The sequence below is a fragment of the Marinobacter sp. AL4B genome, from assembly GCF_019916045.1.
In the GTDB taxonomy this organism is placed as follows: domain Bacteria; phylum Pseudomonadota; class Gammaproteobacteria; order Pseudomonadales; family Oleiphilaceae; genus Marinobacter.
Window position 1 is genome coordinate 1 of record NZ_JAILWZ010000013.1, and the last position, 55,678, is coordinate 55,678.

Sequence of the window (55,678 nt, forward strand, 5' to 3'; positions counted from 1 at the left end):
GGTGGCAATCTGGCTGTCATCACCCGACGTCGAACCGCCTGCCAGACCGCTTTCGTTCACACTTTCGGTGATCGGGGTTTCAGCCAGGCTGACATCGGACACATTGATGGTCAGCGTGGCGGTGGTTTCGTCACCGTCAGCATCACGCACCGTGTAGGTGAACACATCCGTTGCGTCACTGGTCACCGCATCGGCCGTGGCTTCATAGGTATAGCTGCCATCAGCGTTAAGGGTCAGCTTGCCGTACTGGCCAACAATTGACTGACCAATATTTATGTTCACTGCGGCGCCGTTATTACCCGGCACAACCCCGACGACAGCATTACCATTTGCTGCCCAGCCGTCAGCGCCCGCCTGATCGTTTGCCAGCACGCCATTAATGGCACTGACGGTCAGGCTGCCGCCTTCATTCACATTACCGCTATCCGCAACAGCGCTAGGCCCATCATCCTGAAACACAAAACGGTCGCCAATATTGACCGTTGCGCTGGCTGTGTCGTTATCACCATCTGTTGCTTTTGCCTTTAGGCTCACCGCACCATTGGCGAGATTCACGGTATCATCCGGAGTGAATGGATCCTGATGCTCCAGAGCACGGTTTTGAGTGAGCGTGACTTCACCGGTTGCGGCATCAACCTGAAGGGTGAATACCACGTCGCCATTGCTGTTCCGGCCTTCAACAACGCCATTATTGTCAAACAGCACCACAGGATCCCCGCTGGCTGTATCGACAAGGCCTGACGCTGTATTGTCAATCACCAGCTCATAGGCGACATCGTTGCCACCGTCAGCACCGTGATTAATAGCGAAAGCGCCAGAGAAATCTGAAGTGGCAGGCGTGCCAATTTGAGCTTCATCGACTTGAGCTTCATCCAACTTCACACCGGTGAGGCCCACCTCGGGTACATCATCGATCACCAGCACCCCTAGGTTGCCGGTGCCGGTTGCACTATTGTTTGCATCCAGTGGGTCGGTCGCACTAACCCCCAGAGCAATATCCTTCAGTGCGTCATCGGCCCCCTGAGCCGTGTGTGTTTGAGCATTGGTCAATGCGTAGTCGAAATCCACTTCCCACACGGCGGGCTGGCCGTTCGACGTTTCAACCACGGTCGATTTGGTCAGACTGATTTCGCCGTGACCTGCGATCGTAATGGTTTGATTGGTGGTCGACAGGTCTTCAAGTTGTGCCAACGTGAGGGTTTGTCCGCCGATTTCGATGGTTTCCAATCCGGACGGAGCGGTAATGCGCAAAACGCCGCTGACGGTTTCAGAGCCATCATTGGTGTCCAGACCATTCTCGCTCACGGTAATCTGGCCATCGGCAGCGCCGTTGTCGTTCAGCACTTCAATGGTAGGAGCATCCAAGACCTGCGCCGTAACACTGTTGCCATCAGGGCTAACTTGTAACTGCTCAAAGCCAGGGTCGCCACCCGGGTTATCAACAACACTCTCAATGGTGGCGGTAACGGGCTCGCTCAACTCGTCTACTTGGTCCACCTTAGTAGTGACGGTGAAGGTTGTTTCTGAATCACCACCGGCGAGGATGACACTCACAGGCAAGGCATCCACGTCACCGGTATTGGCGGCGGCACCGTTCCAGCTCAGATTAACCGTTACATCCTTTCCAGCGACAGCAGGCGCAGGGTTTCCGTTTGCGTCTACCAGCTTCACGGTGTAGGTCAACTCACTACCTTCCAGCACCGCGCTGTTATCAACGTCAATGATGGCGTAAACCGGGTCGGTTGTGTCTGCCACCTGGGTTTCAACGGGGGTTGAATCAATCGCTAGTTTTTCAAACGCTCCAATTGTGCCAGCATTGCTCTCGGTAATGCCCGTAATTTCATTGGTCACGGTAGACGTATCGATGTAAACGTCATCGCTTTGAACGGATACGTTAATCGTACCTGTGGCGCTGCCTGCTGCAACGGTGATGTCACCCAAGCTTGTGTTAACAACTACGTCATTGTTCGCAACTATGGCATTGCCGTTACCGTCTTCCAGTGTCACGGTGTAAACAAGAGGGGCTGCACCTTCGTCTGTGGTGGTTTTATCTACAGACAACCGAGCGGTAACCGTGGAGTCAGCATCCACAATATCTACTTTGGTTGTTGCGCCAAAGCTACTATCGTTGATGGTTTCGCTGCCACCGGTCGCACTGATGACCTCAAAAGTCTTATCGGTGACTCCTTGCACGTACTCATCATCGGCGCGGCTATCAACCTCTATGCTGCCACTGGTCGCACCAACTGGAATGGTGATTGTTTCGCCGTTATCCAGAATCACATACAACGGGCTGCCTTGAACCGGCGTTTCTACCGACGCGGTAACGGTTATGGGCTCGCCTTCGTTAACCTGCGCTGGTGTGCTCAAGCTAATATCCAGCACCGGCTCGACGGAAAGAGCTAGCTCTGCGGTGCTGGTACCACCATCAGTGTCTGTTACCGTGTAGCCAACCGTGGGTACGGTGCCGTTATAGTCAGTAGCGGGAATGAATTCGTAACTGCCATCATCGTTCAGCGTCAGCTGCCCTACGCCCGCAATCGTCGCCGTGCTGCCAGCTGCAAATGTTTGGCCATTCACCGTGAAGTCAGTAACTTTAAGCGGGGTATCGCCATCAAGGTCGCTGTCGTTAGCCAGCACTCCATCTGCCGCATTGACGGTTAATGTCTGATCTTCAAGGGTTGTGGCCGTATCGTCTTCCGCCACCGGCACCGGGTTATTCACAGTCCAGTTAAAACTGGCTGAATCGCTGTTACCTGCCTTGTCAGTGACGGTAATCGTTACGGTGTGATCGCCGTTGCCATTAAACTGGCTGGCAGATTTGTCGATGGTGCCGCTGATCACCCCAGTGTCAGGGTCAATACTCAACCCCTCTGGCAAGCCACTGGCGGTGAAAACCAAGTCACGATTATCGGCAGGGTCGCTTGAGCCTTGAATAACGCTTAGGTTGATTGACTCCGCATCGTCGCTGGCCTGCTCTGAAACGGCCAGCACCGGTTTGGCGATGTCCACTTCGTAGGCGCGTTCAGCCTCTGCTTTATTGGGCTGACCATTAGGCTCTATGCTGACAATTTCCGCGGTAACAGTATTGTCTTTAGCCAATTCGCTCCCGGGAACATCCACTTGCCAGGTCTTTCCGTCTGGGTTTACCTGCGTGATGTACTCTTTGCCGTTAACCGTGACCGTGATTTGGTCACCGGGTTTGGCACCACCACCAACGGTGCCGGTAATCGTGATGGGCTGCGAAGCCTCTTCAGCGTTTACAATTCCGTCACCAGCAAAAACATTTATCACAATGGTAGGATCGGTAAGCGCGCTATCAGTATCCAGGCTGCCGATGTCATCACGATCGATTCCGCTGTGTTCTTTTCGTTCGTACCGGTCAAACTCAGGTGCGTCTAACGCCATATTCAACGGCCGCAAAATTTCCTGAATTCTGGCGACAGTTACTGGCGTAATGCCATCCGCTTCAATAATTTCGCCCACGCGCACGATCTGGACGAAGCCGTGCCCGGAGCCAGCAGATTGTTCATCCCTGCCTGAGGATGGTGGCGACTCAAACTCGCTAGGCTCGCGAACTTCTCTCGGCGGCATTGCTACCGTTTCTTCGAGCATCTCTTGGCCTTGCTCGGCCGGCAGCTGCTGTTCTCCCAGAAGGGTGATCACCTGGTTTTCACCAAAATCTAGATCAACCCGGGTGCCCGGTTCCGTGACCAGAACTTCATCGGCACTCAAACGATCACCCACGTCCAGAGGGCGACGCACCCCATTCGGAGCCTGAGCCCATGCTTGTCCAACCAGAGATACAACAATTGCCTGAGTCATCACAATTTCCTTATTAAAAGCCTTCCAAAAACATAAATTTCACGGCTAAAAATACGTTTTTAGCGTTCGCTCAAAGCATTCGCTTTGGCACGCAATAATGGTTTAAGCAGGTAAGACAAAATCGTTCTCTTACCCGTCATAATGTCGAGTTGCGCTGTCATTCCTGGAATAACAGACATATTGCCGGCTGCGTCTTTGCCGGTTGTAATGGCACGCACCAAATAAAAAGTGTTATCCCGGTCATCGGTAATCGTATCGGCACTGATGTGCTGTAGCGTTGCCGGAATACCGCCATACACCGAGAAATCGTATGCGTGGAGTTTGATCGTGGCCGGCAAGCCCGGTCGCAAAAACGCGATGTCTTTCGGGGCAATTTTAGCCTCAACCAACAGGCGATCATCGCTCGGCACGATTTCAATCACAGCGTTACCTGGCTGCACTACACCGCCCAATGTGTTGTGCAGAACCCGCTGCACGGTGCCATTAACAGGTGAACGAATTTCCGAAAGTTTGACCCTGTCGGCCAACCCGGCGACGTTTTTCTTTAGACTGTTCAGTTGCGATGACGCTTCGCTAAGTTCTGCGCGCCATTTATTGCGCATAGTAAATTCCACTTCGAGAATCCTTGCTTCGGCTTCTTCTATGCTGGCCTCTACCTGACGCGCCCTAGCCTCTGCTTGTAACTGTTCTCCTTTCGCCCCCGTTTGATCTCGCTGCAAGCGCAGAATCTCTATTTGCGAAACCGCACCCGATTCAAGAAGCGGGCGCGTTGCCTCAAGTTCCTGAGTTGACATTTGGTATGACTGAATCGCCGTCTCGATACGAGCTTGAACTTCACTCAACTCTTGCTGGCGCTGAGTAACTTGCTCTTTCGCAATCGCCACTCGTTCGGCAAGCTCATTCAAGCTCGCCTGGTAATAGCCCTGCTCTTGATTCAGAACCTGAACCTGCTCGGGCGAAACGGCTTCCCCAAATGCCAACTCAAGGGGCTGCCGATCAATCAATGCTTTCAGTCGAGCGACCTTTGCCTCCAGAGCAAACGCTCTGACATTGCTTTCTTCGTAGTTGGCGACAAATCGGGTAGGATCAATTCGGACTAACAGATCGCCCTTGTCAACCACATCGCCCTCTTTAACAAATAGTGCATCAATCACACCGCCATCCACAGATTGAACAATCTGAAGCTGGCGCGAAGGGATAACCTTACCTTCACCGCGGGTGACCTCATCGATTGGCGCGAACGCGGCCCAGACGATCAGAAGAGTGAACGTCAGCACAATGCCATAGAGCAGGCTGCGGGCACGTAGTGTTTTGTTAGCTTCTATGGCCTGGTCTGCGTCTTGGCTCCAATGACGAGAGCTATTGCTGAAGGCTGAGAAAAAGGGTCTAAACAGCCCACCGACAAAGCGCTGGCCCTTAGCACCAATCACTTCGGCCCGGCTCAAATGCTCAAACGCCTTCTGCTCAGACAGTTTCCGTTGAGCCTCCGGAGCCCCGCGCTCGGCCGCTGCCTTGCTGCCGGATTCAACGGTCATTGCGCCACCTTTTGGATCGAACCCTTCTCAAGCGCTTGCAAAATACTTTGTTTCGGGCCATCAGCGACAATCCGCCCGCCATCCATTACGATGAGCCGATCCACGAGCGCGAGCATACCCGTACGATGGGTAATCAATACTAAGGTTTTACCCTGACTAAAACGCCCTAACCCTCGTGTAACATGATTTTCCAGGGTGCTATCCATCGCGCTGGTAGGCTCATCCAGCAACAGCATGCTACTGTCGGCCATCACAGCACGCGCAACGGCAATGGTTTGGCGCTGGCCGCCAGAAAGCCGATTACCTGCCTCACCAACCTGCAAAGACAGACCATCGGCGTGTTCACCTACAAGGGTTTTAAGGCCCGAGATGTTAATGGCTTCCATCAGTTTTTCATTACTGGGGTGTGCTACACCCAGAGTTACATTGTCATAAACCGTGCCGCTAAGCATCTGCACATCCTGCGGGATGTAGCCAATACTCCGGCGCAGCTCTGCAGGATCTATTTGCTCGATGTGCACCCCATCAACCAGTATGGTTCCTGCCGTTGGCCTGTAAAGCCTCAGTATCAGTTTCTCGAGACTGCTCTTACCAGAGCCCACCCGTCCAAGAATGCCCACCCGTTCGCCTGCGCGAATATGCAAAGAAATATTCGACAACGCCTCACGCTCTTCGCCGGGGTACTGAAACGAAACATTTCGAAACTCGATTTCACCTCGCAGTTTGCCGCGACTAACATGCTGCTTATCACTTTGTCGTTCTTGTTCGGTATCCATCATTTGATCAACAGACGTTAACGCGATCGACGCTTGGTAATACTGGGTCAGCAATGAGGCCGTTTGTGAAACCGGCGCCATGGCTCGAGACGACAGCATGTATGCCGCAATCAACCCTCCCTGACTCATATCACCATTTATCACCAGGTACACACCCACGATAATCATCGCCACGGCGACCGTTTGCTGAACCCACGAGGCTCCCGTCCCCACCGACACACCAAGCATGCGCTGTTTACCAGAGCACCCAGCCAGAAAGCGGGTTGACTGCTCCCAGTCACTTTGCACCTTGCTGGTGGCGTTAAAGCTTTTGAGAGTGGGTGCAGCAACCAGGCTCTCTACCAGTCCGGAATTTCTTTGGGCGCTGGCCTGGCTCATGGCCTCAGACAGCTGCCTCATGCTTGATTGTACGGAAAGGGCATACAGGATTATCAACAGGGCGCCGACCAGAACGGGTATCGCCATCGTCCAGGAGATAAGGCCGATGATGACCACAAAAAGAAGAAAGAATGGCAGGTCGATGAGTGCCGTAACCGTCATCGAACCAATAAATGAACGCACCGACTCAAATGACTGCACGTTCGCTGCGTAGGAACCCACCGATGGTGGCGCATGCTCTAGCCGAGCACCTAAGATACGCTCCATGATCTGAGCGGACAGCTTGATGTCAGCACGACTGGCAGCCAACTCTACAAACCAACTCCGGAGCATTCTGAGCGCCAAATCGGCACAGATAATAATAACCGCGCCAATGGCCAGCATCCAGAGCGTTTCCGTCGCATGATTGGGCACGACCCGGTCGTACACATTCATGACGAACAGCGGCATGGTGAGCGCAAAAACATTGATGAAGAAGGCGGCAATCAGGATGTCACGGTAAACAGGCCGGTTCTCCTTAATGACGTTCCAGAACCAATGACCTTGAAGCTTCGCAGCCGAGCCTGTCCCCGTTTTTTTGTCATCGAGCTGGAAGCTAGGCCGGCAATAGATCACCACACCACTGTAACGTCTTTCAAAACTGGCAAGCTCCAACTCCTGAGCCTGCATATCCATTTCAGGTAAGCGCACCTGCACTGTCCCGGCATCAAAATCGACAGCCTCAAGCAGGCAGGCACGATTCCCTTCGAGGAGAACAACGCAGGGGAATAATAGGCTATTAAGCTGCTTTAGCGGTTGGCGAGCAACGCTAGTACTCATGCCAACCCGCTCTGCCGCTCGGACAAACACGGTGGGCGTTAATCGGCCATCAACCAGCGGCAAACCATCGATCAGCGCATCGCGATGGATTGTGGTTCCGTTGGCTTTCGACAGCCAAACGAGACAGGCACTTAGTGGGTCATTGATATGATCCATCATACATTTACGGCTCTATTTGGCACGAGACCCGGCAGTCATGAGCATTCTGATTCGCTGTTTACAAACCAGAACGCCCATGTTTCATTGCTTAGCGTGCGCGAATCACACGGATCTCAACGCGCCGGTTCAATGAACGTCCTTCGGCAGTCTCGTTACTCGCCACAGGCTGATCCGATCCAACTCCGGACACAACCATTAATGTTTCATCGATACCGCTAACAATCAGAGCATCACGCACGGCTTTCGCTCGCGCCAGAGATAGCTCCCGGTTCATAGAATCCGAGCCGGTGCTATCGGTGTGGCCTACGATGCGGATGGAACGAGGTGCCCCCTGCTCCAGCACACGTTGAGCAAAGCGTCCCAAACGAGCCGCGGCTTGCGGCTTGAACTCAGAACTACCAACATCAAATAACGCATCGCCACTGAGGTCGAGCGTTTCCTCCGCAGTCACTGTCTGCAGGTAGCGCCCCATACCCAGAGCGTTGCCCGGGACAGCCGCACAGTATCGACTTGCGCCAGGACCTACCGAGCCGTTGGTCTCTGCCAAATCTGGCATATCGGTACGCGACAAAGAAAGCGCATCTATCAAACGCCCCATGCTATGCAGCGTACGTAGCTGCTGGATGTACAAGTCGTATTTACCATTTACGTAGGCGCGCTCCGCCTGGAAAAACTCGTTTTCTGAGTCAAGCACATCAAGCAGTGACCGACGGCCAATATCAAACTGCTGTCGGTAGGCAGCCAATACCCCTTCGGCATCGACGCGATGCGCTTCGAGGGAATCGAGCTTTATCTGCAGATTAAGAACATCGCTATGAGCGATGGAGGCTGTCTGGCGCAGATCCACGCAAACTTTGTCCCGCAGGCTCTCAGCTTGATTAATTCTGCGGTATGCAGCCCGCTCGGCAGCACGATCGCTGCCTCCGCGGTACAGGTTGTACCGGGCGCGCAACTCGATAATGCTTTCGTTGCCAAACGACCTTGGGTCGGTACGGGTATCAAAACTGTTGTTGTTTTTATACACCCCATGACTGGCACCCAATTCTATGACCGGGTAACGCCCCGCTTTTGCGCCTTCGAAAGAGGCATCCGCTGATTGAATACCCTCAAAGGCGGCAAACAACTCAGGATTATTGGCATAAACCGATTCCAGCACCGTTTCCAGACGCTCAGGCACTCGATCTTCGGGCACATCAAAATCGCGCAAATACTCTGCAGGGTAGCGCCCTACCAGACGCTGAAAGCGAGCCGTCACACTTTGCAGGTTCGCAATTTCGGTCATAAGATTAGAGCGTGCCAACGACAACCGGCCATTAATTTGTTTCAGGTCCGCCTGATTGCTAACGCCCCGTTGGGCACGATCACTCACATGCTGTTGTACTCGCAAATGATTCGCTACGTTTTTCTGGGCCAAGGTGACCAGTTCACGATGCAGCATCACACTCAGATAGACTTCACTAGTCTCAAGTGCCTTGGTTTCAACCTCACTCAGAAGCTCATAATATCGGGCCCGACTGGTGTGCTCAGCTTCATCCACAGCACTGCGAACACGAAAACCATCAAACAACATTTGGGTGATAGAGATTTCAGCATAGTTCCGCGAATAAGCGCCTCTGTTGTCGAATTCTCTATCCGCACCACCCACAGAGGCGTTGGTATCAATTAACGGCAGGTAACCGCCAAAGACTTCTCTTCGATCATAGATAGAAGCTTGAAACGCCTGGAGACGAGCCTCAATCTCAGGATTCGTTTCAAGAGTTTCCTGCACAACCGACAACAAGTCGTCGTTCTGGATATTAGAAGCGACAGCATTAGAAATTGGGAGCAAGCCCAAACAACACGCAGCAACAACTTTTGCAGCAGGGATTATTTTATTCATTTATTTCCTCAAATTCGTCCTGACGCAAAACTCAGCGCCAAAGCACCAATCCATTGTTAGGCTCTTAGAAAGCCAAATTATCGATCCGTCTCAGAGGACATTTTTTATACGAGCAGACCGGCGTCACAGTTCACTGTATTTTATCGTTTCCAATCAAACATCTCAAAATGAGAACCACAAAACAACATGACGCCATCCCATTAATAACCCGGCATTAACAGCCGCTTCAATAACTCACCCCATCAAATCAGACTTGTCGGCGTCTTGTTCAATGGCGCGGTCCAATGTGGCCAGGTACTCGGCCTTCACCTTCAGCTTGGTTTGCTTGTGCGCGCGCATATTCAGTTGCTTGTATTGAGTAGCGACGGCTTTTGCACGCTCCATCAGCTGCTCCGGTGCAACCAATTCATCCAGAATACCGGCCGAGACCGCGCTTTCTGGATTAAAGATTTCGGCATTCACCACGGAGCGGTAGAAATAAGGCGCAGGCATCCGGTGGCGAGCAATTTCGATACCGGCGTGATGCATGGTCATACCAATCGCCACTTCGTTCAGCCCCAGCTTGAAGCTGCCTTCCACACCAATACGGTAATCCACGGACAACAGCACAAACACGCCTTTAGCAATGGCGTGGCCATTACAGGCAGCAATCACTGGCGTTGGGAAGGCGGCCAGGCGACGAGTCAACGTTGAGCCCACTTTCACCAGAGCCATGGCGGCATCTATACCTTTCTGCATTTCTTTCAGGTCGTACCCGCCAGAGAACATGCCCGGCTGCCCCGTCAGGATGACAATTGCTTTGTCTTCTTCAGCACGGTCAAGTGCAGAGTTCAGCGCCGTAAACACATCATAGCTCAGGGCATTGGCCTTGCCGTTGCTCAGAGTAATGGTGGCAATGCCATTGTTCAGTTCGTAAGTTACGAGTTCAGTCACCGTGGTGTCCTCATCAATTTCACAAAAAATAAAGTGAGTGTTTGTTAACTCTATACATTAGGCCGAGCTTCGGCAATGCAATCAACCGTACTATAAAGCCATCAAGGTTGAACAACCCCAGATTGTCGAGCCAAGCAGTTCATTGTGGTAATGGAGACGTCTCTGAAAATCGCATCAGACCGCACTTTTTCCGGGAAGCGATCATACACCGCCCGGCGACAGGATGAGGTGCGGGACTCTGCAAGCGCAACACACTCGTCTTCCGCTTCGGAGCTATCTGCGTTCGCAGTGGCCTCCTCACACAGATCTTTTATCCGCGAAATGGCCAAGTCCACCACGGCACTGCGGTCTACCGGTTTGGCCTCAAGATTGGCAAAATCGGCCGCCCCAACCGGGGTCTCGTCAGGCTGGGTCTGGTTCCAAAACACGAATCCCAGTGCCGCAACCACCAGCGTCACGGTAACGATGGGAAATTTCATCAGTAAAGCTCGCTTTTCATGAGTGTTTGCCACGGCGGGTCAGGCGGAAAATCAACTCCGGTGAAAGTCGTTTCACCCAAAGTGCCGCCATTTCTTTACCCTTACCCACTGGAATTTCACGCTTGCGGGCTCTCAGACCTTTAAAAACCACCGCCGCGCATTCGTCCACATCCATCCCATTGGCAACGTCGCTATCCATTTCACCATGGGGGGTGCCATCGGCTGACAAAGAGTTTTTAGCGATATTGGTACGGATAAAGCCCGGAAGAATGGTAGACACATGCAAACCGCTGCTTTCCACTTCCGCCCGCAAGGCATCAAAGAAACCGACCATAGCGTGCTTGGCGGCGCAGTATCCGGTCATCTTCGGCACACCGACCTTGCCCGCAACACTGGCCGTTACAGCCAGATGACCTTGGCCGCGGCTCAGCATGTGTGGCAGTACGGCTTTGGTCAGGGCGATCTGCCCCATCACATCCACATCCATCAGTTTCTGATACACCGACATATCGGTTTCGGCGCACAACGAGCCTTGCGAGAGGCCCGCGTTATTCAACAACAGATCAATCGCCCCAAAGCGATCCACCACCATTTGGGCAGACGCTTCGTGGGAAGCCCAGTCTGTGACATCTAGAGGTAGCACCAGAATGTTATCTTCGGGAAGGCCCGCTTCGACACAACGGGCGGCCACGCGCTGCAATTCATCTTCGCGACGGGCCGATAACACCAACCCTGCGCCGTCTTTGGCGTACTGAAGCGCCAGTGCTTCACCAATACCCGACGAAGCGCCGGTAATCCATACAGTTTGAGCCGTCATAAACAAGCCTCCACAGGCAGAACATACTTATTATTAATGGCCTCGGATACTAGCAGAAAAGCGTCGAGGCTCCTTAAACGCGCAGCAGCAATACGACACTTTGTCCTCAACGGCTATACGGAGGGTAGTCTTTAAACGCTTCTGGCCGCCGGAAGCGGTCAAACGCCTCGATCTCCCATGGGCGCATGGCCATCAACAAGCTCACCCCGAAACGATGTTCCAGAGGCAAAGCCAGATCCTCTTCATGGCAATGCCGAAACTCCAGCGCCAAGCGATTGAGCTTCTGCTGAACCGCTTCGTTCGATTGGGTAGAGAGCATGCCGCTGACAAACAGCCTCAATTCGCCGGGGTGATTGAACCGGCACTTCAGAAAATCCTGCTGCACTTCGGCTTCAAAAAATTTCTGAATGGGCCCACCCGGCTGCCAGGCAAAATCATGACTGACCAACAGTTTGAATCGATTACCGGGCAATAACTCGAGCACGCCCATTCGATCAAGCTTGGCGAGATGACCAATCAAATCGGTTTCCGACAACTCGTAAACCTGGTGAATTTCTTGAAACTGCCAACGGTTCATGGCGCAGACGGCCACCAGCAACAAGCAGACATCCGATACCAATTCCTGTTCCTGCTCCAGGGTCAGCTGCTGAACTTTGGGCTCTGGCGCCAACTTGCGCACGAGATCGCTGATCTCCATACCCATCAGCGTGCACACTTGGTCCAGCCGCTTCAGCGAAAACTGCTTTTCCGAAAACAGCCGCTTAACACTCGCTTCCGACAAGCCCAAAGCATTCGCCACGTGCTGATACGTCAGCCCATGCGATCTTAGTTGCCGTTTGAGTTCACTGATAATGGCACTGGTTTGCGCCATGGATTTACCTCCCGCAGAGTTCCATCCGACAGAAAGTATCATTATTCGATACCCTATAGATATACCGCCAATACCTTTTGAGAAACGCTCGCGACACATTCGGCGATGGCGCACAGTTCGGTTGTCCCAACAACGCCAATGAGGAAGACATCATGGATAGCGAACTGAAGAGTAACTCGAACTCTTGGGTATTTTTTGTAAAGGTTTCATTCGCCATTGCACTGTTTGCCGCCGCCGCGGGTGTGGTGCTCGCGCCCGTTGATATCGTGATAAAAGGCTACATGGCGATCAGCGCACTGTTTCTCGTCAGCACCACCATCACGCTGTCGAAAACACTACGCGATGAACACGAGCAGAGCCGCATTGCGAATCGTATTTCCGAAGCTCGCACCCATCAGCTGCTGAAAGAATACGGGGAGTAACACCATGAGCATCTGGCGCAAACTGAACACTCTGTTTCGGGCCTCGGCCCATGAACCGGTCGCAAAGCTAGTGGAAGCAAACGACCTTCGGATTTTTGAACAGGAACTGCGGGACGCCGAGCAAGCCATTGCCCGATCAAAACGAGAGCTGGCGCACCTGATGGCCGAGAAAACCCGGCTGGAACGCGACAACAACGGCCTGCAAGCAGCCATTACCAAACGGGAGCAGCAAGCCACTCAGGCCCTGGAGCAAGACGACGAAGCCTTGGCACTGGAGCTGGCCAACCTGATTGCAGAGGATGAAACCGTACTGCAACGCCAGCAACAACAGCACGCAAAACTCCAGCAACAGGAAAACCAACTGAACCGCCAGTTGCGGGATTCTGGCCGGGCACTGAAACATTTCCACAGTGAAATGCGTCTGGCGAAAGCCAACCGGCATGCCGAGCAAGTCACCAGACAGCTTCGCGGCCATGCAAGCGGGCTGCACAGCCATATGGAAGAACTAAACGTGTCAGCCAATCGAATTCGTGCCCGTCAAACCGAGGCCGAAGATGTAGAAGCCGCCTTGACCGAGCTGGATGCGGAACAAAATAACAGCGACCTGGATGCCCGGCTGAAAGCGGCGGGTATCGACAACGGCGGCAGCAACGGCGAGAAGGTGCTAGCCCGCTTAAAGGCCCGCTAGCGCCACAATGTCTGAATACTCCCGCACAGACACATTCACACCAACGCTGCGGCCAGCTTCGATGCGAACAACCTCGTTCGTCATGGCCGCAGCAATCGTCTCCGCCTCAATCGCGCGGTACTTGCGCAACGGCCCTATCAAGGCTCGATTAGCCACCGGCATCACCGCCATCCCCAAGCCTTCCGCTGTGCGATGCTCTTGCCGCTGGCCCAGCAACAGGCTCGGTTGATAGATTGAGAGGTAAGAAAACTCCAGCGCCCGCATGGCGTCTTCCAACTCGCCTTTCACCCGGCTATAAAACACCGAAGACTTCGAAGACGCCCCAATGGCTGACATCAAAATACAGGCTTTGGCGCCCGCCTTTTTCGCCAAACTCGCGGCATTCAGTGCATAGCTGTAATCGACCTGACGGAACGCTTCTTGAGAACCCGCTTTTTTGATGGTGGTGCCCAGACAGCACACGAGCACATCTACATGGAATATTCCCGCGTGAGCGCCCATGTCATCAAAATCGATCACAGGCGCCTCAAGGTTCGGATGACTCCATTCCAAAGGCCGGCGCACCGGCGCCACCACGCTCGTAACATCGGGATTCCCCAGTAGCTTCTTGACTAACAGACCACCCGTTAACCCGGTCGAACCCAGAACCATAACCTTCATAAAGCGCTCCGTTGCTGTTTCACCACTTCTGATCGAGTGGCTGATTGCGTAGGATGATACTAACAGGAAGCGGAAGCTGTTCATCCCACCAACTATGTATGCCCTATGCTGAAAATCTCCAATGCCGTAGAAATTGCCGATTGGGAAATCGAAATCACGCAGATTCGAGCCCAAGGCCCCGGCGGCCAGAACGTCAACAAGGTAGCCTCTGCCGTACACCTTCGTTTCGACATTCAGCGCTCATCGTTGCCGCCCTTTTATAAAGAACGGCTGATGGCGCTTTCTGACCAACGCATCAGCAAAGAGGGCATTGTGATCATCAAGGCACAGTCGTCCCGCACCCTCGAGCTCAACAAAGAAGACGCCTTGGAGCGCCTGAAAGAACTGATTCTGGAAGCCGTGAAAATCCAGAAAACACGACGGCCAACGCGCCCCACCAAAGGTTCCCAACGCCGGCGCGTGGACAAGAAAACCCAGAAAGGCAAAACCAAAGCACTCAGAGGAAAGGTCAAACTCTAAATGCCTCTGCCCTACTACCTCGGTTGCCCTCAGTGGCAAGACCCAAACTGGGCCAAACAGCTGCCATCAGGAGCATCCGCCCTTGCCCGCTATGCCCGTGTGTTCAATACCGTTGAGGGCAACACCACGTTTTACGCAACTCCCAGCAAACAGCAATGCGAGCAATGGCGCAAACAGGTGCCGGATGATTTCCGTTTTCTGCTCAAGCTGCCCCGAGCACTGACACACGAGCACCTGCTCAGCAACGCAGGTTCTGAATTACAGACGTTTCTCGATGTAATAGCGCCCCTGTCAGATGTCCTAGGGCCAATGCTCCTGCAATTACCGGCAGGCTTTGGCCCAAACCGACTCCAGCAACTCTGGCGTTTTTTGGACACAGCACCCGATGCGCTGGACTGGACGGTGGAAGTACGAAATCCGGCGTTTTTTGCCAAGGGCGAGGAAGAGAAAGCTCTGAATCAGGGGCTGCGCCAGCGCAAGCTAGCGCGAGTATGCATGGATAGCCGAGCCTTGTTTTCAGCCATCCCAGACACCGATGTGATCGTAGATGCCCAACGCAAAAAGCCCCGCGTTCCGGTTCATTTGCTCCCCAGTGATGCGCCACCGGTTATTCGCTACATTGGTCACCCGAATCTGGAAACAAATCGGGATTTCCTTGCGCCTTGGGTCTCGCGTGTAAAGGGCTGGTTAGAATCCGGCGTCCGGCCTTACGTATTCATGCACATGCCCGATAACGCACACGCTATTGCGCTGGCCGAGCTTTGGACAGAGTTATTGCGTGAGCAGCTTCCAGTGCTGGAGTCTCTTCCTGTGGATGTTTCAAAACCCCAGCTTGGGCTGTTTTAAAACAGCAGACTTAACCCGCCCGTCACCACAGCAAACAGCACAGACAGCCAAATCAGCGTTTTCCAGGGGAATGGCGGAGAAGGCGGCTCTATCTCGAGCTGCTTCTCCAGATAGTTTCTTAGCAGCCGTGTATTGCGAGTATTCGCTTTATAGATTGCATCAAAGGCATCACCAAATACCGGCAACAAACCACCCACAAAGTCGATGCCCATATTCCGGAGCATGCGCAGTTTGACTCCCTTGCTAGCCCCAGCTCGCTGAGCTTCCACCAACACATAGCTCGCCAGCACCAGACCTGCAACATCACCCACTACCGGCACCACACCAATAATGGCCTCTGCACCGATTTTAAATTTGGTAAACGGGATGCCAATGCTGTTGTCGGTAAAGCGGCTGAATTTATCCAGCCGTTCAAGCGTTGCTCGTTGCCTCGCTTCAATAGGGGCTTTTGCCATTTGCGCTCCAAGCTTCTAGTGAAATCACCCGCCTATTTCGTCATCTGCCCAACGTAAGCTGCGGTGAACGCCGTTTCCTGAAACACTTTCAGGCCGGTCTCGGAGAACGGAATCGGCAGCGGCTTGGACGCGAGCGTAGATTTGATCAATGCCGGCGTCAGCAATCTTACGTCTAACTGAACATCGGCAATCAATTGAATAGCTGCTTCGAGCTTAAAGCTGATCGCGCCGCCGGCAAATTTACCTTTCGGCATTCGTTCTTTGATGGCAACGCCCGCTACCTTGTGTTCCGCCATTAACTCGGAAAACGCCTTCTGAAACTGTTGCAAGTCTTCGCGGGTGTGATTCTTCGGCAGCGACAATTTGCGCACCTTGCACTCCGGCAAACTGAACTGACCACGGTCCAGACTCAGCAAACAGATGACGGCATCGCTGCCACTCAGTTCAACACCACAAATCGTCATAGAAACTTTCCCGATCTCAAAACGGCCTTAACCACAGCACTTCTTGAACTTCAGCCCGCTACCACAACTGCAGGGATCATTGCGCGAAGGCGTTTTGGTTACCGTAACCGTCTCGCCCTTGTTCAACATGGCGGTTAATTCACCAATCGATTCCACCGCGCCTTCACGGGTATCAACGGTAATGTTGGCGTAGAGGTTGGCTTCAGTCACCTGGGCTTCTACCTCATTTTTACGAGCCTCACTGGTCACCACCAACGATAACGGGAACTTCTCGCTGCCACTCTTTTGGCTGGCGTTGGTTTTAAAGCCGCCGTAAGCCGTGTGATGCTGACGGGCGTCTTGCCGGCCTTTGTAGAAAAATTTGTCTGACATGCTGAAATCCTGATGAATGAACGTGCGCCCAGGTTCGCCAAAGAATGCCGCCCCTCGCAAGGCGACGTTTTAACACGCTTAGGGAATGGGATATATAGGCATCCGCTCAAATCTTTAAGAACCTCAGCTATCCGCGGCGTCGTTTGCCGCTTCGGAAACTGGGCTCTCTGCATCGCCGTTTTCCTGCTGCCGCCCGGCTTCTTTCGCGAGCGCCATGCCACCCTGCATCAACAGGGACTTCATACGCGGATCCTTCTGCTCAGCCAACCCTAATGCAAAAGCCGCCAACGCTGCTTCCAGCGGGTTTTTCTGAATGAGCCGTTTAACGGATGCGATGGGAGAAGCGCTGGATTGGCCACCGCCCGAACCGTCCGACTGCGTCGAAGGCAATGGCCGAGTCATGCGGTAAAAGAAAAACGACAGCAACAATAGACAGGACAAGCCCGTCACCGCCAAAGCGCCGGCCCCACCCAACAAAGGGGTCAGCGCGACGGTCGCGGCGTTGACGAGCAAGTAAAAACCGGTAAGCAACAAGGCAACCAGCAACACAAAGCCCAACATAAAGCCTAGAAAAGCGGCGATGGCTTTGCGTAGGGCACCTTGCAACCAATCCGAGTCAGGCATGATCAGCGATCCAAAAACCGACCAACCAACACACCGGCAAGGAACATAAGAACAATACTGAGGAAAGGACGCTCCTCAATCTTATGCTCCACACTCTCGACCGCTTGGCCACTTGCATCCCGGGCTCGGGTGAGCGCTTCGTCTCCGCGCTGCTTTACCTGATCAAATGCGGCAAGGCTTTCCCGTCGAATTTCATCCCGCAGATGGCTAATGTTGCCCTTCTGGCCATCAGCCACACTTTTGGCGAGCGTGGAAAGATCTTCCTGAAGTTTTCTCAGATCCTCACGAACCTGATCGTATTCGGTTTTATCCGATTTTGCTTCCATATCGTGCCTCCTTATCAGTATCGATAACGGCTATTTCGGCTTTGCCACCCCAAAGTGAATAGGGATGGCTAAACTCAATCTAGCACAAGGATCGCAATCTGAAATGAGGACTTGTTAATCTCCGGTTCAGAACGATCCGGACAGCACCTCCTGAAGATCGCTTTTCAGCGCTTCGGGTTCAGTAATCCAGAGTTCGCTGTCGGCACCGGGGAACACACCTACCTCGAGCTTGTCGCGGGTTAGGCCCGGCACCCACTTTTTGAAGAAGTCAGGGAGTGACAATGCTTTCGGAGACAGATCGCCGGAACCACTGGCGTAATCGGCCGCAAAATCCGCACTCGGCCATACGGGCAGATAACCAACACCGTCTTCCTCTGACACAATCTTCAAAAACTGATTGTCTGAATTGACCAATATCCACAGCTCGCGCTCTTCCACCACGGCGTCCAGAAAATAGTCGTATCGTTCCTCGCCATCCATCTCAAGAATCTGGGCTAACGGGTTATCGCTCATTACTGATTCCTTGTGGGAATGTGACCTTTTGGCCTGAATTTATGCCAGAGCAGCCCGAACTTTTTGGCTCAGCTGTCCCATGTCCACCCGGCCGGTTACCTGGGGGCGCAATTCGTTCATGACCTTGCCCATGTCCTGCATCCCCTGAGCGCCGGTTGAACTCACCGCGTCACGGATCAAAACTTCCAATTCTTCATCGGCCAAGGCTGCTGGCATGAACTCTTCGATGATTTTCATTTCCGCGCGTTCTTTATCCGCCAATTCAGCCCGCCCAGCGTCATCATACTGACTAGCAGCATCGCGGCGTTGCTTGAGCATCTTGTCGAGCACTTTCAGAACGTCATCGTCACCAAGCTCGCGGCGCTCATCAACTTCAATCTGTTTCACCGCCGCCTGCGCCATCCGCAAGGTAACCAGCCGCTCCCGTTCTTTGTTGCGCATGGCATTTTTGACCGCCGTGCCAAGTTGTTCCTTGAGTGATGTTTCTGCCATCGTCGGGCTCCTGTTCTATAAATGAGGGGTAAGCGTTGTAGGAAGACCGGAATAATAACCGCATCGGGGGATCCGTCCTACCCTGATAGCATCATCGATCCAATCAAACCCAATAGGAAGCCGGCCACCGCACCCAAAGGTGGGCCCCAGTGTTTCTCCAACCGCGACTGCGGTGCAATGTCCTGAAAGATAATGTAGAGAATACCACCTGCCGCAAACAGCATAATCCCGGACACCAGGTGGTGGGAATCCGACAAAAGAAAATAACCCGCGGCCCCGGCTGCGGGGCCTAGTAATGCCATCAGGGCAAAAATGCCCACGATCTTAAGCCCGCCATAATGGGTTGACTGGGCTAGCTCCCGATAAGAGTTGAAACCTTCCGGCAAATTCTGAAGTGCGATAATGCCGGCCAGCAGCACGCCGCCCTCACTGGAAACGGAAAAGGTCGCTCCCAGCGCCAAAGCCTCCGGTACAAAGTCTGTCAGCATCGCTACCAATTGGCTGGCCGACGATCCCTTCGCCGCCAACCAACGGTCGATCAGCATGAAAATGATCCCACCCGCAGCAAAACACGCAACTACCTCGGGTATTTGCAGATTGGAGATGCCCTCTGGTACCAGAACCAACGCGACGGCTGCCAAGAGCGCGCCACCACCAAAAGCGATCACGCTGTGATGCAGCTCGGATTCCAGCCAGCCTGGGTGAATTCGATCCACCGACGCCAACGCTGCCCCCAATGGCATGGCAGCCCCAGCCATCAATGTGAGTAGTAAAATCTGCAGCAAACCGTTAGCCTGAATCGCCTCAACCATTCTCAATACCGTCCTAGCAGTTCATCCTGACCAACAGCATAAGCGCCCTGATTCCAAAACCAAAATTCCGACTTTTATTACGATCTTTATAATGTTTCGGTTTTCTGCACTGTAAAAAGGTACAGATTGCCCCAATATAAAAAGCATTCGCTCTTACACCCAAAATCAGGACGCCCGCATGAATGCAATCCTCAAGCAATTTCTCTTAGTCTCGAGTATCTACCTACTCGCCCCCAGCGCCAACGCCTTTGGCTTGAATGAAGCTCTTTCTACCGGTGCGATGGCACTTTCGCAGACCACCGAAGTCAACGGAGAGGCCCAGCAGCTGGTTGGCCAGCTAACCGACGAACTGGACGTAACCCAAGCACAAGCGGTAGGCGGCACCGGAGCATTGCTACAACTGGCTCAGAATCAGCTTGGACAAGACGCCATCAACAATTTAAGCGGCGAGGCCTCCGGCCTGTCCAGCCTTATGGGCGGCGGTGGCGGCCTGACCGAAGGCCTGCTCTCCAACATTTCATCGATGGATGGAGTACAGTCAGCTTTCTCGGCATTGGGAATGGATGCGGCCATGGTGCAGCAGTTTGTACCGGTGGTTCTCGACTTCCTAGGCAACCAAGGAATCGGTTCTTCACTGATGGGCCAATTGCAGGGATTGTGGGCACCAGCCGAATAATCCGGCACCCGATCATTTAGCCTGGACGTCTTATCCGAACGCTCTCTCCAGCGTTCGGATACAGGCAATGGGCTGGTCTATCAATGGCACATGCCCGCTGTTTTCAAGAGTGACCAATCTCGCGTTAGGCAACGCAGCCGCCATACGCGCTTGCCCCTCCCAAGGGTACATTTCCGAACGGCGGCCCGCGATCACTGTAGTCGGCACATTCAGCGTTGGCAGAAGCTTTCGGAAATCATACTCCCGCTCAGTGTAAGCACGCATGTGTTGATACAAGGTGTACCAGTTGTCCAAGGGCACAAGCTGACGAGAAATTTGCGGTACCCGCATGAGCTGCCCCGCGCTCCATTTCATCCAGTTGCGACTCAGCGCCGCTCCCATGAAACCGGCCAGATTCTCATGTAACTGTTTTCGCAGGGATGGGGGTAGCGCTTCATACGGTGTTTGAGGATCAATCTTCGACGCTTTATCCAGCAGCGGCTGCCAGCCACGGATTCGCTCAGGCCCCTGTCCTCCGAAAATGCCCCACGGCCAATCCGGGGCATGAGATATGCGAGGAGCCTGATCAATATGGGCGTAATGCCGAATCCCGTCGGTGCCGAACATTTCCATATAACGCAGTGACGTGCTGGCCCCCATGGAGATACCGCCCAAACCAACCGGCTGACCGTGACTGTAGGCACGGATCACGGCATCCAGATCCCTGGCGTGACTGGTCAGTACACAAGATTCACTGCAGCTCAGCCGAGAAGACCCGCCGAATCCTCTAAAGTCAGGAAGAACAAACCGAAACTTATGGGCCAACGGCAACACGATCGGCAGCCAATGACGGCTTTCCATACCAAAACCATGAAGCAGGATAACCACCGGTCCCCGGCCAATTTCCCTTACCTTCAACTTGGCCCCATCATGTGCCGTTACTCGTGCCATCGTTGTCTTTACTCCTGTGCGTTCGATGGCGGTCATTGTCTATGGCGCGATAAGACCGGCACAATGGGCTTATAAGGCCAACCGAGCATCCATACTGTTTTGCGCCAACTTGCGGGCCTGCTCTTCGGTCATTCCCAAACCATCGCGCAGTGCCAGAAAGTTCTCCAACACATAGCCACCGAAATAAGATGGGTCATCCGAGTTCACGGTGACCTTCAAGCCGCGCTCCAACAACTCCAGAATGTTGTGTTCGCTCATGTCCGAAAACACTTGTAGCTTGGTGTTCGATAGAGGGCACACGGTTAGCGGAATTTGCTCATCCGCCAGCCTATCGAGCAATCTCGGATCTTCTGCGGCACGCACGCCGTGGTCTATGCGGTTCACTTTCAGCAAATCCAGCGCATCAACATCGCTCCACGGCAACTCAAGGCTGTTCCGCCGGGCCAGGGTAAACATCAGTTCGGGCTCAAGGGCATCCTCAAGGTGCAGGTGCAGTTCCGCTTTCGGTAACGCTTTCAGCCAGTCTTCGTTCATCGCCGCCTCCGTGGTACAGCTTCTCCAGTGGATGGTATTCACAGCGACATAGGGATCAGCCAAACCGCCTTTATACCCAGTGCCTGCCGCGCGCTTTCCGCTTCCGGCCAGGTCAGCAACCAGCCAAGGACGGCAAGGTTTAGAAGCACCTGCAACCAGAAGGTTGCCTGAAACGAGGTTTTTCGGGTTTTGTGGCGAAAGAATTGCTGGCCTACCAAAGCTCCCGGCCAGCCACAGAGAAGTTCAAACAAGTGCAACCGCCCCTCCGGCACCCGCTGATTACCCCGTTCCGCCGCGCCTTTATCAACAGCGTACATCAGAAACGTAATCAGACTCATCACGCCGTAAGCCGCGGGTAGCAGCATCGGCACATAGCCCAACCAACTCAGCAACCCGAGTGCGCCTAACACCCCGGCAGCAACCAACAACCCCAACCAAACACCCGGCGCGACGGAGGCACTCAAGCGAGCCGCTCCGGAATACTGAAACTGCGATGCCCGCAACCGCCCCTGCTTGTCTTTCGTGAGCGCGAAATTCACTTGGCGCCCGGAGGAAGGCCGGCCCTGCCCCTGATACGCACTAATGTGTGCGAAGATGCGATCGCCACCGTTTTCCGGAGTGATGAAACCAAAGCCTTTGGCGTCGTTCCATGACGTGAGTGATCCTTTCTGATTCAATGTATGCTCCTTCATAATGGTAGCGACGTCGGTTTTCTTCATCGGTATCATCGCATTATAGGCGCGCGCAGCCCCAGAGGGATTCGTTTTCATAGGCACTCAGCACGCAAAACCTGAAAACTGTGCTCAGCAACAGGAGATGTAACCCAATGTCCACAAGCCTCCCTTTTTCTCAAGCTTGTGAGAACAACAAAGCACCGATTCTCGAAAAGCTTCAAGAAATTTTTGTTGCATCAGGTAAGGTGCTGGAAGTGGGCACGGGCACCGGCCAACACGCCGTGCATTTCGCCAAGGCAATGCCTCACCTGCAGTGGCAGCCGACCGACCGTCCACAGGCGGTCGATACCTGTCGCCCTCGATTGGCACAAGCTGCGTTACCCAATACCTTACCGGCGCTAGAACTGGACGTAGCCACTCCCCCTTGGCCCGTCGAAGCCTTCACGTGGGCGTTCTCGGCAAACACCGCCCACATTATGGCTTGGGAAGAAGTCGAGCACATGTTCCGCAACATTGGCGAACGCCTGCCCCAAGAAGGCGCCTTTTGTCTGTATGGCCCATTCAACCGTCAGGGCCGCTATACCAGTGAAAGCAACGCGCACTTCGACCAACACCTGAAGGCCAATGCGGTCCATATGGGCATCCGGGATTTGGAAGAGATCAGTAAACTGGCGGACAATGTAGGGTTAACTCTGTCAGAAAACCATTTAATGCCTGCCAATAACCAACTGCTGGTTTTCAGGACAAAAAGGAGCAAGTTATGAGCAATCAAGTTGACATCAATTATCTGGACCGATGCGTTGAACTGGCCGCAGAAGCGCTAGAGTCCGGCAACCCGCCATTCGGTTCGGTGCTGGTAGATGCAAACGACAATGTAAGGTACGAAGGCCACAATCTCACGGCCGGAGGCGATAGCACGCAGCATCCCGAGTTTGCCATTGCGCGCTGGGCTGCGACCAACATGACGCCTGAAGAGCGTGCTGAATCCACCGTGTACACCTCGGGTGAGCATTGCCCTATGTGCGCCGCAGCTCACGGCTGGGTAGGCCTCGGCCGCATCGTTTATGCCAGCTCTTCAGAGCAGCTCAGCGCCTGGCTGAACGAGATGGACTTGCCACAACCACGGGTCGCAACGCTGCCCATTAATAGCGTCGTACCAAACGTACCGGTTGAAGGCCCATTCCCGGAACAGGCTGAAGCGATTCAACTGCTGCAGAAACAGTATCATGCAGGCCGTTGACCAAAACGTCGTCAAGGTGAGGTGATCCAAAAAAGCAGTTTCGGACTACTTTATCAGTCTTATTCTAATTCCAATGCAAATGGAGTTCTGCATGATTACCGTCCATCACCTGAACAACTCTCGCTCACAGCGCATTCTCTGGATGCTGGAAGAATTGGGCGTGCCGTACGAGATCAAACGTTACGAGCGCGATGCCGAAACCATGCTCGCGCCGGAAAGCCTCAAGAAGGTACACCCGCTAGGCAAATCGCCAGTCATCACCGACGGTGATCTGGTGGTGGCGGAATCCGGCGCAATTATTGAATACCTCGCCAACACCTACGGCAAAGACACCATGCTGCCAGACTCCGGTGGCCAGGCCTGGCTGGATTACACCTACTGGCTGCATTACGCCGAAGGCTCCCTGATGCCGCCGCTGGTGATGCGCTTGGTGTTCGAGAAAGTAAAAACCAGCCCGATGCCCTTCTTTATCAAGCCCGTGGCCAAAGCTATTTCAGACAAAACTAATGAAATCTTTATTGGCCCGATGATCAAAACCCACTTGGATTTTGTCGAAGCCCATCTGGCAAAGAACACATGGTTCCTGGGGGATAACCTCAGCGCGGCGGATATTCAGATGAGCTTCCCGCTGGAAGCCTCAGCAGCACGAGGCATTGTTGGCAAGAACCGACCCAACATCACAGCATGGGTAGAACGCGTACACGCCCGGCCTGCTTACAAATCCGCTCTGGAGAAAGGCGGCGAGTACGATTATGCCTGAATGAATAGCAGGGGCCTTGGTTGTCTGCAAGCATTGTTAACGATGACCACCGACTGTTGCTTAAAGCGACAGTCGCATGACGTTTTCTATTGTTTCTGTAGGCAGCACAACAGGATTAGCTTTCATGGAGGAAGCATTAGCGGCTGCCTGAGCAGCTGACTTAATGTGATCTTCCTTCACACCGATCGAAGCCAATCCCGGCAAGCCATTCTGGACAATCCATTCGTGAAAATTCTGTAGTGCCTTACCTTCAGGCACTTCAAATGCCTCAGCAATCCAACCAATTACATGATCGATTCGGGCCTTGTGCTCTACCTCAACCACGCTATCACGGTTCGCGGCAATGCCCGCAGGCAACAAGGCACCACATATGGCTCCGTGGGGCGCACCACACAAACTGCCTAGCGGCCCGGCAATACCGTGAACAACCCCAAGCCCCGAGTTCGCCAAAGCCAATCCGCCAAATAGACTCACCTGCGCCATAGCATCTCGCGCCTCCCAAGATTCGCCCTTCATCAGCTGCTTTAACGCAAGAAGCCCTTTGGGAATCGCCTCTTTACACAACATATCCGTGAACAGGTTTGAACGCGAAGAGAAATAAGGCTCGACCACCTGAGTGATCGCATCCAATCCTGAATGCAGGGTCACCTGCCTAGGACAGTTATCGGTCAGCGCCGGATCAACCAAGGCAAGATCAGGCAACAATTGATTATCCCTGAGGCTAACCTTGCGCTGGGCATCGGCGACATCAATAACGGCGTTTCGAGTGACCTCCGCGCCGGTACCTGAAGTGGTTGGCACCAGAATCAGCGGCAGGCGCTGAGCAGACAATGGCAACCCGCTACCGACAACTTCCAGATGACTCAACAAATTTGTTTGGCTTGGCAACATCGCAGCCATCACCTTTGCTGAGTCCATAACAGAACCGCCGCCAATTCCCAGCACTAGATCTATACCTAGCGATTTGCATTGATCAATGGCGGCTACAAGCGTTGCCAGCTCCGGCTCTTTTTCGATTTCCAGCGTCTGGACAACGTCCACATCCTTAAGCGATTCAAGTGTCTCGGCGAGCCTGCCGGGATTTTTACCGTGGACAATCAGTGCCCGCTTGCCCAGGTTCGCGGCTCGCTGGTTCAGTTGAGCGACGAGCCCGCGCCCAAACACAATCTCGGTGGGAGTGACTAAACTAAAAGCACTTAACATAACAAACGCCCTGAGAATGAGAGGAACCCTTTTGCGCCAGCGTACCTTGTACTTGGCTTTTCGGGAACGCACGTTTCGCTATTTCAAACATGAACTATCTTGCCTAATAGACGTTTGCTGTTACCATAAATGTTCAATTGAACATCTAGAAATAAAAACCAATGGAGCCGGCCCTCCCAGATGTTCAATAAAAACGCATGGACCGCTCCCGACGGAGAATCACAATGAATTCCCATAAGAAAAAGCTTCCCGGGGTACTGCCCACTGCCGCCTTGGCGGCATCCGTTTTGATGACAGGTTTTAGCGGTCAGGCATTGGCAGACTGCGAAAGGGGCGCACTGGATACGCTGTATTGCGATGAAAACGGCGACATGGTTGCCGACTTGCCTAAAGACAAATCGCAGTGGAACGATCCTGACACTCTGATTTTTGCTTACACCCCAGTTGAAGACCCCGCTATTTACTCCGACATCTGGCAGCCGTTTATCGATCACCTTTCGGAAGTGACCGGCCGTGATGTTCGCTTCTTTGCCGTTCAGTCCAACTCCGCTCAGGTAGAAGCCATGCGCAGTGGCCGTCTGCACATTGCTGGTTTCTCCACAGGCCCGACGCCTTTTGCGGTAAACCTGGCCGGCGCCGTTCCTTTTGCGCTGATGGGCTCTGATTCAGGCCAGTTCGGTTATTCACTGCAGGTTTACACCCACAGCGATTCCGACATTCATGAAATCACCGACCTGAAGGGCAAGCGTGTCGCCCATACTTCCCCGACATCTAACTCCGGCAACCAGGCACCACGCGCTCTGTTCCCGGAATTGGGCGTGGTGCCTGGTGAAGACTATGAAATCACCTTCTCTGGCAGCCATGACCAATCCATGCTGGGCGTTGTTGCCAAAGACTACGACGCAGCTCCGGTCGCGTCTGAAGTGGTAGAGCGCATGGCTGCTCGTGGCCTGTACGACACCGAAGACGTACGCCTGGTGTGGGAATCCGACCGTTTCCCGACCACGTCTTATAACCATGCGCACAATCTGCACCCCGATTTGGTTGAGAAGATCCGTGAAGCCTTTTACACCTTCAAGTTCTCCGGCACCGAGCTGGGTGAAGAGTTCGAAGGCGTAGAGACCTTCATCCCCATCAACTACAAAGACAACTGGAAGGTCATTCGTACCATTCAGGCTTCTAACGGCGTCCAGTACACCCGCGAAAACCTCAAATAAGCAGACCAGGAGCCTCTGACCAAACGTCAGAGGCCCTCCCCGGAGTTAACCACATGCTAGAGATCACCAACCTCGTAAAACGTTACGGGCAAAACGAACCTGTGCTTAAAGGCCTGAATCTGACGGTCGAGGGGAGCAGTGTTGTTTCCATTGTCGGCGCATCCGGCGCCGGTAAAAGCACCCTGCTGCGTTGCATCAACCGGTTGGTTGAGCCGACCTCGGGATCGATCAAGCTGAACGACCACGAGTTGGTCAATCTGCGTGGCAGCGAGCTGCGCCACTCACGTCGGCGCATCGGCATGGTGTTTCAGGGGTTTAACCTGATCGACCGATTGACCGTTATGGAAAACGTGCTGTCCGGGCGTTTGGGCTATGTGTCCTTCTTCCAAGCGTTAACCCGACGCTTTCCGCAATCGGATATCGACCGCGCGTTCAGCCTGATGGAACGTGTGGGCATCGCCCATTACGCCGATAAGCGTGCTGACCAGTTATCCGGTGGTGAGCGCCAGCGTGTGGCGGTGGTACGCGCTCTGATGCAAGAACCTGAAATTCTTCTGGCCGACGAACCTACCGCCTCCCTGGACCCGAAAACCTCGCAACAAATCATGAGCCTGCTGCAAAGCCTCGCCAATGAAATGTCGCTTCCGGTACTGATCAACATTCACAACGTGACTCAGGCGCGCATGTACACCGACCGGATCGTCGGCATGCGTCACGGGCAAATGATTTTTGACGGCGAACCCAAAGACTTCAATCAGGATGCGCTGGATGCCATTTACGGCGGCATTGAATCGCCGGAAGAAGATGCCGGTGAACCCGCATCCCCAACCGAGGAGGCTTCCGCATGACATCCGGCAGAACTGCATCCGATGCAACATCGGGCAGAGTCTGGAAAAAGCCCCCTTTTATAGCCAATCCCTGGATTCGCTATGGCTTGGGCGTGATCATCCTGGCCTACCTGTACTGGGCGTTTTCCACTCTGCCTTTTGACTGGCAGCGCATCGCCGAAGGCTTGCCTCGTGCCGGCAAAATTTTTGGCGGCGCCGTCCCTCCCAGCTTTGAACGGGGCGAACTGCTATGGACCGGTTTCAAAGAGAGCTTCCAGATCGCCTTTCTAGCGACCTTACTGGGCGTTCTGCTATCGGTACCCATTGCGGTGATGGCGGCTCGCAACGTCGCTCCGCTGCCTGTGTATCTGGTAGGCCGCACCCTGATTATTGTCTCCCGCAGCTTTCACCCCGTGATTGTCGCCATTCTATTTGTTGCGGCTGTGGGCTTTGGGCCCGTGGCCGGCATTCTCACCCTGACTCTGTATTCCATCGGTTTTGTCGCCAAGCTGCTGGCGGAAGAGATTGAAGAAATCGACTGGGGCCAAGTGGAAGCCATGCGCTCTGTGGGTGCGGGTTACATGAAGATTCTGGTGTATGGGGTATTTCCTCAGATCATGCCTCGCCAGATTGGCCTGTCGATGTACCAGCTCGACAGCAACCTGCGCGCTTCGGCCGTGGTTGGCATCGTCGGTGCCGGTGGTATCGGTGGCACCTTGATGAACGCATTCGGACGTTACGATTACGACTTCGCCTTTGCCATTTTGCTGATGATCATTGCAATCATTCTGGTCAGTGAAGGCTTGAGCGGATGGGTGAGGAAAAAAATATGGTAGATCACGCAGCAAAACTGACCGACCGAGTCTGGTCACGTTACGACCGTAAGGAACAGTTTACGCGCTATGCGGTTTACCTGATCACCGTCATCGCGGTGGTATGGGCGGTTAGCGACATCGACATCTTTTGGCCCTGGGTATGGGACGCCCCCAACCAGATCCAAAGCCTCGCCGGGCGTATGTGGCCACCGGAGTTCAGCAAATGGGATGCGATTTTCTCCGCTATGCTGGAAACCGTCCACATCGCCACGCTGTCTACCATGCTGACAATCTTCATCGCCTTGCCGGTGTCTTACATTGCCGCGCAAAACACCACGCCGAACAAGGTTACGCTGTGGATTGGCCGGCTTATTCTGGTCTCCAGCCGCTCCGTAAACACCATCATCTGGGCCTTGCTGTTCGTGGCCATTTTTGGTCCCGGTGTACTGGCCGGCATTCTGGCGGTGATGTTCCGCTCGGTGGGATTCATTGGCAAGCTGATGGGCGAGGCCATTGAAGAAATCGACCGCCGCCCCGTTGAAGCCATGGAAGCGACCGGCGCCAGCAAACTGAAAGTGGTGTTGTACGCGATTGTGCCACAGGTGATGCCTGCCTTTTTTGCCATCATCATTCTGCGATGGGACATCAACATCCGCGAATCCACGGTGTTGGGCCTGGTGGGTGCCGGTGGTATCGGGGTGCTGCTGCAAGGCTCCATTGATATGTTCGCTTGGCAAACCGTGGCAACCATTCTGCTCGCCATCGTTGTATTGGTCATTCTGGGCGAGGCGCTGACCAGCGTCCTGCGTAAGAAAGTGATCTGACCTTGCAGTGCTTGTCGCCTGAAACATTTTGGGCGACAAGCACTCACGCTGTGAACTGGACACCCCCTGCTATGAAAGACCTTATCGATTTTGGCACTGCCGATATTCTGTTCACCGATGTGGACGACACACTCACCACCGGTGGCCGGCTGTTGCCAGAAACTTATCTTGCCCTCTGCCGCCTGGCCGAAGCTGGCATTAGCATTATCCCGGTAACCGGTGGCTGTGCAGGCTGGTGCGATCAGATCATTCGCACCTGGCCCGTTAAAGCGGTGATTGGCGAAGGCGGAGCCTTCTATGCCGAGCGCACAGCCCCGCAAACGATCGCTTGGCACTATTGGGAAAATGAAGCCAAACATCAGCACGACCAACAAGCGATTTTAGAGGCCGTCGCCGCCCTGGAACTGGACTTCGAACCCAAGCTGGCAACCGACCAACGCTTCCGGTTTGTGGATGTGGCCGTAGATTACAACCAGCAGGAAACGCTCACACCAGAACAGGTGAAGGCCATTCACGATCCGCTGGTGGCTCAGGGCTTCAGCGTTCGGCAGAGTTCTATCCACCTCAATATTTGGCTGGGTGAGTTCGACAAATCCACCATGTCTCTTCGAGTCGGACAAGAACTGCTGGGGCTTGATCCCGAAGCCTTGCGAAAGCGCACTGTCTTCATTGGGGATGCGCCGAACGATGAAAGCATGTTCCGCAACTTTCCAATGAGCGTCGGGGTCGCTAACATTCGCAAGCATTTACCTGTGATGACGCACCAACCTGCCGCGATTGCCAGCCAGCCGTCGGGCTTGGGCTTTGCGGAAATGGCTGAGGTCTGGCTGCAACATCGCACTTGATTGAGTACGGAGTCTGATGAGCGCCAAAGAACGCCAACGCTGCATCCTGGAATGGGTGCATGAACAAGAGCATGTCGAAGTTGAAGACATTGCCCAGCGTTTTGGCGTGACCACGCAAACCATTCGCCGCGACATCAACAAAATGTGCGAACAGGGCTTACTGCGGCGCCGCTACGGCGGCGTCAGCTTGCCCGCTAAGCCAGTGCAGCCCCCAGTCTCCCTGCCCGAAGAGCCTGTCCCCAATCTGCTTGCCAAACAGCAAATAGCCCATCGCGTTGCCGCCGACATTCCGGAAGGTGCCACGGTAAGCCTGGGCGTTGGCAGCACGATCGAGCTTGTCGCCCAAGCACTGATTGGGCACACCTCACTGCGCATATTGACCAACAACTTTCGTGTCGCGGCGGCACTTTCAGGCAACTCTGGGATTGAAGTGATTGTTTCCGGTGGCACCTACCGCCACGCTCATCACGACGTAGTGGGGCCAGAAGTCACCAACTTCTTCAGTTCGTTCACAACCGATTTCGGCATTGTCAGCACCGGCAGCCTGGACTTGGTTAACGGCTTGATGGATCACGAGATCCGCGAAGCGGAAGTCAGCAGAGCCATCATTGCCAACACCTGCGCCCGCCTTCTGGTTGCGGATCACAGCAAATGGACGCACGATTCACACTGCAAAGTCGCCTCGTTCAACTACGTTGACCGTTTCTATACCGACAGAATTCTGAACAAGGAGCGAATAGGCCTGCCAGGGTCTGTCGAGATCATCGAATGCAAATTTGAAAATAATTGTGAAAAAACTTTGCAACGCCCCTGAATTCGCGTACCTTGTCTCTCGTTGGAAAGATTTAGCAAAGCATTTCACGAATAAGACATTTCAAGTAGTCATACTTCTAGTCCTGTTTTTGACCCTGCACGTTTTTATGTTTCCGCATTCGCTGATCAAAGATCACAACGATCTCTTGGCGGCAAATTATTGATTAAAATCAGGTTATATATTATGTCTACAGTTACCGGCACCGTTAAGTTCTTCAACGAAGCAAAAGGTTTTGGCTTTATCACTCGTGAAAGCGGCCCAGACGTTTTTGTTCACTACAGCGCTATTCAAGGCGGCGGATTCAAGACTCTGGCTGAAGGCCAGCAAGTAGAGTTCACCGTAACTGACGGCCAGAAAGGCCCTCAGGCAGAGAACGTTGTTGGCCTGTAATTAACAGGAACAACGTAATCTAAAAAAGGCAGCCTAGGCTGCCTTTTTTATTGCGATCAGAAAAATACTCGATTACTTCTTCAGACTGATCTGCCTTGAACCGGTGGGGAACGTTTGCCCACTCTTGCCCTTACCTACTTGCTCAACCGTACCGCCCGCTTTTAGAAATGCAGCGGTCTGCTCTTCAATCGTGGCTGAAGTTAAAGTCGCTTTTTCGTTCTTCTTACTCATTTGAATTACCTCTTCCACTTCGGTTTCGGTTTATTTACCAACCTAAGCTTCCATACTATAGGAATTAGAAATAAATTGTTTGAAATGTAAGCAAAAGCACTTTTGTAAACCAGACGAAGAAACGCCCCACCGGCAATTTCTCCGCCTGTCTTGCCGCTTTGGACAGCGACTAATTAACCTTGCCGACTCTATTGCCCGTAGCTTTCAACATCCACTTTAGAGTACACCTCATCCCAATAAATCTGCGTCAGCTCTTCGCTGCTATCCACATCCTTCACAAGTGTCACCCATTTGGTTAACAACGAGCGGAAGGACTCCACTAATTGAGTGGACGATGTCAGACCGTGGTTATCTGCGTACTTGGAAGCGATAGCCTTCAAATCCTGCTCGATAAATTCGCGCGTGACTTTCACCAGACTCGCACCCGCCTCGTGAACGTTAATGCCTTGCTCTTCGGCAGTTTTCATATTTTCGACGGCTGCCTGGGCATACCCCCAGCTAAGGGCACTGGCATGCGCGGCCGAAGCGTGGAGCATCGTTCTACGTTCGCTAGGCTTCAGACTTTTCCATACGTCAGCATTGATATTGTTGGCAACACCGGAAAAGACACCGCCTGGCATATTCGGTGTCATGTCAGACGTCACTTCCATCAACTTTACAATGGTTAGCTCAGGCGCTGAGTGCACGGAGCAATCCACAACACCCTGGCTCAAGGCTTCATAGGTTTCATGCTGAGGAATAGACACCGCAGTTGCACCCACTTCGTCGGCCCAGCGTGCCCATTGAGCACCGCCTATGCGCAGGCGCTTACCTTTTATATCTTCCAGAGTGCTTACCGGCTTGTTGCAAATCAGGAAATATGACGAGGTGCCGCCGCCGCCCAGAAACAGTTGGTTTTGTTGTTTGTATTCAGTGACGCAACTTGGGCAATTAAAGAAAACATACTCAGCCATCGCACCGGCAAAGGCCAGACCTACATTCTCGGTGGGTGCATCAACCATTTCAATGAGCATTGTGAGCTCAGTGGCAAGATTGGTACTCGGAAAATCAGATGGAAAATACGGTGTTAAAACCAGCCCGCTGTCCGCCATCCCGTCCCGAATACCGGGAGGAATTTCGCTAAACCCCAGTAACGACTGCGCATACACTTTTGCTGTCAGCTCACCGCCGGAATGAGTTTCAACATCTTTCGCAAAAACCTCAGCAGCCTTTGCCCCGATGGAGCCTGGTGAATATCCCGTGGCGTAGCTCAATTGTTTTGCTTCCACCACTCCGGTTATCGCTACTCCCGCGAGAATGGCCGAAAGTACCCCACGTTTAAGTCTGTTTGGACGGTTCATTATTATTCACCTGTATATGCTCAATATTGTTGTAGTCAGTTGCCGACGTTCGCCAGGCAGGATTATTGGGAGCTCGCACCGGCCATATCATGTTGGGAGTAAATCAAACGCTTCGAAATCGTCGAAAGCGACGAATCTTTCATTGGCATCCATATTCCATCTCAACGGAAGCGTTCCAAACACTCAGCCACCGAATGTACTTTTCGTCGTTTCAGACGATGTCTGTTACAGGATCATCGACTCATTATAAACAGGGTTCCCGAGGAGCGAGCTGTGCGCACCTCCCCGTCAACAACAATATGCTAGAGGTTCTAACATGACAGCAGTCACTCCCAAACCGCTGTGGCAGCCAAGCCAAGCGCGCATCGAGCAGAGTCAGATCAAAGGCTTCATGGACTGGCTTGGCGAGACAAAATCGCTGTACTTCACTGATTACAATTCGCTTTGGGAATGGTCGGTAGAAGCTCTGGAAGATTTTTGGGCTGCGTTTTGGGAATTCTATGACATTCAGTCAACTACCCCTTATCGACGGGTTCTGAGCAGTCACGAAATGCCCGGCGCTAAATGGTTCGAAGGTGCCCGGCTAAATTTTGCAGAGCAGGCTTTTCGTTTTCACCACGAAAACCCGGATCGTGCAGCCATTATATCTCGTTCAGAATTACGCCCGACCGAATCCATCTCCTGGGCGGAAATGCGCAGCCAGATAGCATCAGTCGCCTTTGCTTTAAGGCAAATGGGCGTTGAACCAGGCGACCGGGTTGTTGCCTACCTCCCAAACATTCCGGAAGCTGTCATCGCGTTTTATGCTTGCGCAAGCATCGGCGCAATCTGGTCCAGCTGCTCACCGGATATGGGTGTTCGAAGCGTGACCGATCGTTTCCGACAGATTGATCCAAAAGTCATGCTGGCGGTAGATGGCTACAGGTACGGAGGCAAGGATTTCGATCGTCTTGAGGTTCTGAAAAATCTCAAAATCGAACTTCCGACACTGGAAAACGTGATTCTTCTGCCCTATTTAAAGCCCGATGCCCGGCTTGAAAATGCAACCTTATGGGACGATTTACTAGGGCACGACGTTCCCATGAAGTTTGAGCACCTTCCGTTTGACCACCCTCTCTGGATCGTCTATTCGTCGGGCACTACAGGCATGCCGAAGCCAATTGTCCACGGCCATGGCGGTGCATTGCTTGAAGGCATGCTCGGCCACGGCCTTCATATGGACCTTGGCCCCCAGGATCACTATATGTGGTTCTCGACCACGGGCTGGATCATGTGGAATTGCCAGATTAGTGGCCTTTTGCTTGGGTCAACTATCTGCCTGTTCGACGGAAATCCGGGCTACCCCGATCTGGGAACACTTTGGCGTTTTGCAGAAGAAGCCGAGGCAACCTTTTTCGGGGCTGGCGCGGCGTATTATCTAAGCTGTCTGAAAGCTGGTGTTGAGATCGACCAGATTGCAGACCTCACAAAAATTCGCTCCATTGGATCAACCGGTTCCCCCTTGCCCGAACAAGGATACAAGTGGATTAAAGATCAGTTTGGTGACGTGCTGATTGCACCGATTAGCGGAGGCACAGACGTCGCTGCGTTTTATGTCGGCTCCTGCCCAATCATGCCTCTTTATGAAGGTGAAATGCAGTGTCGTACTTTGGGCACGGCCGTTTACGCGATGGATGATAGCGGCAACGTCATTGAAGACGAGGTAGGCGAACTGGTCGTCACCAAACCCATGCCATCGATGCCCCTGTATTTTTGGGGAGATGACAATGGCAAGCGCTATCACGAAAGCTATTTCGACGTCTTCCCGAAACTGTGGAGGCATGGTGATTGGGTGCGTATAACGCCTCGGGGCGGCGCAGTCATTTACGGCCGTTCAGACACCACGATCAACCGCCAAGGAATCCGAATGGGCACAAGCGAAATATATCGCGTTGTTGAAGAGGCTCAGGAGATTGTGGACAGTCTGGTGGTCGACTTGGAATACTTGGGGCGCGATCCCTACATGCCATTGTTTGTAGTATTACGCGAAGGCTCGTCGCTCACAACCGAACTGGACCAACGCCTTCGTAGCGCCATACGCACCCACCTCTCAGCCCGGCACGTGCCGAACGAGATCGTTGAAGTCACTGAGATTCCCCGGACGTTAACAGGCAAAAAAATGGAATTACCGGTCAAAAAACTGTTGCAGGGAGCCCCCCAACAGAGCGTCGCCAACCCCGACGCCATGGCCAACCCAAACAGCCTTAACTATTTCGTAGAGTTTGCAAAACAGCACAAAACCGCCATTACCTGAAAAAGAGGCCTCCGGGCGCCGCAAGCTTCCCATTTAGAAGCTGCGGCTCCCTACGAGGGGCCGCCTCACACAAGCCCATGCCGCCGCGCAATGGCAACAGCTTGAGTTCGGCTGGAGGCATTCAGCTTGGAATTTATGTTGCGTAGGTGGGTGCGGACAGTGCTGTCCGAAACAAACAATTTCTCGGCCATAGCGCCGTTTGAGTACCCTTCTGACAATAGCTGTAACACCCTGGCCTCTTTGCGCGTCAGAGCATTCAGGATCATGTCGTCAGCTTCAGGCAATACCGTTGTCGACAACAAGGCAGGCCCAAACGCTTCAATCAAACTTTCAAGATAACTGACGAAAACCGGATCACTCTGATAGCCGGCCTCCCGAAAGGCTTGATGGTAGAGTTTGATCACAGTGCCTGCAGCTGCGCCTTCATCTACGAACAAGCGTACGTACCCCTCCGCGCAGCAGGTTGGCAGAATATCGGCCAACACTGCAATTGAATCTTCCGGACGGTTACAGCGATACAACGCAATAGCTTTGAACAACTTTAACTTCAAGACCCGCCGGTATAAGGAGCAGTCTTGGGCGTCTGCTATCTCCACCTCAAGTGGCGCAAGCGCGCCTTCAGCGTCACCTGCAATCACCTCCCACCGTATGCGGGCCATCTCTATGTACTGTAGGTCGTTTGCAGGCATTCGGTGTTTACGAACCCGCCGCCAAAGCTCTTCGTTTCCCGCCCGGTCAAGTTCCTGCTTTGCCGCATCAGGCCGATCTTGCGCCAAAAACAGCCGGGAACGCTCCAGCCTGGCCGTTGCCACTACCCTTGGCAGTCTTCTGGTCCTCCCCATGTGCTCCAGCTCAGTCAAAGCTTGAAATGCCCGGTCAACATCCCCGCAGTTAAACGCTAACCTCGACAACATAATGTCGCTGATCAGCATGTGGTCAGGCAACCCGGCCTCGCGGACCAGCGGGCCATAGACGTGCAACAAGCGGGCTGCCAATTCCAGGTTGTTCGCTTCGTAAACGGTATTGGCATGCAATACGCCAGCCCAAGCATTTCCGCTGGTATGGCTAAAATCGTAAGTCGGCCCGGTAGCACCGACAGCCAGACGAAAACGTGCGGCCGCTTGTTTTTGTCGCCCTTCCTGAAGATCAATCAACCCTTCCAATGACTCTGAGTACATCGAGTTGAAAGAACTCGAATGACTAAACTGAGCGTCTCTTGCTCCATCAATAAGTTGGCGGGCCTGGTCGTAGTTACCCATGACAGAAAAAACGTTCGCGCGGGAATTAATTGAGACGATATCGGCAAAAGGCGCTAAACCCGAGAGCTCGTGATCCTCCGTGCGGCCAAGCTCACTTGCCTCCTCGTAACGATCCATCATGCCCATCATCAAAGGCTTGAACGCAAGAATGTGCGATTTAATGATCGGGCTTCCTGAAGCCTCCAGACACGTGCTCGAGAGCATCTCAAACGCTTCATCCGGGCCACGGGTAAACCCAATCGCCCAGATATAAATCATTTCAAGCAGCTCATTTTTCTTAAGCTGATCCGCCGGGAGTTCGCCCAACCAGCGCGCGAGAAGCTTCATCCGACCCTGAGACAACAACTGCTCAGCATGCGCACTCAACAGGCTCATGGCACGATCAAACGCGCACCCCTCGATCGCATGACCAATCGCCGGAACAAAGCGCCCAGCATTCTCGTACCATTTTGAGGCCGCCAGGTGAAGGCCTGCCACCTTGTATGGGTACCGCGCGTAAAGCACGGAGCGTAAAAACTCGGCAAATAAACTGTGATAACGGTAGGTAAGCTGTTCGTGCTCAATAGGCGCCAGAAAAGCACTTCGCGTATCCAGGTAACGCAACATTGCTTCGCTATCACTGCCCGGCACCAATGCGCTGCAAAGAGACGGCGTCAGGTGGCGAAGAATGCTTGTACGTAGCAGAAAAGTTTTTATTTCCTCGGGCTGCTGCTCAAGTACGTCGTGAGCGAGGTATTCTGCAACGGCATCGTTTTCACCGGAAAAGCGCTGAATGAAAGACTGCGGGTTCGTATTTCCCTCTAGCGCTAAAGACGTCAGCCAAAGCGCAGTAACCCAACCTTCAGAACGATCATGAATACGAATGAGGTCGTCTTGCGTCAATTCCAACTGCCGTCGGTTCACCAAAAAGTCGGCCGTCTCATCAACTGAAAAGCGCAACTCCGAAACCTCAATTTCCAGCAACTGGCCACGCGCTCTCAGACGCCCGAGCCCCAATTCTGGCAAGTGCCGGGACCCTATAACGATTTGTCCGTTTGCGGGCAAATGCTCGATAATTTCCCGAATGAGTCCGAGAACCGATTGCTCATGAATTTTTTCAAAATCATCAATAAACAGAGCAAATGCAGATCGGTTTTCAGATAGCCGAGCGACTATATTAAAGGCCGCCTCGCTGGCAGTTTGGCTCTCAATCGCCTCTTCATCGCCGGCGTGGGTGCTATTTTCGGTCAATTTTGCCACTGACGCGTTTAAGCAAAACAAAAATCGTGAGACATCATTGTCTGCATCATCGATCGTAAGCCAGGCCGTAGCAATTCCGTCGCTGCTCATCCTGGACATACTCTGGGCCATGGCAGTGGTCTTGCCAAATCCTGCTGACGCGCGAACGACGATCAACTTAGCCGCAGTAGCCGACACTATTTTCTGGCACAGCTCCGCACGCTCAACTTGAGCGGCTCTGGATGCCGGTGGATTGAGTTTACTCACCATCAGAACACGCTTGAGCGTGTGAGAAACAGGCATAGCGCTTAACTGCTCCAGTGCTAATTCGATTACCATCCACCCATTCAGTGGACATTTCGAGCGTGGTTATTCACTTCTTATCGCTCACATAGCGGAGCAAAAGCCTACCATAGAAAATGGAAGCCTCAGCAATACTCCCTGAAACACCGCCTTCGTACCCGAATTCGTCGATTACGACGATGTTGCACAAACCCCGCACGCTTATTCTTGAATTCACCTATTGTCGGCAAGGCCATGACCGCCTTGCCGCAGTCGATGCTTACGCACACAGACTCAATAAAAACAAACCGGCTCCCTGCGGGCCGTAGTGGGGATTAGCATGTACGGTATTGGTCGATTTTTATCGATGGTCACGAATTTGATGACCATCCTCGGTGGACTCGCAATCGCGTTAATGATGCTGCACATCACTCTGGATGTTGCTAGCCGTTACCTTCTTAATTCGCCCATCCCGGGTACCATTTCAATAGTTTCCTATTACTACATGGTCATTGCAGTATTCATCCCCCTGGCATTCGCGGAACAAAAAAACGCTCATATTTCAGTCGAAGTCATTACGGCCCGACTCCCGCTGTGGATGCAGCGAAATCTGGAACGTCTTTCATTCCTTCTATCGACCATCGTCTTTTCTTTGCTGACGGTTCGCACGTGGGACGAAGCAGAGAAAAAACGAAGCTTTGGCGCTTCGGTTATACAAGGCAGCGACGCCATTCCTATTTGGATTACCTATTACGTGCTGCCCCTTGGCTGTGGGCTTATGACACTGGTGGTTATATACAAACTGGCAAGTTCCTGCCTCGGAACGACATCCGGATTAAATACGGCGACAGCAGAAGCCGATGATCTGGACGCAAATGACGGGATGGGGAAATAACAATGTCAGACGTACAAATTGGGCTATCCGGACTCGGAATATTGGTTGCACTTCTTGCTCTAAGAGTGCCGATTGGAGTGTCTTTAATCGGGGTTTCATTCGGCGGGCTCTGGTACATGATGGGCTGGAACATTGCATGGGGTTCACTCGGCATCATTCCTTACCAGTTCGCCTCGAACTGGGTCTTGAGCTCAGTGCCTATGTTTTTGCTGCTGGGGTTTGTTTGTTATCACACACAGCTAACACAAGGGATGTTTCGTGCAGCCCGAATGTGGCTATCAGGCATACCTGGGGGACTGGCCATTGCAGCAGTATTCGGATCAGCGGGGTTTGCGGCGGTTTCCGGATCATCCGTCGCTTGCTCTGCAGCTATGGGCAGGATCGCCGTCCCGGAAATGATACGTCATCGCTACCATCCTGAACTGGCCACGGGCACCGTTGCTGTCGCAGGAACCATTGGAGCGCTGATACCTCCGTCAATCATCATGATCCTTTACGGCATCATTGCGCAGCAGTCTATAACCGGGCTTTTCCTGGGTGGCATCAGCGCAGGCATTTTGACCGCGATCGGCTATATCACGGTGATTCTGGTCCGCGTGAAGCTGAACCCCTCGCTCGCGCCTGATACGAATGAAGTTATCCCTACCGCCGAGAAAATCCGCGCACTGAAGGATACCTGGCCCGTACTGCTGATTATGGTTGGCATCTTTAGCGGTTTGTTTGGCGGTATATTCACCGCTACCGAGGCTGGCGCTGTTGGTGCTTTTCTTTCACTCGTCGTCGCAGCGCTGAAGCGCAGCCTCAACTGGACACGTTTCCGCAACGCAATCCTTGAGACTCTGATGACAACTGGCGCTCTTATCATTATCGCGGTTGGCGCCAGCCTGCTTACTCGATTTCTGGCTCTATCCGGGGCGGGAGACTACCTGTCTGAACTGATTATTGGCCTCAATTCCGGCTATTTCATGCTGTTTTTTGCCATCGTTCTCATCTACGTGTTTCTGGGCATGTTCCTCGAACCCATCGGTGCGATGTTACTGACGCTTCCCATTGTACTGCCTATCGTAGATAACGCCGGGCTCAACCTACTCTGGTTCGGAGTCGTACTGACCAAGTTGCTGGAAATAGGCATGATCACTCCCCCCATCGGCATGAATGTTTTTGTAATCAAGAGTGTTGTAGGGAACCTGGTTACTACCTCGGCTATTTTTCGAGGCATATTCTGGTTCTTGGTCATGGATTTTCTGATCCTGATCTTCTTGATTGCTGTTCCCGACTTCATTCTATTCCTGCCGTCTTTAGAGTGAGCTCGAACAAAGGCATAAGCTGTCGTGCTTCGACAGCTTAAAATCTGAAAAATCGATTACTGAAATGCAAAACAACTGTTTCCCGGATAGTTAGCCTGCAAATAGAATATCGATATTCCAATTAGTTAGGAGTATCGAAAATGTTCAGGGGATTGGGAGTGTGCGTAGTACTCACACTGGCTGGTTACAGCATTGCAGCACTGCCTCCCGTGCAGAAAACCGGTTTGGGGCCATTGGTGTTTACGTTGATATTGGGTCTTGTGGCCGGCAACCTTCTAATCGGGAAGCAGTTGGAAGGCCTCGCTTCCGGGCTTGGCTTTGCTTCCCGCTGGCTATTAAGGACAGGCATCGTACTGTTCGGGTTTTCTCTCACCGTGCAGCAGCTGGTGGGCCTGGGGCCGATGATTCTGGTGCTGGACACGCTGGTCGTCCTGACCATCACAACCGTAGGTTATTGGTTAGGCACCCGGTGGCTGAAACTGGATCGCGACACTGCCATTCTTACTAGCGCCGGTAGCGCTATCTGTGGCGCCGCTGCCGTACTGGCCACCGAAGGAGCCATTCGAGCAAGACCCGCAGCAACTTCTATGGCGGTCGCCACAGTCGTGTTATTCGGCACCCTCGCTATGTTCATCTATCCAATCATGTTTCCGCTGCTGGGCTGGGATGAAGGGCTCTACGGCATATACATTGGTTCCACGGTTCACGAAGTGGCACAAGTGGTAGCAGCAGGCAATGCGGTGGGCGAGGAGGCGATGGCCAATGCGGTCATCGTAAAACTGGTTCGGGTTATGCTTTTGGTTCCGTTTCTACTGATCATCGGTCAGATCTGGACCCGCAACCGGAATAAAACCGATGACGCTGCCGGGACAACCAACAAGATCACGATTCCCTGGTTCGCCTTTGGCTTCATGGCCGTCGTCGGCTTAAACAGCCTGCTGCACCTGCCACAAACGGCCCAAAGCACGCTGGTGCTTGCCGGACAAATCGCTATGACCATGGCGATGGCCGCTCTCGGGTTTCAGACTCGAATCGAAGCTCTTCGGCACTTGGGGTTGAAGCCGTTTGTTCTCGCGTCCTTACTCTTTGTCGCCCTGCTTGTGGGTGGCGCAGTCGTAACGCCTGCGCTTATCAGTTAAAGCTCAAGCCGGTTATCTGGATGGTGCTAAAGCGCATCCAGATAACCCCACCGTGACAACTGTCCCATCTGCATCTGTATCCAAGTTACGCGCTCCTGCACATAAGGCGAAGGAGCCCTCACGCTTAACACCTTGGGATTGGGCAATACCGCCGCCAGGTGCGCAGCCTGCCCTGCTGACAACACCCCAGCCGGAATGCGGTAATAGGCTCGGCTGGCAGCCTGAACACCGTAAATGCCCGTGCCAAATTCGGCGATATTCAGGTACACCTCAAGAATACGCCGCTTGGGCCAAAGGGCATCAATCGTCAGCGCCAATCCGGCCTCAATGGTCTTTCGCACAAAACTCCGCCCATTCCAGAGAAATAGGTTTTTCGCCGTTTGCTGAGTAATAGTGCTAGCGCCCCGAAGCCCTTCGCCGGCCCGATATTCCGACACGGCTTTATGAACGGCCTGAAAATCGACGCCATGATGCTCCGGGAATCGCTGGTCTTCGCTGGCCACCACTGCCAACGCCATCCATTCAGAAATCTCCGACAAAGGCACCCATTCGTGCTGCAATGACGACCGCGCATCGCTCATCTGATAGCCCAACATAAATGCGGACGTTGGCGGATTCACAAACCGAAACACCAGGACAACCAGGAGCACCAGCGCTACCAAGGTTCCGACACACCGAAGAATCAGCCGCAGCAGTTTACGCCCAAAAGAGATCTTGACCTTCTTTTTCATCCGTTTCACCTACACCGTTATTGTACCCGGCTGCCGGGCTATAGCACGCAGCTACCAAGGCGAGGACGTGTCCAAAGCGCCAGAGTACCGCGCTGCCGCTCTAAATCCCAGCGGAAACAAACCTGTTCTGGTTCTCATCGATGTGCTCTAATCCCCCGCAAAACCATACAGAGCAAATTGAAACTTAACGCCGTCTGATAAGGAAACTGTGCATGGGGTGGTTCTCGAGTGTCTGGGATACAGTGAAATCTGTCGGCAGTGCGGTCACAAAAGTGGTCCGGAAGGCCTACGAGGTATGCAACTCAGACAGTGCCGTAGAGGCGTATGATCGCTTGGAAAAAGTGGTAGAAAAATACAATCGGAAACCGGCTAAAACCGCTCCCCCACCCAGCAACAATGCCCCCGACTTCTTCGGAAGTACCACCTCCACAAAAGTGGAAAGCAAGCTCATAGAGCAAAATCGCCGGCTTATTCAGCACGACTCTGAGATCAAAGAATCGAAACAGGTGATGGCGCTACAAGTGGAACTTTCTCGCTTGAGAGGTTCTGCGGATGTGATCGACCGATCCATGAAAAACGTCAAGATTCATGCATCTAGCCTGTCTGTTCACTACCAAAACATGCGTAACATCAACGGACTTATTGATGATGTGAACGGCTTGAGACATGGATTGAAAGCCGTTATCAGCACGCTTAATTACAACGCAAATCTGATGTCTTCCGAGGGCGCCAAGCCCCGGAAAATCGAAGGCATAGACATTGAAAAACAATCGGGTTCCATTTCCCAAGTGGCCGCCTATGATGCATTTGATCGCACCCGAGAGCTGCTCCGAAACGAAGTAGTGGAGCTATCAGAGCTTTCAACTAACCACTTGAACGATATTGAAAAGCTTAAAGTAAACGCCTCCACTCTAGGCGGTGAGCTTGGTGGTCAAATTATAGAATTCGTTGACCAGCAAATTGTCCCTATCGTGAAGCAAGCAGAGTCGGCGGGGCTTATTCTTAAGTCTGAGGTAGCAAGCCTCCCTGCGGCTGTGCGGGAACCAAATGGCTCACTGGTCTTTGAAGACGGAAGCATCAAACTGGAGCGACTGAGCGATAGCACTGGGATTTAAGGTTAATTGTAGAAGCCACTGACCCGGTTTCGCCCTGCAGCTTTTGCTTCATATAACAGCTGGTCCGTACGGTTAACCGCGTCCTCTAGCGTTTCAAGCGTTGGGTTAACCTGTACAACCCCCAAACTGACAGTGACACGAACGACCACGTTCTCGCTGGCTGCTATTGCCAGCGACTCTACCGCAGCCCTAATTCGCTCGGCACAGCCGAATGCCTCATCGAGATCTGCGCCGGGCAATAGGATCAGAAATTCCTCACCGCCAAACCGAGCAACCAAATCCCTGTCTCGGCTTAACTTACGAAACGTCGAAGCAACCTCCACCAAAACGAGATCGCCCACGTTGTGACCATGGGTATCGTTAACTAACTTGAAATGGTCAATATCAAGAGCAATCACTGACAGAGACTCGCCGCTTTCCTTCGCCTTCGCCAGCAAATACTCGCCTTCCGCCATAAAATGACGTCGGTTATAAAGCCGGGTCAGCGGGTCGGTGGAAGCTTGTCGCTTGAGCTCATCCTGCTTAGAACGAATATCCTCCAGCAATTTGATCCGATAAGAGATGATAAACGCGAGCGTAAGTGCCTCGAGTATGATGCCGATGCCAACCCCATGACTGTTGATGTAGTTCGGCGTAACCATCCCCTTGTAATACATGACCGCGATCCCGTTGAATATCAGGAAGAAGGTGTGCCCAACAAGGAAGAACTTCACCAGCGGATGCCCCTTTCGGAGCAAAGAAAGGCTAACCGAGAAGGTCACCAGCATCACCAATGCGGCAAGATTGTCAGAAAACTTTAAGACGGCCGTAATATCAAACAAGCCGTAAACGAACGCCACAATCAGAGGCACCAACATAGCCTGTAAAACACGGTTTTCTGTTCGGTAATACTCGCGAGTTTCGAAAATTGCCATCATAAACAGCAATAGAAAAATCGGCATGGAGATGATCGACAGATTCAGCATGAAAATGGCATCGCCGTAGGCGCTAAAGGCCTTGGCCACAAGGCCGTATGACAACGCTATCCACACCAGGCCTGAAATAAGATAAAGGGAGTAAAAGATGTTCTCTTTCTTGCTGGTGGCGAAGTACAACAAGCTGTTATAGAACACGAGCGCCAACATCATCCCCACCATGAGAGCAATATCGAGATGACTGCCGACAAGTTCATGCCGGGAATGCTCCTCATCGTATATCCCTAGCGAAAACCACTGATGGGAGTATGCATGGCTACGCACGTATAAAACCGTTGACTGGCCCCCAGGCAGAACGAATGGATACACCAACGTTCCTTTGTAAATCGTAGGATGGGCCTCGGCATTATTGAGGTCGATGGATAGGTTGTTCACCAAACTGGCAGAGCGTTCCTCGATGATATCAATTGAGCGAACGTGATAAGCCTTGGGGAGATGCAGGAAAAGCGACTGATCAGAGGCACTCGTGTTCTGCAAGGAAATACGGTACCAAGCCACCGGCGCGCGGTTACCCAGGGTTGCCGTACTGGTCGTGGTTTCGAACGGCTCAAGGCGAACCGACTCATAATCCAACGATTGCGAACCATCCACAAAATACTCAACGGGAAAGTGCTTTAGCTTTACCGCACCCTGGCCTATCTCCAATGATTGCGAAGCCCCTGCAGGAATAGCCACCAGCAACAGCGTGACAACGTACAAAAACAAACGGCAAAGCGCCATGTTGGGTATCCTTACTCAAGCAACGGCAGTCAGTTTAGCACTTGCCAGAGGTCACGACTGTAGTACGAAGGAAGAAATCTAATAACCTATTGATTAGTGTGACAGCAAAAAGCTTCGGGGGAAGTTATGCCCCATTCGCTTTTCTATATTGCCCCTGATAATCAAAAATTCGTTCCTGCACCTGCCAATAATGCTTTTGCTTGCGCGCAATCACAAAATCCGGTGCTGGTACCAAGGCCTGCAGCTCGAGCACTTCATCAACCTTACTGAACTCTTTCGGTGCCTGGCTGTTCGCGAAACGTCGCCCGAACCGTTTATTAAATACATTACGTTGGCTCGATTTACTGAAATCGAATGACTCCTTGAGCTCTTCCCCATCTTCACCATGATAGGTGATCCTCAACGTGTCGCCATGATCGCTCAACGTCATTCCGGCGCAACGGATGACCATCGCATTTTTGAGTTTCAGGGCATCTCTAAGCTGATCGTCCGGGTCAATAATGGCCTTCTTACACTGGTGGCAGCTTCGGGCTGCGATGTCATTCTCGGCACCGCAATGCGGGCACTCTTTGAACCGAAAACGGTAATCGCACTGCTCGGGGCGCTCGCTCTGCTCCAAAGGCTCCAGCAGCCCCTGACAACGGCGACCATAGTGTTCAATAACGCGGCCTTCGCTGTCGGTTTTACCCCAGAAGATATTGGCAAACCCACAGCCTGGGCAAAACACCTGCACCGGCTCGCTGTCGGGGTCCGGCTTTTTCTCGCCCACTTCCGGGTGATGCAAATTGACGCTGTTGCCCGCGTAATCAATTACCAGACAATCCTGCTTGCCTTCATCCAAACGCAGACCGCGGCCCACAATCTGCTGATACAAGCTAACCGACTGGGTAGGTCGAAGAATGGCTATGAAATCTACATGAGGCGCATCGAAGCCCGTGGTGAGCACAGACACATTTACCAGATACTTCAACAGCCGCTGTTTGAAGCGCCGGATGAGCGAATCCCGCTCAGCCAGATCGGTAGCCCCCGTTATTAGCGCGGTTTCGTGCTCCGGCAAGTAGCCCGTAATTTCCTTCGCATGATCCACCGTAGCCGCAAAGATCATCACTGCCTTGCGCTCAGCCGCGAGCTCCATTACCTGCTCAATAATGGCTCGGGTAACGCGCTGATGTTTGCTCAGCAGCTCGTTCACATCCTTATCGGCGTATTCGCCAAAACGGTCCTGCGCCAGCGCAGAGAAATCGTATTGCGCTACCGCTGCATTGACCAACTCGGGCTTGGTGAGATACCCGCGATTGATCATATAACTGAGCGGCAGCTCGTAAATGCAATGTACAAAAGGCTTGTCTTGCTCACTACGCACAAAACCCCGGTAGTGATAGCGGTAAATCCAGCCCATGGCGAGCCGATAGGGAGTGGCAGTTAGGCCAAGCACTTTGAGGGAATCATTCTGCTGTTTCAGCAACTCGATGATGCGTTGATACTGGCTGGTATCCTCGCCGCTGACGCGGTGGCATTCGTCGATAATCACCAACGAATATTCATCTTTGAACTGATCGAGATTCGCCGACACCGACTGCACACTGGCAAAGGTCACCTGATGCCGATTCTCCTTGCGCTTCAGCCCGGCGGAGAAGATCCCGCCGGTTAACCCATAGCTCTCGTACTTAGCGTGGTTTTGCTCCACCAGCTCTTTCACATGCGTCAGCACCAGAATCTTGCGCTTGGCTAAGCGAGCCAATTCTGCAATTACCAGGCTTTTACCCGCGCCGGTTGGCAGCACAATCACGGCAGACTCATCCGATTTTCGGAAGTGCTTCAAGGTGGCCTCGACGGCTTCTTGCTGGTAGGGGCGCAGCTTGAAAGGAGCGTTCATCTGGAAGGGCTTATTCGTTGAATGGGCAGAGCCCCCTCTGCAACGGTTCAAAGTGAGGCATTACAGATCGGCGCTCGGCTTAACAAACATCTTGATGTACACCAAATACCCCGAAAACAAGAACAACGGAGTCGTGTACCAAAGGTACGCTAACTTACCCGCGCCCATACGATAAAGCACAATCACAACAACCGCACTGACAATACAACTTGCGGGCACGGAATACATAGCCGAGTCCAGCACCGAGGAATCAAACTGGGAGAGCCGTTGAGTGTTGCCAACAGCACTGAACCCGAACACCACCAGCATAAACATCATGTATGCCAGAAAAAACTGGCCAATCGTGCCTGCTACTACCCACCCTAAAGCCATTAGCCATTCCTTCTATTATTTGATCATCCGGCAACTGCCCAACGCCTGCGCTTCCAGATACTCGCAAAATGCCTTCACGTCAGGATTAGTGAACTCACTGGAAATAAACTCGCCCGGAATCAGGCCTTCATCCCACCGGCTAGTCACCAGGGTATGGGGGTAAGTTTCATCCCGGGGATAGATCTGCACCACCGCTTGGGTCTGATGGATATAAAGATCGCGAAGTTCTTTCGTGCAACGAAGAGCACTCGGGTCATGGCGGCTGTCACACTGATAGCCCTTCCCAGATAAGAACTCACTGGTGACGGAGAACAATGTGTCTGTCGTCAAAGACGAAGACGATGCCGGATGAATTGTTCTGGCCGCATCTTTGGCGATGTTGGTGCAGCCGGCCATAAGCAACAGGGATAGAACTACCAGAACGTTAAGCTTATACACAACAGAGTTTAACCTTTTAGTGGTGTCCACTAGGGCCACATAACGAGCAACGTAATTATCCCGAGTTGATAAGCACCGTTTCCTGAGCTTAACTCAAGAGATCACCCCGGACTCCATATGACGAAACGCGCATAGAGGACACTTCGTCCGCGCGGAACATCTTATACGAAGGAGGGTTCTATGAAAAAGCTCCATGCACTCGCATTTTATGCCCTGATCACACCGTTCATAGCCTTGGGCTCAACCGCCTTGCTCGCTGCCCATCACGGCCATGAGAACAAGGACTTGGGTGAGCAGGATATGGATAACCACGCGAAACAGGGAAAGCAGAACTCTGAGCGACACGAGGAGTCCAAAAAGTCGAAATACAATACCGGCGACCCAACCGGCAAAGCTGACGAAATGGACCCGAAAAAAGACCACCATTCCGACATGAAAAAGAAAGATAAAATGAAAATGCGGTCAGCGGATGATAAGGCACAGAAAAAATAGCGTTTTCCCAGTCTATTTTAATCCGTCGATTACCGTAGCACGAAAGCAAGAAGGACAAGGCACAATGTGATATTCAGCGCCCAAATGATCACAGACACCCGGCCTCGCGGGCTCAAGCGCTGAAAGGGATTAGTCATAGTTAAAGCGCTCCGACAGGATACAGCGTGAGGGTGTGCCTCTGCTGATCAGGTAATCTTCAACGCCATCCATCATGCCCCTCGGGCCGCACATTACGAACAGCCACTCGCTGAACTCCTTCTCTGAAAACACCCGATCCATCAGCGCGGCATCGATAAGGCCTGTCTCTCCGGCCCAGGCTTCTGGTGGCTCTGACAGCACACAGACGACATCGCCCTCAACCAGTTCATCGCGATAGGCGATCTGATCAACCACCCGATTCCCGTAGACCACCCTCACCTTGCGCGAATCGCCGCTCAGCCGTAGTTGCCTGAGTATACTCAGCAGCGGAGCCAAGCCAACGCCACCGGCAATAAGCGCGATCCCGGGCTCATCGCGCCCCTCCACAGAAAGATTGCCATAGGGACCATCGAGATACGCAACGGTTCCGGGTTTTATCTGGCCGATGGTACGTGTGAAATCGCCCAGTTCTCGGATCATAAAGGTGATCTCCGGGCCGCTTGCAGGCGCTGAGCAAATGGAGAACGGATTCTCTTTCATTGAGAACGGGCTATGACCCACATTCAGCCAGACGAACTGCCCTGCCTTGTAGCCAAGGCCACAATGACCATCCGGTTTTACAGTCAATTCCCACTGCTCTGGTGTCAACTGATTCACGGAAGCCACACGCCAAGGCCGTGCTTTTTTCAGAAGCGGAACCAGAAGGTAAACAGCGAGTAGTGACGCGACAGCCACGCCTGTCATGGCTAACCACACCCAGGTCATCACAGGCTGTGAACCGTACCGCCCGGCCGAAACGGTGTGGTGCAACAACAGAACCGCAATCAAGAGAGCGCCTAAGCCGTGCAAAAACCGCCAGGTCTCGTATTTGTAGTCCAGCTGAGTACGCCCGATGGCCAATAGCGCGAGGGCGGGAAGCAGCAGGAAGGCAGCAATGCCGGAGGCCAGAGCAGAAAAATCGGTGGTGAGTGTCAATTCACGGGTTGGATCCCAAGGGCGTGGCCCGCCCGACGGGGTTCCTTGATAAAGAAGCGGATGCACCAACGCGAACACCAATGCGGTGCGCGCCATCATCTGGTGAAGCCGCATAGTGACGTCCATCCCGACGCCGTTTGAAATGGCCTTGAAACGACCCGACAGGATGAACTCCATGAGGACCATGGAGAACGCCAGAATACCAAGGCCAGACGCCAGCTCCTGATGGAAATGGCGAGGCTGCCCGCCGACCAGCGCAGACAAGATCAACGGAAAGGTGACCGCAACAAGGTAAACAATGATCAAAAAGAACGCTTTCATCTACCTTGCCTCGTTCACTTCCCCCTACTATTTAATCTAGTCTGCCTATCAGGGCTTGGCAACGAGGTTGCAGCTTGCGCACGCCTCAGTGATGCCCACCCGGCCCATGGGCATGCCCGTGAGCAAGCTCGTCCGCATCGGCATCGCGTACTTCGATGATCTCGATATCGAAGGTGAGCGTTCTACCCGCCATCGGGTGATTGGTGTCCACATCCGCAAACTTGAGGCCGACCTTGGCAACCACCACATGGCGCGGGCCCTGCTCGGTTTGAACTTGAGCGACCATGCCTTTCTTCCAGCGTTTGGCCCCCATCAAGTGCTTCACCGGCACTCGTTGAATGGCATCCGGCTTGCGCGGCCCATAGGCTTTCTCCGGCGTGATGGTTACGCTGAAGACTTCACCCGTCTCACGACCTTCAAGGGCTTCTTCCAAGCCCTGAATAACACCTCCATGACCATGCAGATAGGCATTCGGTTGGCCACCACGGGAAGTTTCAACAACCGTTCCTTCCTCATCACGGACACTGTAGTGAAACAAAACCACCTGATTCTTTTCGATTGGCATAGCGCCCTCTAAGACGATTAAAAGTACGCCATTATAGCCGGCTGAGGCGCTGATTCTAGAACCGTAAAACCAAAACAGGTCTACTTTCACGGCCTGTCGCAGCCTCTCGCCTTATGCAATAATGATATAACAGTAAATCAAACAGACACTATCGTAAGGCAGCACAATCATGACAAGGATTGCATTGTTCACGCTTGTTTCGGCACTAATGACGGGTTGCGGAGGCGGGGGGAGCGGAGACGACCCGGGCAAAATCGAGGAGGGTACCCCTCCGGATTCGGGCTCCTCTGACGGCAGCGATGATAACGATAACGCCACTCCAAGTGATGAAATCACCTTACTTGAAGGCACTTGGAACAAGCAATGCGGACCCGTTAAAGGCGAAGTGCACCACGATATCGTGACGATAACCTTCACCCGCGGCACCTTCAGCACCAGTATCGAGAACTACATCGATAGCGGCTGCATGGTGCCATTACCGGAGGCTCCGAACCCTACCTCATCAGGCTACTTCACTTTGGGTGCGGATGTTGTATTGGGTTCTGGCATCACCGCTACCGAGCTGGATTCGCATGTTACACGATACAATGGCGCCGACTGGGAGATCGACGAATACACGATCGTCTACATCGAGAATAACATTCTCTACACCGGCGAAGGTGATGGCGAATCGCCAGCGCAGCGGCCAACCAGCCTCGACTATGACCGTCCATTCGATCGAGTGAACTAGATTACTTGCTCAAAACCGCGAAGGGAATCATCCCTTCCGGCAGAGAGCTAAAGCACGTTTCGGGGCTGCCCCCGGCTGTGGTCGTAGGATAGTTGATTCTCCGATTCCACCGGGTTTTCCGGCGCCGACTCATACTTCTCCTCAGAACGGCCAATCACCGAGGTAACCACCAGATCTCCGGTGACATTCATGGCGGTGGCGCCCATTCCCACGAGTGCATCAATCGATACCAGTAAGGCCACAGTTTCAATCGGCAGCCCCACCTGTGCGAACACCGTTGCAATCATGACGATACCGGCACCCGGCACACCGGCAGTACCTATCGAAGCCAGAGTGCCGATCAGCACAATTTCCAGCATGGTGACAAAGTCCAGCGGCACGCCCACCACATTGGCCGCGAAAACAGCGGAAATGGCAATGCGGATAGCCGCGCCATCCATATTGATGGTGGCCCCCAGCGGCAAGCTGAAACCGTAGATGCGCTGGGGAATCCCCATACGGCTAGCGGCGTTCAGAGTCAGAGGCAGCGTCCCGGAACTGCTCTGGGTGGCAAAGGCCGTGGCCACCGGTGCCCTAGCCTCACGAATGAAGCCCGCCAGATTCACGCCATTCAGGCGCATCAAAACCCCATAGAGCAGGAGCTGCACCGCCAGAGCGATGTACAGCACCATGACCATATCGCCAAGCGCCAATATCGTGGCCACACCCTGCTCACCGGCGGTACTGGCAACAATCGCAAACACGCCAATCGGCACGTATTGAAGAACCCCAGACATCACTTTCATGGTGACATCGTTCAGGCCAGATACCACGTCGTACACTTTATCTGCAGCTTCACTGTGAGCGTCAGACTCGCGCAGCTTCAGCAGCGCCACACCAAACACAATTGCGGTAAAAATAATCCCCAGCAGGTTCGGCTTGGCAAAGGCCTCTACAATATTGGCGGGCACAATGTTCAACAGTACCTGAACAAAGCCCGGGTTCTCCGGCACCTCGACGGTGGCCGACGACGATAATTCCAGACCAATACCGGGTTCGAAGAAGGACGCCACCGTCAGCCCCACCGCAATGGCCAGCGCCGAAGTCAGCACATAGAAACCCAGCAGCTTCCGGCCGACACGCCCCATACTGGAAAGGTTGGCTTGGTTGATGCCCACCATCAGGGTAAACAGCACAATCGGCACGATCAGAAACTTCAAGAGCTTCAGCAGCAGCTCCCCGAACGGGTTCAACCATTCGGCCACCACCGGCCCGCCGACAAGGCCAACCACCAAACCTAGAACCAGCGCGATACCAATGCGCAGCACCAGCGAAGAATTCAGATAAACATCCAATACAGCTTTCATAGGGGCTCCCGTTAAACCCTGGCCCGTTAATGAGCAAGCGATTAAATACGTAAGGCGGAGGATTCTCGTCAGCAACTGACTATGGGTAAACCGGTATTCCCACGTACGTTACTCACAGATGCTGTGGATAACATTGTTGGGAACCTAGGGTTAAACCGCCATCAGCCTTGTGGCCCAAGGGCTCGAGGAATCTGATGCAAAAATAGCCTATACATGGAGGCTATATGGATATAGAGAATCCGTCTCAGCAGGAACAGCATGGCATAGATCCTGGAACGACAACACGCTACACCTCTAGGCTTCAAGGCGGGAGATCCTCAAGATAGTATGAAACGTATACTGATTGGGTTTTGACCACCCATCAATGCATCCAGTTCGAGGTACCAAAGGAATGATCAAGCCCCTCCGATGGCTCATCAGAACCACCGTCTTCTTGTTGGTTCTGCTGGCAGGCCCCGCATTGATTGCGGCCTGCAGTAGTCAGTCTAGCCAGAGCTGGCGTGACACCGATCGCTCCAGCGCAGGCATTGCGCCACTGCCCGGCGCGACCGAAGAAGCCATTGTTCAGGTTTATGGTGCCCGGGCGTATAACTGGCGCGGCCATTTTGCGGTCCATACCTGGATTGCGACCAAAGAGCGCGGAGCATTCACCTACGAGGTTCACGATGTCACTGGCTGGGGTTATAAAGCGGTGCGGTCCCGCCCCGGTGAGCCGGATACCGCCTGGTATGGCAACCCGCCGAAGTTGCTGGCCGATATCCGTGGTGAGAAAGCGGTGGCCGCCATCACCAATATCCGGGCAGCTATCGACGCCTACCCCTACGCGAATGAATACAAAGCCTGGCCCGGGCCCAACAGCAACACCTTTGTAGCCTGGGTAATCCGGCAGGTACCCGAACTCGATGTTGCGCTGCCCAACATTGCTATCGGAAAAGACTATCTCGCTGACGGAGTATTTGCGAAAGCGCCCAGCGGTTCGGGCTACCAGCTCTCCCTCAATGGTTACTTCGGCCTTATGGCGAGTATCCGGGAAGGGGTTGAACTGAACATCCTCGGCCTCAACGTTGGCATCGACCCCCTGGCTTTGGCCGTCAAATTGCCCGGAATCGGGCACATTGGCCTGCGCGATCCGTGGATGGATCGCTCAACGTGGCACAAAGCCCCGATGATGGAACAGGTTTCAGCTCCCTCTACGTTAATTTATGATTGAAAAACTCAATGGTACGTTGCCACGCAAGCTCTGCATTTGCTTCATCATATCGAGCTGTCGAGTCATTATGAAAACCATGGTGAGCGCCTTCATACATGTGCATCGTATATTCCACATTATTCGCGTCTAGGCCCCGCTCGTACTCAGGCCATGTATCGTTAACCCGCTTATCGAGCTCACCCAGTTGGATCAAGAGCGGCGCTTTAATGTTTTTGCGTAAGTTTTCAGCTGCGGGCGTACCATAAAAAGGCACGCCCGCGTTAAGAAGGTTTGGATCAACCGCGGCCAAGTAATTGACAACATAGCCACCAAAACAAAAACCAACGGCACCTAACTTACCGTTGCTGTTAGGGTGCGACTTTAAAAAGTGTGCGGCGGCCACAAAATCGTTTTGGATTTTCGCCTGATCCATCGTTTTTTGCATCGCACGGCCTTCATCATCGTTACCCGGGTAGCCCCCTAAAGGGAATAACGCATCCGGTGCAAAGGCAATAAAACCCACTTTAGCCAGTCGCCTCGCCACATCTTTGATATAAGGGTTCAAACCCCGATTTTCGTGTACCACCAAGACAACAGGAAGCTTACCGCTCACATTGCTCGGAACAACGAGATAGCCCCTGCCCTTGCCATGCCCATCAGGCGAATCAAATTCCTCGTACGTTGCTTTTATATCTTCGTCATTAAACGATACCTGCTCGGCGCGGGCATAATCAGGCAATAAAACAGAGGTTAATACGCTAATAGAAAAACCAAGAACAGCTAAGCCACTGAGCTTGCGCATAAAAGTGCGTCGATCGATTAACCCATGCGCATATTCATCGTACCAATCGAATGCTTCTTGAGGGATATGATCTGATCTTGGCGTATTCATAACTGATCCTCGATTTTGAAACGATCACTGTTTCTGCACCAAAACGTAACAACACTCATGTTGACTCGATAGCCAACTCATTAACGACTACCTTTCAAACGCACGATAGCTCCGCCTTATTCACGTGCCCTCGCTGAGTATAGACGACCAAGCCTCGTCGGGCGGCTGAACTCAACGCTGTCACGAATTTTACCCACAAAACCTGTGGATAACTGTGTTGGGAACCTAGGGTTAACCGCACATAAGCCCCGTGTCACAGGGGCTCGGGGGATTTGGTGCAAAAACGGGCGATATGGACATAGTGAATTCGTCTCAGCAAGGGCAGTCTGGCCGGGATCGGGAACATGCCAAGCCGCTGCCGGTCAAACCGAACAACCGGGAAGATAAACGTGCCGCTGGAGTAAAGCCTCCCGCCCTTCGAGGAAACCGACATGACCAAACTACTGGCACTCTTCACCTTCGCTCTCTGTATGGCCACCGGCGCATTGGCGGCCGAACCCGCCGTTTACACGGGCTTGCTGAGCAATACGGGAGCAGGTGGCTACGACACGGTGAGCTACTTCGCAGCGGGACGAGCCACAAAAGGTTCGAGCGACTACACCACTGTGTTTCAGGGTGCGACCTGGCGCTTCGCGAACGCAGAAAACCTGGCACTTTTTGAGGCCAACCCGGAACGCTTTGCACCCGTTTATGGAGGTTATTGTGCCTGGGCGGTCGCCCAGGGCTACCTTGCTAAAGGTGATCCACAACACTGGACCATCCGGAACGACCGCCTGTACCTAAACTACAGCCAGTCTATTCAGGACCGATGGCTGAAGAACCCCGATGGGTTCATTCAGCAAGCGAACGCCAATTGGCCAAGCGTTCTGGAAAAGTGAACTCGTAGCGTCTAGCTATTCGAACGCTTCGAGGTACCAGCCCAAAAAGAAAAACAAAAACATCAGAACCGCATAAACAGTGAAAGGCACGATGACCCACAACTTCAAGGAGAGAGGTAAAGGTTCGCTTTCGTCACCCATTCTGGATTCGATGCGAGGCCCTATTCGTGGAATGTGTCGAAAAACTACGAAAGCGTATACGTGCATCACTCTCATCCATCGACCAATGGGACCATTGCCCCAAATACTGCGAATTTCATCCAACTGTTTGCCTGGTGTCGCTATCCGACGCTCCACTTCCTTTGTTTTTCCAAAGAACAGAGTAACCATCAATAGAAGCAGAACAAAACCAACGCCCAGAGAAGCCACAAATACGACTTCCGCCAATAATCTTAACGTTTCGTCACTCATGAATAGACCTTCTCAGGATTTCGGCTGCAGCCTCACCGCGCGCCGCGCCAACCTGTCCCCCAAATGCAGCACCAGCACCGCCCACAATCACCGCGCACGCTATTGCTCCGATACCTGCAGAAGTAACACCAAAGGCTA

The 55,678-nt window shown here is 53.2% G+C and carries 58 protein-coding genes and 1 pseudogene (1 of these 59 cut by a window edge); 24 read left to right on the forward strand and 35 right to left on the reverse strand.

Annotation, left to right across the window (positions count from 1 at the left end; genetic code table 11):
• The 8 genes from K5L82_RS10255 to K5L82_RS10290 form a co-directional block, all read right to left on the reverse strand.
• A partial coding sequence (locus K5L82_RS10255) for a DUF5801 repeats-in-toxin domain-containing protein (protein WP_223134082.1) occupies positions 1-3,825 on the reverse strand: 3,825 nt, incomplete at its 3' end.
• A 59-nt stretch (positions 3,826-3,884) separates the two neighbouring features.
• The gene (locus K5L82_RS10260) at positions 3,885-5,360 is read right to left on the reverse strand and encodes an HlyD family type I secretion periplasmic adaptor subunit (protein WP_223134083.1); all 1,476 of its coding nucleotides are present in this window, start codon (positions 5,358-5,360) and stop codon (positions 3,885-3,887) included.
• Entirely contained in the window at positions 5,357-7,492 is a 2,136-nt protein-coding gene (locus K5L82_RS10265; protein ID WP_223134084.1) for a type I secretion system permease/ATPase, read from the reverse strand. Before K5L82_RS10265 ends, K5L82_RS10260 begins: the two co-directional genes overlap by 4 nt.
• Positions 7,493-7,580: 88 nt before the next feature.
• A complete protein-coding gene (locus tag K5L82_RS10270; protein ID WP_223134085.1) occupies positions 7,581-9,371 on the reverse strand; it encodes a TolC family outer membrane protein in 1,791 nt (596 codons plus the stop codon).
• A gap of 234 nt (positions 9,372-9,605) precedes the next feature.
• Positions 9,606-10,304 carry a crotonase/enoyl-CoA hydratase family protein gene (locus tag K5L82_RS10275; RefSeq protein WP_133004758.1) on the reverse strand — a complete coding sequence of 233 codons (699 nt, stop codon included), beginning with the start codon at positions 10,302-10,304 and terminating at the stop codon, positions 9,606-9,608.
• Between the two features lie 101 nt (positions 10,305-10,405).
• Positions 10,406-10,783: a hypothetical protein gene (locus tag K5L82_RS10280; RefSeq protein ID WP_223134086.1), complete on the reverse strand. Its 378-nt coding sequence runs from the start codon at positions 10,781-10,783 to the stop codon at positions 10,406-10,408.
• A 16-nt stretch (positions 10,784-10,799) separates the two neighbouring features.
• On the reverse strand, positions 10,800-11,600 hold the full coding sequence (locus K5L82_RS10285) for an SDR family oxidoreductase (protein ID WP_133004756.1): 801 nt from the start codon (positions 11,598-11,600) through the stop codon (positions 10,800-10,802).
• 106 nt (positions 11,601-11,706) lie between these two features.
• A complete protein-coding gene (locus tag K5L82_RS10290) occupies positions 11,707-12,471 on the reverse strand; it encodes a helix-turn-helix domain-containing protein (RefSeq protein WP_223134087.1) in 765 nt (254 codons plus the stop codon).
• Between the two features lie 152 nt (positions 12,472-12,623).
• On the opposite strand from K5L82_RS10290, the gene K5L82_RS10295 reads away from it, so the two are divergent.
• Both K5L82_RS10295 and K5L82_RS10300 read left to right on the forward strand, forming a co-directional pair.
• Positions 12,624-12,893, forward strand: a complete 270-nt coding sequence (locus K5L82_RS10295) for a YiaA/YiaB family inner membrane protein (RefSeq protein WP_114334274.1) — start codon at positions 12,624-12,626, stop codon at positions 12,891-12,893.
• Between the two features lie 4 nt (positions 12,894-12,897).
• A complete protein-coding gene (locus K5L82_RS10300; protein ID WP_133004754.1) occupies positions 12,898-13,581 on the forward strand; it encodes a PspA/IM30 family protein in 684 nt (227 codons plus the stop codon).
• Here the strand turns inward: K5L82_RS10300 and K5L82_RS10305 are convergent.
• Positions 13,567-14,241: an NAD(P)H-binding protein gene (locus tag K5L82_RS10305; protein WP_223134088.1), complete on the reverse strand. Its 675-nt coding sequence runs from the start codon at positions 14,239-14,241 to the stop codon at positions 13,567-13,569. The two genes, K5L82_RS10300 and K5L82_RS10305, sit on opposite strands and share 15 nt — an antisense overlap.
• Positions 14,242-14,346: 105 nt before the next feature.
• Between K5L82_RS10305 and arfB the strand changes: the two genes are divergently transcribed.
• Positions 14,347-14,760: an alternative ribosome rescue aminoacyl-tRNA hydrolase ArfB gene (arfB, locus tag K5L82_RS10310; RefSeq protein WP_133004752.1), complete on the forward strand. Its 414-nt coding sequence runs from the start codon at positions 14,347-14,349 to the stop codon at positions 14,758-14,760.
• Positions 14,761-15,606, forward strand: a complete 846-nt coding sequence (locus K5L82_RS10315) for a DUF72 domain-containing protein (RefSeq protein WP_223134089.1) — start codon at positions 14,761-14,763, stop codon at positions 15,604-15,606. It begins immediately after the preceding gene.
• On the opposite strand, the gene K5L82_RS10320 is transcribed toward K5L82_RS10315, so the two are convergent.
• The 8 genes from K5L82_RS10320 to K5L82_RS10355 all read right to left on the reverse strand — a co-directional run bounded on the left by K5L82_RS10320 (position 15,603) and on the right by K5L82_RS10355 (position 19,664).
• Positions 15,603-16,061, reverse strand: a complete 459-nt coding sequence (locus K5L82_RS10320) for a DUF4112 domain-containing protein (protein ID WP_133004750.1) — start codon at positions 16,059-16,061, stop codon at positions 15,603-15,605. The genes K5L82_RS10315 and K5L82_RS10320 overlap by 4 nt on opposite strands.
• Positions 16,062-16,093: 32 nt before the next feature.
• Complete coding sequence (locus K5L82_RS10325) at positions 16,094-16,525, reverse strand: DUF3010 family protein (RefSeq protein ID WP_223134090.1); 432 nt, start codon at positions 16,523-16,525, stop codon at positions 16,094-16,096.
• A gap of 27 nt (positions 16,526-16,552) precedes the next feature.
• Positions 16,553-16,897, reverse strand: a complete 345-nt coding sequence (locus tag K5L82_RS10330) for a PBPRA1643 family SWIM/SEC-C metal-binding motif protein (RefSeq protein WP_223134091.1) — start codon at positions 16,895-16,897, stop codon at positions 16,553-16,555.
• 123 nt (positions 16,898-17,020) lie between these two features.
• Positions 17,021-17,521, reverse strand: coding sequence for a hypothetical protein (locus K5L82_RS10335; RefSeq protein ID WP_223134092.1), 501 nt, complete (start codon positions 17,519-17,521; stop codon positions 17,021-17,023).
• 2 nt (positions 17,522-17,523) lie between these two features.
• Positions 17,524-17,847 carry a YqjD family protein gene (locus K5L82_RS10340; RefSeq protein ID WP_133004746.1) on the reverse strand — a complete coding sequence of 108 codons (324 nt, stop codon included), beginning with the start codon at positions 17,845-17,847 and terminating at the stop codon, positions 17,524-17,526.
• Positions 17,848-17,973: 126 nt separating this feature from the next.
• Complete coding sequence (locus K5L82_RS10345) at positions 17,974-18,360, reverse strand: DUF2750 domain-containing protein (protein WP_223134093.1); 387 nt, start codon at positions 18,358-18,360, stop codon at positions 17,974-17,976.
• Between the two features lie 39 nt (positions 18,361-18,399).
• Entirely contained in the window at positions 18,400-18,852 is a 453-nt protein-coding gene (locus K5L82_RS10350; RefSeq protein ID WP_223134094.1) for a GatB/YqeY domain-containing protein, read from the reverse strand.
• 77 nt (positions 18,853-18,929) lie between these two features.
• Positions 18,930-19,664: a ZIP family metal transporter gene (locus K5L82_RS10355; RefSeq protein ID WP_133004743.1), complete on the reverse strand. Its 735-nt coding sequence runs from the start codon at positions 19,662-19,664 to the stop codon at positions 18,930-18,932.
• Positions 19,665-19,842: 178 nt separating this feature from the next.
• Here K5L82_RS10355 and K5L82_RS10360 point away from each other — a divergent pair, with 178 nt between their 5' ends.
• Complete coding sequence (locus tag K5L82_RS10360; RefSeq protein WP_133004742.1) at positions 19,843-20,340, forward strand: DUF2780 domain-containing protein; 498 nt, start codon at positions 19,843-19,845, stop codon at positions 20,338-20,340.
• A gap of 30 nt (positions 20,341-20,370) precedes the next feature.
• Here the strand turns inward: K5L82_RS10360 and K5L82_RS10365 are convergent, their stop codons facing one another.
• The 3 genes and pseudogenes from K5L82_RS10365 to K5L82_RS10375 form a co-directional block, all read right to left on the reverse strand.
• Positions 20,371-21,270, reverse strand: coding sequence for an alpha/beta fold hydrolase (locus tag K5L82_RS10365; protein ID WP_223134095.1), 900 nt, complete (start codon positions 21,268-21,270; stop codon positions 20,371-20,373).
• Between the two features lie 69 nt (positions 21,271-21,339).
• A pseudogene (locus K5L82_RS10370) lies at positions 21,340-21,675 on the reverse strand (adenosine deaminase); the annotation flags it as partial.
• Positions 21,676-21,842: 167 nt separating this feature from the next.
• Positions 21,843-22,574 (reverse strand): cold shock and DUF1294 domain-containing protein, encoded by a 732-nt coding sequence (locus K5L82_RS10375; RefSeq protein WP_262492637.1) that lies wholly within the window; start codon positions 22,572-22,574, stop codon positions 21,843-21,845.
• Positions 22,575-22,630: 56 nt separating this feature from the next.
• Here K5L82_RS10375 and K5L82_RS10380 point away from each other — a divergent pair, with 56 nt between their 5' ends.
• The 3 genes from K5L82_RS10380 (at position 22,631) to K5L82_RS10390 (ending at position 24,478) form a co-directional block, all read left to right on the forward strand.
• A complete protein-coding gene (locus K5L82_RS10380; RefSeq protein WP_223134097.1) occupies positions 22,631-23,242 on the forward strand; it encodes a DUF938 domain-containing protein in 612 nt (203 codons plus the stop codon).
• Positions 23,239-23,718 (forward strand): nucleoside deaminase, encoded by a 480-nt coding sequence (locus K5L82_RS10385; RefSeq protein WP_223134098.1) that lies wholly within the window; start codon positions 23,239-23,241, stop codon positions 23,716-23,718. The genes K5L82_RS10380 and K5L82_RS10385 overlap by 4 nt, the downstream gene beginning before the upstream one ends.
• A gap of 91 nt (positions 23,719-23,809) precedes the next feature.
• On the forward strand, positions 23,810-24,478 hold the full coding sequence (locus K5L82_RS10390; protein WP_223134099.1) for a glutathione S-transferase family protein: 669 nt from the start codon (positions 23,810-23,812) through the stop codon (positions 24,476-24,478).
• 60 nt (positions 24,479-24,538) lie between these two features.
• Here K5L82_RS10390 and K5L82_RS10395 read toward each other — a convergent pair whose 3' ends face one another.
• Positions 24,539-25,681 (reverse strand): iron-containing alcohol dehydrogenase, encoded by a 1,143-nt coding sequence (locus K5L82_RS10395; RefSeq protein ID WP_223134100.1) that lies wholly within the window; start codon positions 25,679-25,681, stop codon positions 24,539-24,541.
• Positions 25,682-25,905: 224 nt separating this feature from the next.
• On the opposite strand from K5L82_RS10395, the gene phnD reads away from it, so the two are divergent.
• The 7 genes from phnD (at position 25,906) to K5L82_RS10430 (ending at position 31,413) form a co-directional block, all read left to right on the forward strand.
• Entirely contained in the window at positions 25,906-26,898 is a 993-nt protein-coding gene (gene phnD / locus K5L82_RS10400) for a phosphate/phosphite/phosphonate ABC transporter substrate-binding protein (protein WP_133004735.1), read from the forward strand.
• Positions 26,899-26,951: 53 nt separating this feature from the next.
• Positions 26,952-27,746 carry a phosphonate ABC transporter ATP-binding protein gene (gene phnC / locus K5L82_RS10405; RefSeq protein WP_133004734.1) on the forward strand — a complete coding sequence of 265 codons (795 nt, stop codon included), beginning with the start codon at positions 26,952-26,954 and terminating at the stop codon, positions 27,744-27,746.
• Positions 27,743-28,561, forward strand: a complete 819-nt coding sequence (gene phnE / locus K5L82_RS10410) for a phosphonate ABC transporter, permease protein PhnE (protein ID WP_133004733.1) — start codon at positions 27,743-27,745, stop codon at positions 28,559-28,561. Before phnC ends, phnE (K5L82_RS10410) begins: the two co-directional genes overlap by 4 nt.
• Complete coding sequence (gene phnE / locus K5L82_RS10415) at positions 28,555-29,364, forward strand: phosphonate ABC transporter, permease protein PhnE (RefSeq protein WP_223134101.1); 810 nt, start codon at positions 28,555-28,557, stop codon at positions 29,362-29,364. The genes phnE (K5L82_RS10410) and phnE (K5L82_RS10415) overlap by 7 nt, the downstream gene beginning before the upstream one ends.
• 71 nt (positions 29,365-29,435) lie before the next feature.
• Positions 29,436-30,209, forward strand: coding sequence for an HAD-IIB family hydrolase (locus K5L82_RS10420; protein ID WP_223134102.1), 774 nt, complete (start codon positions 29,436-29,438; stop codon positions 30,207-30,209).
• A gap of 16 nt (positions 30,210-30,225) precedes the next feature.
• Positions 30,226-31,023: a DeoR/GlpR family DNA-binding transcription regulator gene (locus K5L82_RS10425; protein WP_223134103.1), complete on the forward strand. Its 798-nt coding sequence runs from the start codon at positions 30,226-30,228 to the stop codon at positions 31,021-31,023.
• 183 nt (positions 31,024-31,206) lie between these two features.
• Positions 31,207-31,413, forward strand: coding sequence for a cold-shock protein (locus K5L82_RS10430; protein ID WP_114334296.1), 207 nt, complete (start codon positions 31,207-31,209; stop codon positions 31,411-31,413).
• 72 nt (positions 31,414-31,485) lie between these two features.
• Here K5L82_RS10430 and K5L82_RS10435 read toward each other — a convergent pair whose 3' ends face one another.
• Both K5L82_RS10435 and K5L82_RS10440 read right to left on the reverse strand, forming a co-directional pair.
• Positions 31,486-31,644, reverse strand: a complete 159-nt coding sequence (locus K5L82_RS10435; RefSeq protein ID WP_165823629.1) for a hypothetical protein — start codon at positions 31,642-31,644, stop codon at positions 31,486-31,488.
• A 188-nt stretch (positions 31,645-31,832) separates the two neighbouring features.
• Positions 31,833-32,984, reverse strand: coding sequence for a C4-dicarboxylate TRAP transporter substrate-binding protein (locus K5L82_RS10440; protein ID WP_133004729.1), 1,152 nt, complete (start codon positions 32,982-32,984; stop codon positions 31,833-31,835).
• 316 nt (positions 32,985-33,300) lie between these two features.
• Here K5L82_RS10440 and K5L82_RS10445 point away from each other — a divergent pair, with 316 nt between their 5' ends.
• Positions 33,301-35,277, forward strand: coding sequence for an acetoacetate--CoA ligase (locus tag K5L82_RS10445; RefSeq protein ID WP_223134104.1), 1,977 nt, complete (start codon positions 33,301-33,303; stop codon positions 35,275-35,277).
• A gap of 65 nt (positions 35,278-35,342) precedes the next feature.
• On the opposite strand, the gene K5L82_RS10450 is transcribed toward K5L82_RS10445, so the two are convergent.
• Positions 35,343-38,093 carry a LuxR C-terminal-related transcriptional regulator gene (locus tag K5L82_RS10450; RefSeq protein ID WP_223134105.1) on the reverse strand — a complete coding sequence of 917 codons (2,751 nt, stop codon included), beginning with the start codon at positions 38,091-38,093 and terminating at the stop codon, positions 35,343-35,345.
• Positions 38,094-38,376: 283 nt separating this feature from the next.
• On the opposite strand from K5L82_RS10450, the gene K5L82_RS10455 reads away from it, so the two are divergent.
• The 3 genes from K5L82_RS10455 to K5L82_RS10465 all read left to right on the forward strand — a co-directional run bounded on the left by K5L82_RS10455 (position 38,377) and on the right by K5L82_RS10465 (position 41,377).
• Positions 38,377-38,931, forward strand: coding sequence for a TRAP transporter small permease (locus tag K5L82_RS10455; protein WP_133004727.1), 555 nt, complete (start codon positions 38,377-38,379; stop codon positions 38,929-38,931).
• 2 nt (positions 38,932-38,933) lie between these two features.
• A complete protein-coding gene (locus K5L82_RS10460) occupies positions 38,934-40,238 on the forward strand; it encodes a TRAP transporter large permease (protein WP_223134106.1) in 1,305 nt (434 codons plus the stop codon).
• A gap of 140 nt (positions 40,239-40,378) precedes the next feature.
• Positions 40,379-41,377: a YeiH family protein gene (locus tag K5L82_RS10465; RefSeq protein WP_223134107.1), complete on the forward strand. Its 999-nt coding sequence runs from the start codon at positions 40,379-40,381 to the stop codon at positions 41,375-41,377.
• A gap of 26 nt (positions 41,378-41,403) precedes the next feature.
• Here the strand turns inward: K5L82_RS10465 and mtgA are convergent, their stop codons facing one another.
• On the reverse strand, positions 41,404-42,108 hold the full coding sequence (gene mtgA, locus K5L82_RS10470) for a monofunctional biosynthetic peptidoglycan transglycosylase (protein ID WP_223134108.1): 705 nt from the start codon (positions 42,106-42,108) through the stop codon (positions 41,404-41,406).
• A gap of 212 nt (positions 42,109-42,320) precedes the next feature.
• On the opposite strand from mtgA, the gene K5L82_RS10475 reads away from it, so the two are divergent.
• A complete protein-coding gene (locus K5L82_RS10475) occupies positions 42,321-43,223 on the forward strand; it encodes a hypothetical protein (protein WP_223134109.1) in 903 nt (300 codons plus the stop codon).
• A 2-nt stretch (positions 43,224-43,225) separates the two neighbouring features.
• Here K5L82_RS10475 and K5L82_RS10480 read toward each other — a convergent pair whose 3' ends face one another.
• From K5L82_RS10480 to K5L82_RS10495, 4 genes are all read right to left on the reverse strand, one after another.
• Positions 43,226-44,917: a diguanylate cyclase gene (locus K5L82_RS10480; protein WP_223134110.1), complete on the reverse strand. Its 1,692-nt coding sequence runs from the start codon at positions 44,915-44,917 to the stop codon at positions 43,226-43,228.
• Between the two features lie 124 nt (positions 44,918-45,041).
• A complete protein-coding gene (locus K5L82_RS10485) occupies positions 45,042-46,793 on the reverse strand; it encodes a DEAD/DEAH box helicase (protein ID WP_223134111.1) in 1,752 nt (583 codons plus the stop codon).
• Between the two features lie 60 nt (positions 46,794-46,853).
• A complete protein-coding gene (locus K5L82_RS10490) occupies positions 46,854-47,165 on the reverse strand; it encodes a hypothetical protein (RefSeq protein ID WP_133004720.1) in 312 nt (103 codons plus the stop codon).
• Between the two features lie 15 nt (positions 47,166-47,180).
• Entirely contained in the window at positions 47,181-47,603 is a 423-nt protein-coding gene (locus K5L82_RS10495) for a hypothetical protein (protein ID WP_316933389.1), read from the reverse strand.
• 180 nt (positions 47,604-47,783) lie between these two features.
• On the opposite strand from K5L82_RS10495, the gene K5L82_RS10500 reads away from it, so the two are divergent.
• Entirely contained in the window at positions 47,784-48,095 is a 312-nt protein-coding gene (locus tag K5L82_RS10500; protein ID WP_223134113.1) for a hypothetical protein, read from the forward strand.
• 129 nt (positions 48,096-48,224) lie between these two features.
• Here K5L82_RS10500 and K5L82_RS10505 read toward each other — a convergent pair whose 3' ends face one another.
• Together K5L82_RS10505 and K5L82_RS10510 are read right to left on the reverse strand one after the other, a co-directional pair.
• Positions 48,225-49,529, reverse strand: coding sequence for a ferric reductase-like transmembrane domain-containing protein (locus tag K5L82_RS10505; protein WP_223134114.1), 1,305 nt, complete (start codon positions 49,527-49,529; stop codon positions 48,225-48,227).
• An 85-nt stretch (positions 49,530-49,614) separates the two neighbouring features.
• The gene (locus K5L82_RS10510; protein ID WP_133004716.1) at positions 49,615-50,094 is read right to left on the reverse strand and encodes a peptidylprolyl isomerase; all 480 of its coding nucleotides are present in this window, start codon (positions 50,092-50,094) and stop codon (positions 49,615-49,617) included.
• A 169-nt stretch (positions 50,095-50,263) separates the two neighbouring features.
• On the opposite strand from K5L82_RS10510, the gene K5L82_RS10515 reads away from it, so the two are divergent.
• Entirely contained in the window at positions 50,264-50,824 is a 561-nt protein-coding gene (locus K5L82_RS10515) for a hypothetical protein (RefSeq protein ID WP_223134115.1), read from the forward strand.
• A gap of 47 nt (positions 50,825-50,871) precedes the next feature.
• Here K5L82_RS10515 and K5L82_RS10520 read toward each other — a convergent pair whose 3' ends face one another.
• Complete coding sequence (locus K5L82_RS10520) at positions 50,872-52,170, reverse strand: dicarboxylate/amino acid:cation symporter (RefSeq protein ID WP_223134116.1); 1,299 nt, start codon at positions 52,168-52,170, stop codon at positions 50,872-50,874.
• Between the two features lie 391 nt (positions 52,171-52,561).
• Here K5L82_RS10520 and K5L82_RS10525 point away from each other — a divergent pair, with 391 nt between their 5' ends.
• On the forward strand, positions 52,562-53,380 hold the full coding sequence (locus K5L82_RS10525; protein ID WP_223134117.1) for a DUF3750 domain-containing protein: 819 nt from the start codon (positions 52,562-52,564) through the stop codon (positions 53,378-53,380).
• Here the strand turns inward: K5L82_RS10525 and K5L82_RS10530 are convergent.
• On the reverse strand, positions 53,361-54,251 hold the full coding sequence (locus tag K5L82_RS10530) for a dienelactone hydrolase family protein (RefSeq protein ID WP_223134118.1): 891 nt from the start codon (positions 54,249-54,251) through the stop codon (positions 53,361-53,363). The genes K5L82_RS10525 and K5L82_RS10530 overlap by 20 nt on opposite strands.
• A 431-nt stretch (positions 54,252-54,682) precedes the next feature.
• Between K5L82_RS10530 and K5L82_RS10535 the strand changes: the two genes are divergently transcribed.
• Entirely contained in the window at positions 54,683-55,129 is a 447-nt protein-coding gene (locus K5L82_RS10535) for a YHS domain-containing (seleno)protein (protein WP_223134119.1), read from the forward strand.
• Positions 55,130-55,144: 15 nt separating this feature from the next.
• On the opposite strand, the gene K5L82_RS10540 is transcribed toward K5L82_RS10535, so the two are convergent.
• A complete protein-coding gene (locus tag K5L82_RS10540; RefSeq protein ID WP_223134120.1) occupies positions 55,145-55,540 on the reverse strand; it encodes a hypothetical protein in 396 nt (131 codons plus the stop codon).
• On the reverse strand, positions 55,533-55,678 hold the end of the coding sequence (locus K5L82_RS10545) for a type VI secretion system PAAR protein (RefSeq protein ID WP_223134121.1). Its footprint extends 1,342 nt past the window's final position; only the last 146 of its 1,488 coding nucleotides appear in the window; the start codon falls outside the window, past its right edge — the gene reads right to left on this strand; its stop codon occupies positions 55,533-55,535. The genes K5L82_RS10540 and K5L82_RS10545 overlap by 8 nt, the downstream gene beginning before the upstream one ends.

What these genes read in the sequence shown, in the direction of transcription:
- K5L82_RS10260 (WP_223134083.1), bottom strand. Translation starts at nt 5,360, where the DNA reads ATGACCGTTGAATCCGGCAGCAAGGCAGCGGCCGAGCGCGGGGCTCCG.
- K5L82_RS10265 (WP_223134084.1), bottom strand. Translation starts at nt 7,492, where the DNA reads ATGATGGATCATATCAATGACCCACTAAGTGCCTGTCTCGTTTGGCTG.
- K5L82_RS10270 (WP_223134085.1), bottom strand. Translation starts at nt 9,371, where the DNA reads ATGAATAAAATAATCCCTGCTGCAAAAGTTGTTGCTGCGTGTTGTTTG.
- K5L82_RS10280 (WP_223134086.1), bottom strand. Translation starts at nt 10,783, where the DNA reads ATGAAATTTCCCATCGTTACCGTGACGCTGGTGGTTGCGGCACTGGGA.
- K5L82_RS10285 (WP_133004756.1), bottom strand. Translation starts at nt 11,600, where the DNA reads ATGACGGCTCAAACTGTATGGATTACCGGCGCTTCGTCGGGTATTGGT.
- K5L82_RS10290 (WP_223134087.1), bottom strand. Translation starts at nt 12,471, where the DNA reads ATGGCGCAAACCAGTGCCATTATCAGTGAACTCAAACGGCAACTAAGA.
- K5L82_RS10295 (WP_114334274.1), top strand. Translation starts at nt 12,624, where the DNA reads ATGGATAGCGAACTGAAGAGTAACTCGAACTCTTGGGTATTTTTTGTA.
- K5L82_RS10300 (WP_133004754.1), top strand. Translation starts at nt 12,898, where the DNA reads ATGAGCATCTGGCGCAAACTGAACACTCTGTTTCGGGCCTCGGCCCAT.
- K5L82_RS10305 (WP_223134088.1), bottom strand. Translation starts at nt 14,241, where the DNA reads ATGAAGGTTATGGTTCTGGGTTCGACCGGGTTAACGGGTGGTCTGTTA.
- arfB (WP_133004752.1), top strand. Translation starts at nt 14,347, where the DNA reads ATGCTGAAAATCTCCAATGCCGTAGAAATTGCCGATTGGGAAATCGAA.
- K5L82_RS10315 (WP_223134089.1), top strand. Translation starts at nt 14,761, where the DNA reads ATGCCTCTGCCCTACTACCTCGGTTGCCCTCAGTGGCAAGACCCAAAC.
- K5L82_RS10320 (WP_133004750.1), bottom strand. Translation starts at nt 16,061, where the DNA reads ATGGCAAAAGCCCCTATTGAAGCGAGGCAACGAGCAACGCTTGAACGG.
- K5L82_RS10325 (WP_223134090.1), bottom strand. Translation starts at nt 16,525, where the DNA reads ATGACGATTTGTGGTGTTGAACTGAGTGGCAGCGATGCCGTCATCTGT.
- K5L82_RS10330 (WP_223134091.1), bottom strand. Translation starts at nt 16,897, where the DNA reads ATGTCAGACAAATTTTTCTACAAAGGCCGGCAAGACGCCCGTCAGCAT.
- K5L82_RS10335 (WP_223134092.1), bottom strand. Translation starts at nt 17,521, where the DNA reads ATGCCTGACTCGGATTGGTTGCAAGGTGCCCTACGCAAAGCCATCGCC.
- K5L82_RS10340 (WP_133004746.1), bottom strand. Translation starts at nt 17,847, where the DNA reads ATGGAAGCAAAATCGGATAAAACCGAATACGATCAGGTTCGTGAGGAT.
- K5L82_RS10345 (WP_223134093.1), bottom strand. Translation starts at nt 18,360, where the DNA reads ATGAGCGATAACCCGTTAGCCCAGATTCTTGAGATGGATGGCGAGGAA.
- K5L82_RS10350 (WP_223134094.1), bottom strand. Translation starts at nt 18,852, where the DNA reads ATGGCAGAAACATCACTCAAGGAACAACTTGGCACGGCGGTCAAAAAT.
- K5L82_RS10355 (WP_133004743.1), bottom strand. Translation starts at nt 19,664, where the DNA reads ATGGTTGAGGCGATTCAGGCTAACGGTTTGCTGCAGATTTTACTACTC.
- K5L82_RS10360 (WP_133004742.1), top strand. Translation starts at nt 19,843, where the DNA reads ATGAATGCAATCCTCAAGCAATTTCTCTTAGTCTCGAGTATCTACCTA.
- K5L82_RS10365 (WP_223134095.1), bottom strand. Translation starts at nt 21,270, where the DNA reads ATGGCACGAGTAACGGCACATGATGGGGCCAAGTTGAAGGTAAGGGAA.
- K5L82_RS10375 (WP_262492637.1), bottom strand. Translation starts at nt 22,574, where the DNA reads ATGAAAACGAATCCCTCTGGGGCTGCGCGCGCCTATAATGCGATGATA.
- K5L82_RS10380 (WP_223134097.1), top strand. Translation starts at nt 22,631, where the DNA reads ATGTCCACAAGCCTCCCTTTTTCTCAAGCTTGTGAGAACAACAAAGCA.
- K5L82_RS10385 (WP_223134098.1), top strand. Translation starts at nt 23,239, where the DNA reads ATGAGCAATCAAGTTGACATCAATTATCTGGACCGATGCGTTGAACTG.
- K5L82_RS10390 (WP_223134099.1), top strand. Translation starts at nt 23,810, where the DNA reads ATGATTACCGTCCATCACCTGAACAACTCTCGCTCACAGCGCATTCTC.
- K5L82_RS10395 (WP_223134100.1), bottom strand. Translation starts at nt 25,681, where the DNA reads ATGTTAAGTGCTTTTAGTTTAGTCACTCCCACCGAGATTGTGTTTGGG.
- phnD (WP_133004735.1), top strand. Translation starts at nt 25,906, where the DNA reads ATGAATTCCCATAAGAAAAAGCTTCCCGGGGTACTGCCCACTGCCGCC.
- phnC (WP_133004734.1), top strand. Translation starts at nt 26,952, where the DNA reads ATGCTAGAGATCACCAACCTCGTAAAACGTTACGGGCAAAACGAACCT.
- phnE (WP_133004733.1), top strand. Translation starts at nt 27,743, where the DNA reads ATGACATCCGGCAGAACTGCATCCGATGCAACATCGGGCAGAGTCTGG.
- phnE (WP_223134101.1), top strand. Translation starts at nt 28,555, where the DNA reads ATGGTAGATCACGCAGCAAAACTGACCGACCGAGTCTGGTCACGTTAC.
- K5L82_RS10420 (WP_223134102.1), top strand. Translation starts at nt 29,436, where the DNA reads ATGAAAGACCTTATCGATTTTGGCACTGCCGATATTCTGTTCACCGAT.
- K5L82_RS10425 (WP_223134103.1), top strand. Translation starts at nt 30,226, where the DNA reads ATGAGCGCCAAAGAACGCCAACGCTGCATCCTGGAATGGGTGCATGAA.
- K5L82_RS10430 (WP_114334296.1), top strand. Translation starts at nt 31,207, where the DNA reads ATGTCTACAGTTACCGGCACCGTTAAGTTCTTCAACGAAGCAAAAGGT.
- K5L82_RS10435 (WP_165823629.1), bottom strand. Translation starts at nt 31,644, where the DNA reads ATGAGTAAGAAGAACGAAAAAGCGACTTTAACTTCAGCCACGATTGAA.
- K5L82_RS10440 (WP_133004729.1), bottom strand. Translation starts at nt 32,984, where the DNA reads ATGAACCGTCCAAACAGACTTAAACGTGGGGTACTTTCGGCCATTCTC.
- K5L82_RS10445 (WP_223134104.1), top strand. Translation starts at nt 33,301, where the DNA reads ATGACAGCAGTCACTCCCAAACCGCTGTGGCAGCCAAGCCAAGCGCGC.
- K5L82_RS10450 (WP_223134105.1), bottom strand. Translation starts at nt 38,093, where the DNA reads ATGGTAATCGAATTAGCACTGGAGCAGTTAAGCGCTATGCCTGTTTCT.
- K5L82_RS10455 (WP_133004727.1), top strand. Translation starts at nt 38,377, where the DNA reads ATGTACGGTATTGGTCGATTTTTATCGATGGTCACGAATTTGATGACC.
- K5L82_RS10460 (WP_223134106.1), top strand. Translation starts at nt 38,934, where the DNA reads ATGTCAGACGTACAAATTGGGCTATCCGGACTCGGAATATTGGTTGCA.
- K5L82_RS10465 (WP_223134107.1), top strand. Translation starts at nt 40,379, where the DNA reads ATGTTCAGGGGATTGGGAGTGTGCGTAGTACTCACACTGGCTGGTTAC.
- mtgA (WP_223134108.1), bottom strand. Translation starts at nt 42,108, where the DNA reads ATGAAAAAGAAGGTCAAGATCTCTTTTGGGCGTAAACTGCTGCGGCTG.
- K5L82_RS10475 (WP_223134109.1), top strand. Translation starts at nt 42,321, where the DNA reads ATGGGGTGGTTCTCGAGTGTCTGGGATACAGTGAAATCTGTCGGCAGT.
- K5L82_RS10480 (WP_223134110.1), bottom strand. Translation starts at nt 44,917, where the DNA reads ATGGCGCTTTGCCGTTTGTTTTTGTACGTTGTCACGCTGTTGCTGGTG.
- K5L82_RS10485 (WP_223134111.1), bottom strand. Translation starts at nt 46,793, where the DNA reads ATGAACGCTCCTTTCAAGCTGCGCCCCTACCAGCAAGAAGCCGTCGAG.
- K5L82_RS10490 (WP_133004720.1), bottom strand. Translation starts at nt 47,165, where the DNA reads ATGGCTTTAGGGTGGGTAGTAGCAGGCACGATTGGCCAGTTTTTTCTG.
- K5L82_RS10500 (WP_223134113.1), top strand. Translation starts at nt 47,784, where the DNA reads ATGAAAAAGCTCCATGCACTCGCATTTTATGCCCTGATCACACCGTTC.
- K5L82_RS10505 (WP_223134114.1), bottom strand. Translation starts at nt 49,529, where the DNA reads ATGAAAGCGTTCTTTTTGATCATTGTTTACCTTGTTGCGGTCACCTTT.
- K5L82_RS10510 (WP_133004716.1), bottom strand. Translation starts at nt 50,094, where the DNA reads ATGCCAATCGAAAAGAATCAGGTGGTTTTGTTTCACTACAGTGTCCGT.
- K5L82_RS10515 (WP_223134115.1), top strand. Translation starts at nt 50,264, where the DNA reads ATGACAAGGATTGCATTGTTCACGCTTGTTTCGGCACTAATGACGGGT.
- K5L82_RS10520 (WP_223134116.1), bottom strand. Translation starts at nt 52,170, where the DNA reads ATGAAAGCTGTATTGGATGTTTATCTGAATTCTTCGCTGGTGCTGCGC.
- K5L82_RS10525 (WP_223134117.1), top strand. Translation starts at nt 52,562, where the DNA reads ATGATCAAGCCCCTCCGATGGCTCATCAGAACCACCGTCTTCTTGTTG.
- K5L82_RS10530 (WP_223134118.1), bottom strand. Translation starts at nt 54,251, where the DNA reads ATGAATACGCCAAGATCAGATCATATCCCTCAAGAAGCATTCGATTGG.
- K5L82_RS10535 (WP_223134119.1), top strand. Translation starts at nt 54,683, where the DNA reads ATGACCAAACTACTGGCACTCTTCACCTTCGCTCTCTGTATGGCCACC.
- K5L82_RS10540 (WP_223134120.1), bottom strand. Translation starts at nt 55,540, where the DNA reads ATGAGTGACGAAACGTTAAGATTATTGGCGGAAGTCGTATTTGTGGCT.